The organism is Spongorhabdus nitratireducens (genome assembly GCA_947387575.1).
GTDB lineage: Bacteria > Pseudomonadota > Gammaproteobacteria > Pseudomonadales > Endozoicomonadaceae > CANDOC01.
This window is the reverse complement of record CANDOC010000012.1, coordinates 1-57,671: the sequence shown is the minus strand read 5'-3', so window position 1 is coordinate 57,671 and position 57,671 is coordinate 1. Positions and strand designations below refer to the sequence as shown.

Below are 57,671 nucleotides of genomic sequence, written 5' to 3'. Positions count from 1 at the left end.
GCTGCCTGTTGGCTTCGGTAATATTTATCTGAATGAAGTACTTGGCTCAAACCTGAAAAATAACGGGTTGAATATTGAAGCTATTAACCTGTCTTCAGCCATGGCCATTCCGGTTGCCGGTATGTTTTTAGGCCTGCTAGTTGCTGTCTTCTTCACTTACCGCAAACCCCGTGAATACCGGGTTGAAGAATCTCTCAGTATTCACCCTGAAGATCAGCCTAAAACTTCTCCTGCACGCGCCATTGTGATGCTGCTGGCAATTGCAGCCACCTTGGTTGGACAGCTTCAGTTTGGTTCCATGGCACTGGGCGCTCTAGCCGGCTGCGTCGTATTGATGGCGGGTGGAATTGTTAACTGGAAAGAAGCAGATAATGTCTTTATTGATGGCATGAAAATGATGGCCTTCTGTGGCTTTATCATGATCTCCGCTTCCGGTTTTGCTGAGGTAGTACGTACGACTGGCGCTGTTCCGGAACTGGTCAGTTCGATTCAAGCACTGGTGGGTGATAACAAAGCTATTACAGCTCTGATGATGCTGCTGGTCGGTTTGTTTATCACAATGGGAATCGGTTCTTCTTTCTCCACTGTACCGATTATTGCAACACTCTATGTTCCGCTGGCACTACAACTGGGCTTTTCACCTCTGGCTGTTGCCTGCCTTGTAGGTACTGCGGGGGCGCTAGGTGACGCAGGTTCTCCGGCTTCCGATTCAACTATCGGCCCCACCGCCGGATTGAATGCTGACGGTCAGCACGATCACATGCGTGATACCGTGATTCCGACCTTTATTCACTACAATATTCCACTGGTGTTGTTTGGCTGGCTGGCTGCAATGGTGCTGTAACGGAATAAAGGTGCAGGCTCATTAATTTACAGATGAGTCAGCACCTTTTTTACAAAATTAACTAAGTAGGATCAGTTTCTTCTTCCATGATCTCTTTTAAAGTCGAAGACTGTTCTTTTTGGCTTGAGGTAACCGTTCCCATGTAAGCCGGTGTCACTTTTCGTTTACGCTCCTGAGTGGTGTCTGCATCCGATACAGTCGTACTATTCGTTCTTGAAGGGCTCATTGATTTTACTGCGCCCGTAGCTCTTCGCGGTGAAGTTGATGCTGAAAGCTCACACTGGGCCACTTTTTTTCCCGCAGCATCTTCCAGTATAAACATTTCACTGAAATCAGGTTTTTTGAAATACTTTAGACATACAGCACCTAAGGAAGGTTGATTAACTGCACCATTCACATGGAGGAAGCCATCTAGCGCTACACTGGTGCTCGAGACCTGAATAGGTTGAGGTAAAAATACACTGACTCGAAGAGTGCTCATTTTACCAATATTTAGAGAAACTGAATTCAAATCTCCGCCAGAACCAGAGAATTCTAAAATGATAGCGCTGATATCTTTTACACTCTCTCCTGTTGAGCACAAACTCTGCTCTTCTCCTGTCGATAAAGAGACATAGTATTGCTGTATTTCAGATGCTAATCCGGGAGTAAACTGGAGACCCACGCCAATTTTTCTTACACCGGTTAAAATAACTTCCTCATTCAGCCCAATTTCATACGTACCCTGATATTGTTCAGACTGCCCGGTTTCAGTGTTGTAGAGAGTGAAGCTTGCCTGTTGTGTCGCATAAATTACAGTTGAAAAAAGCCAAAGGCATAAAACAAGCAGTCTGTTCATTCTTTGCTTAACCATACCTGACCTCATCGTTTCAACTATGAATGTGATAACCTGAAGTCAATTAATAGCAGAGAGTCTTGAGCTCTACCTTCGACATACAACCTCTTTTCTAGCAGCCAGTGAAGTAAGAATGAATAGCAATAACAGGCTTGAAATTGCAGCTGATATCATTTCCAGCTGTATGAAAATGAACCAGATCGGTATCAACCAGGGCTCATCCGGCAATATCAGCAGCCGTTTTGAAGACGGGTTTCTGATTACCCCTTCCGGCATTGCCTATGAAGCACTACAGCCTGAAGATATTGTTTTTATCGATAAAAACGGTATCAGTGAGCCAGACACCGTGCCATCCAGTGAATGGCGCTTTCATAAGGCTATCTATGACTGCCGACCGGATTTGAATGCCGTTGTTCATACCCATGCCATTTACTCAACAACAGTCGCGATTATGGGAAAAGATATTCCGGCCATTCACTATATGGTTGGTGTTGCCGGCGGTAATAATATTCCCTGCGTACCCTATGCAACCTATGGCACTTCCGAACTTTCAGATTATGTTAAGCAGGGCTTTGAAAACCGTCAGGCCATTCTGCTGGAACACCACGGCATGATTGCGGCTGAAAGGAGTTTATCGAGTGCTCTCTGGCTGGCAACTGAAGTCGAAACAATGGCGCATATGTATGTAAACCTGCTGCAGGCAGATGCTGTAAGAATTTTGCCCGATGAAGAAATGGAACGGGTGCTGGAAAAGTTTAAAAACTACGGTCTTCGGGAAAAAGACTGAGAAATACAACATAAAAAAAGAGCCTGCATTGCTGCAGGCTCTTCAACACACTTGGCTGTTAACTGTAACGATTACAGTTCTTCAGCGCTTTCGCTCAGGTACTTGGCTACGCCGTCCGGAGAAGCGGTCATGCCCTTGTCACCCTTGTTCCAGCCAGCCGGGCAAACTTCGCCGTGCTCTTCGTGGAACTGCAGCGCGTCAACCAGACGAATCAGCTCGTCCATGTTACGGCCCAGCGGCAGGTCGTTTACGATCTGGGAACGTACGTTACCTTCCTTGTCGATCAGGAAAGCACCACGGAATGCAACGCCACCTTCAGACTCAACGTCGTAGGCCTTGCAGATTTCGTGAGTCATGTCGGCAGCCAGGGTGTACTTGACCGGACCGATGCCGCCCTTGTCTACCGGGGTATTACGCCATGCGTTGTGAGTGAAGTGAGAGTCGATGGAAACACCGATTACCTCAACGCCGCGCTCTTTAAAAGAGTCCATGCGGTGATCCAGAGCGATCAGCTCGGACGGGCAAACAAAGGTGAAGTCCAGCGGGTAGAAGAACAGCAGGGCGTACTTGCCACGGATTTCTTCGGACAGGGTGAAGGCGTCAACGATTTCGCCGTTACCCAGGACAGCCGGTACGGTGAAGTCAGGGGCTTGCTTGCCTACGAGAACTGCCATATTAATCTCCTGTTCGTTCGGATAATTTTCGCAGAAACGCGATTCAGACTGATAGCTTGTGCTGACTGCCGCTGTTTTGAATTGACCTTTTTCAAGGCCGCACGGCTCAACTATCAATTGAAAGACAGGGTAATAATACACACGCAGCTTGATGCCGCCTACACCTGAAAACGTAAAAACCGATTAATTTTTGCTAGGCACCTCATAGAAAAAAACTATCGACCCCGATAGCCATTTTCTTTCAACGTTCGACATGCCAACCAATACAAATACAACGTATTCACATTCTCAATAATTCATTAAAAATCAATAAGTTACGCTTTGACAAGGAACAGCCAGCAACCATACTCAGTTGATTCACGATCAGTCTGGCCGGAGTTCTGTCATGAAAGGCAACAAGCATGTCATCACCCACTTGAGCAAGGCACTGAGTAATGAGCTGGTTGCAATCAACCAGTACTTTATGCACGCCCGCATCCTGAAAGATCAGGGCCTGACCAAACTGGCGGACAAGATTTACCATGAGTCCATCGATGAAATGCATCATGCCGACTGGCTGATTGAACGGATTCTGTTTCTGGATGCCATGCCTGACCTGGGCAAACTGGGTGCTTTAAATATCGGGAAAACGGCGAAGGAAATGCTGGATAATGACCTCAAGCTGGAAACTGAAGCCATACCGGTTTTAAAAGAAGGTATCGCTATCTGTGAGAGTCACAGTGATTATGGTAGCCGGGATTTGCTGGACAGGATTCTTACTGCAGAAGAAGCACATATTGACTGGCTGGAGCAGCAGCAATCACTGATCGAAAAGATGGGGATAAAAAATTACACCATGATGCAGGCGGAATGAGATGGAATGGTGAACAGAATATCTGCTCACCATTCTTCGGAAATTACTCAGCCGCTTCGTCAGCGTTGCCTACAGCTTCCTTGATCATGGTCTGCAGTTCGCCCTTTTCGTACAGCTCGATAATGATATCGCTGCCGCCGACCAGTTCGCCCTTGATCCACAGCTGCGGGAAGGTCGGCCAGTTGGCGTATTTTGGCAGATTCTGGCGAATTTCAGGGTGAGCCAGAATATCCACGAATGCAAAGCGCTCGCCACAGGCCATCAGTACCTGGCTGGCACGGGAAGAGAAACCACACTGCGGCAGTTTGGGAGAACCCTTCATGTAAAGCAGGATATCGTTGGATTCGATCTGCTGTTTGATTTGTTCCATCACTTCCGTGGACATTCGATATTACCTCTTATCTCTGTCTTCTCGCGGTATCCGCTTGTTGCACCAGATACCGTGATGCCATCTTGAAATCGTTGCCGCGATTCTACCCCAAAATATATCCTAACTAAATCCCGACAAGAACACTGGGTTATTTTAGCCATAAAATACGCTAATATTGCGCCTTCGTTCCAGCTGTAACGTGTTGTCCTGATGACCACTTTTACTCCCCTGCTGACCCTTGACGGAATTCAATGTGGTTATGCTGAACAGACTGTAATCAACGGTATTGATCTTCAAATCGGTCAGGGTGAAATCTGCGCCCTGCTGGGCTCCAGTGGTTGTGGCAAAACAACAACGCTGCGGACAATAGCCGGTTTTGAGCCGGTACAACAGGGCTCGATCAAACTGGGTAATACCCTGTTGGCTTCACCATCATATCTGATGCCGCCAGAACAACGCGGACTGGGTATGGTATTTCAGGATTACGCCCTTTTCCCCCACCTGACTGTGCTGGACAATGTGACCTTTGGCCTCAAGGGTCAATCAGATAAAAATCACAGAGGCAAGCAACTGTTGGAACTAGTAGGGCTGCCGAAGCTGGAGAACCGTTACCCTCACGAATTATCTGGAGGACAACAACAGCGGGTAGCTCTGGCCCGGGCGCTGGCACCTGAGCCGGCACTACTGTTAATGGACGAGCCGTTTTCCAATCTTGATACCGATCTGCGCCGACAATTAAGCCGGGAAGTTCGACAAATCCTGAAGCAAAATGGCACCAGTGCCATCTTGGTTACTCACGATCAGGAAGAAGCATTCGCCTTTGCCGATAAAATCGGGGTTATGAACCAGGGTCTGCTGGAACAGTGGGGAACACCCTGGCAGATCTATCATGAACCTGCGACGCCTTTTGTTGCCAACTTTATCGGCCAGGGCAGCCTGATTCCTGGTACTGTCAGAAATGAACAGCAAATTGATACCTTGCTGGGCGTTATTACCAGCAAGCATGCCCGCCAGTATTCTGCAGGCGCATCAGTCAGGGTTCTCCTTCGCAGTGATGATTTTTCTTGGTCTCAGGAAAGCCCGATACAGGGCAATGTCATCAGCAAGACATTTACGGGTGCGGCAACCCAGTATGAACTTCAGTTTGAAGAGAGCACAAAAATTCACTGCCAGTTGAATGGCCCTTTATCCTTTGAGGAAGGCGAGCAAATCCGGATCAAAATTTCTGCTACAGATCCCGCCGTCTTCGCCGCTTAAACCCGCATTATTGCAGGTGATTTTCATTCACCTGCAATATTCATATATATACATGTACAACAGTCATATTTCTTGATCTCTGCCATGTACTTTATGAACACTTGTCGTACGATATTCGGGATAAGCTGAAGGAACAGTGCCGGAGCCTTATCGCGGTCATGCTACATGTGCAGGTGCCTGAAACATACCCGCCAAGCAAGCAATACCTTAAAGAACCAGCCTGTCACTATCCTGACAGAACACCCTGTTTAACCAAGAACAAGATCGGGGGGATACGGTCGTGTACTACATAAAAGACGTTTTTGAATATTACATCATTATCAAAAGGCTGATGCGAAGAGTGGTAGAAATATGAATACACTCGGTTCTGCCATTGACTACCAGGCCAGAAAAAAAAGACAGGCACCCCGTATCAGACTGGGCAAGATTTCAATAATAAAAAGCCTCAGACTACGTATTATCAGTGCCTTCCTTGCTTTGGCCCTTATCGTCATAACCGGTTACAGCGTCACTCTGAAAGCAGTTTCCGAGGGCAGCCAGGACATCGAGTTCAACTGGTATATTGCCAAAGTGACCGACACCCTGGTCAAGATGCATTATGCCAATCCGGAAATGCTCAAGAAGTACCTGAACGGTAGACTTGTGATGGGCGATGACCGACAGGCACAGCGCTATCTTGCTGATCACTTCCTGCCAGCTGAAATGGCTATCACAGAGTTTGATGGTGATCTTACCTCACTGCCTTATATTGACAGCCAGGTTGAAGTAACCAAGCAGGGATACTCCATCTTCGAGGTAGAGTTCAATGGTCGGGAAATGGTGCATATCGTTCGTGCACCACTGACTGGCAAAAACGACACTTCACCTTACCTTTACTACTTTGCAGATACTTCAGGTTTTTCTGTCAGCCCGGATCAGGAACTGGAGCTCTGTCTGGTTCAAGCCATTGGTGCAGGTATCACACTTCTGCTGGCCGTACTGGCAGCTGTGCTACTAACCCGCTTTGTGATGGCACCGCTGCGACAATTAAAACAGGATATGGAGCGACTCGATATTCAGCGCAGCCAGAAACTGGATACTGATTACTATCATGACGAAGTCGGCTCGGTAGCCTGTCATATCAACCAGCTTGTTGATCGAATCCGGGAAGGTATTGTAAGGGAAAAAGCCTTTATTCGTGATGTCAGCCATGAGCTGCGTACTCCGGTAACCGCCATCGCGATGACTGTAGAAAATGTTCAGGATGAGCCACTACCTGAAACATCTGTTCTGAAAAAAGGCCTGCGCCGAATTGCCAGAGCCAATACTAATATGGCTCGCCTGATTGAAGCATTCACGGTTTTGGGAAGAGAATCTTCAATCAAGGAAGAATCTGTACATTGCGATATGTATACATTGGCAAACGCATCCATTGGCCTGAATGGTGGTATACATGCGCCGGAAAATGTCCGGATGATTAATGTGGTTCCCAAAGATCTTTATATGAGGCTACCACCCAAACTATTGTCTATTTTGGGCGAAAATCTTATTCGAACAGCCTGCCAGCATGACCCGGACGGCAAAATATGGCTTGATGCCGGACACACGTGGATAGAAATCCGACACAGCGGTCCGGGATTTGATCAGTCTGTTATATCGAATCTTGCACGGCCTTATTGCACAGAGAAAAGTAACGGCTTTGGTTTGGGGCTTAATATTGTTCAGCGCATTTGCCAGACCCGAAACTGGAAGCTGGATATTGCCAACTGGAAACAAACCGATGACAGTGGCGCGGCTATTCGAGTAACTTTTGCCTGAGCGCTTTTGCCATCAACTTGAAACCACAGCTGAAGCAGAGAGCATACTCTCTGCTTCAGCTATTCAGAATAATTCGATGTGCAAAGCCGCTACAACAGGTGTCAGCCGGCACTCAAATTCAAGGTTATAAACTGATAGATCCGCTCTTCAGCCTCTTTTCCTTCTGGACAGTGACCTGCTTCACCATAAAACGCCAGCTCACCTCTGGATGACATTGCCGCTGTTGCCCTCATGTCCTTCGGCGAAGCGACCGGGTCATCCTTGGTATTAATAACCAGCAAAGGAATATCAGTTTTCGGCAGCCCATCAAAATAACCTTTGGCTTTCAGGGACAGCGGTTTTGTAATCGTACCCGGACTTTCAACTGTTTCATAAGAGTGCCCCAAGCGGGCAAAGAAAGAATCCACACTCATTCTGGGTACAAACTGTAAATGTTCCGGTCGGGTCAGCACGCCATCAACCAGCGTGCAGCGTGCAACCACAGCTTTCAGCTGCGAATTTTTCAGCGCAAACTCCATCAGACTGACACCGCCACCTGAAGAAGTCAGGGCAGCAACCCGGCCTTGATCAAGTACCGGTGAATTTTTCACGTACTGCAGCGCTGCATCATGACTCCGGGATTCATGGCCCACTTCAAGCCTGATCCCTTTATTCAAACCACCACCCGGCATATCAAAGGTGATAACGGCATAACCCTTATCAACATACTTCTGAATAGAGGTGTGGTGCTCTACCAGAGTCTTGTCCACACCACCGGTCCAGAGAATTACCGGCAATGACTGTTTGTCATCTTTACGATCTTTATTCGGCAGGTGAAGCAGACCGGTGATGTTACCACCAGCAGCAAGCGGCATGGTGATTCGGGTAACATTTTCTCCCCGCAGACTTGCAGCTTTGATATATAACTCGGCAGACTGATTCAGTGCACGCTGCTCGGGTTCTGTCAGCAAATTCGGGTAGGACGCTACCAGATAAAGTGCCGAGGCTCTTTGATAAAGTCTCGCTGCCAGATCAGTCACTTTTTCCTCTGCTGCTTTTTTCGCGACTTCTGCCGCTTGCAGACTCCACTCATATGTCCACTGTCCCTGACCGTATACTGTCATCGTATCCCTCAAAGCACCCTTGCCTTGAATCCGTGGCAGCACAGACTCGAGATCAGCATCAGTAATACCCAATATTTTCCAGTCATTAAGCCGCAGCTCACGATACCAGTTCTGCTGGGCCGCAAATTCAACCTCTCCCCCTCTGAAATTCTCATGTTGTTTCAGGTTAGTTGATGTCACCCCGGAGTCAGGACCATTGACTGAGCAGGCGGTGATAACCAGCGCCAGTGGCGCAATCGCAAAAAGCTGTTTAAGCGTTTTCATTATGTTGATTTACATCTGTTCCTGAAATTCAGCTCAAAACTATGCTGTTAGCTGTGAACAGGATGTGAAGCCTCCGCTCTGATGAGCGTGTTTTCATGATCACACACTGTTCACATCAGCTTTGCTATTCAATTCGATTTGGTCACTATCACGGAAACGTTATGCGAATTTTGCTCGTTGAGGATAATGCTGACATTACCGCCAGCATTGCCGACTATCTCGAACTTCAGGGCTACTGCTGTGATTTTGCCTACGATGGTCTGAGCGGGCTGAATCTGGCTACGCGCAACGAATATGATCTGTTTATTCTGGATATTTCGATGCCTGGAATGAATGGACTTGAACTATGTCAGACCCTACGCGACAAGTATCATAACAATAAGCCGGTACTTTTTTTGACCGCGCGCGACACACTGGAAGACAAACTGGCTGGTTTTCAGTGTGGTGCTGACGACTATCTGATCAAACCCTTTGAACTTCAGGAGCTGGACGCCAGAATCCAGGCTATCTTTCGCCGCTTCCAGAAACAAAACGACGCTTTACTCTCACTGGCTGGGTTAACGGTTAATAAGGACACACATGAAGTCCGTCGTAATGGTGCAGAAATTCAGCTATCGCCCAACAATTACAAGCTTCTGTTGTTATTAATGGAAAACTCGCCCGGTGTTGTATCCAGAGAAACACTGGAATATCAAATCTGGAGAGAAGAGTTACCGGACAGTGACTCTCTTCGCAGTCATATCTACAAATTGCGTCAACTTATCGATAAACCGTTTGAACAACAGTTAATCCACACTGTGCCCGGCAGAGGGTTCAGGATCGCGGTAAAACAGGGATAGGCCGAATGATGAAACGGTTTAACAGCCTGAGACTACGTATCCTGTCAGCCTGTATTATTTTTGCCCTGACAGTAAATATTTGCTTCGGACTCTTCCTTAATATTGCTTTTGAAACCGGTGAAGACACCCTTTTTAACTGGCAGATCGCCAGTCATACCGAACACTTGCGATCGCTATACCTTCAGGACCCATCGCAACTGCAGCATTTTGATACAGAAGGCCTCTGGCAAGTTGGCACTGACCAGCAGATTCTTACTCATCTGAACCCTGCACTGGCAGGTCAGGAAAAATTAGTCGACTCCTCTCTTATCGATGATTATGTCGTGACAACGCCACAGGGGTTTAAGATCTATGAATACAGACATGGCCCGAAGGCTGTGCACATTGTTCGAGCCCCCTTGCCTGCAAAAGAAGCAGCAGCCCCTGAATACTTTTACTATCTGGTTGATATCAGCGGATTCAGTTCAAGTGAAACCGACAACCTGTGGAAAATTATTCTGTCCATTCTGATATCAGGACTGATTACTCTCGGGCTAGCTTTAATTACCGGCCTTGGTGTGACTCATTTTGTTGTTGCACCTTTGACCCGACTTAAAAAGGATCTGGATACACTCGACTTCAACCACCAGCATCAGTTAACCAATCATTATTATCAGGACGAAGTAGGCTCTGTGGCCGAGCATATCAATGCGCTGTTAAAACGGGTTAAACATCTGGTTGAGCGGGAGAAGAATTTCACGCGTGATGCCAGTCATGAGCTTCGTACCCCCGTGACTAATATTGCTATGGCTCTGGAGTTGATTTCATTCCTACCGGATAAAAGTCCTAAACTACAGCGTCCCCTGCAGCGTATTAATCGCGCAACAAGAGACATGAAGTATCTGATCGAGAGTTTTCTTCAGCTTGGACGGGAGGAATCAGATCAGGAGGCTTCAGAAATGCTGGAACTGTATTCTCTGGTAATGCGTTCTTTCGAAAAACATCACTATCTGATTGAAGGCAAGTCAGTCACCCTGTTTAACAAAGTACCAGATGAGCTGAAAACCCGGTTACCCCCTAACCTGCTCGCCATATTGCTGGACAACCTGATTCGCAATGCCTGTCAGTATACTGATTCCGGTTTTATCGAGATCACCGGAAATGATGACAGCCTGCAGATTCGGGACAGTGGCCCGGGGTTCAGGGAGCATACGATTTCGTCCATGCTGGAACCCTGGCAAAAAGGCCATGCCAGCGGTCTGGGACTCGGTTTGAATATCGTCTCCCGAATCTGTCAGAGCCGGGGCTGGCATCTCGATATCAACAACTGGCAGGAAGGAGAACATGGCGGCACCCTGATCAGAGTGATATTTTCACACTCCGATCACATGATCATCACATCCTGATCACAGCCTGTCGGCAACTATAGCGCACAGATTTTCTGTAACCGGATGGAACTAACATGACTGTGCGCTCTGTTGCCCTGACAGCAAGCCTTCTGGCTTTATCCTCAATGCCTGCACTGGCTCAGGCTGATAGCGATGAAAGCCCGATCATTCTGGGTCTGGGTGTTGGCCTTGAAAGCAGCCTCTACAAAGATATCAATTCAGAAGCCAGCCCGATGCCCCTGGTTTCCCTGGAGTATGGTGACTTCTGGATTCAGGGTGAAAAAGCCGGTTACACCCTGCTGAAAGGTGATAACTGGAGTCTTTCTCCGGTCATCAGCCTTGGACTTGGACAGGGCTTTGAAAAAGATGACGTCGATAAAAAAAGCAAACTCTATGACGGCCTTGATGATCGTGACAGCGGTATCGGTTACGGCCTTGCGCTGGATTATGATTTGCAGTGGGCTGAGCTGTCAGCGGCGGTTTTGAACGATACAGAATCGAGTGTCAGTGTTGAGCTGGATCTCAGCCGTGAGTTTGCCATTACTGAAAGCCTGAGTATCGAACCCGGTGTCAACCTCGCATGGCGCAGCAGTGGCTACAACGATTACTACTTCGGAATTGACGCAGATGAGGCCGCAAAAAACAGCCTGCTTTCTACTTACAAAGCAGGGTCCGGGATGGAGATGGGACTGGAGGTAAATGCCACCTATCAACTTTCCGAAAACTGGCTGCTTGCAGCTTCTGCCGATTATACCCGCTTCAGCAGTGATGTTACCGACAGCCCTCTGGTTGAAAGCAAACACCAGACCTCTCTGATGGTAGGTATTGCCTACGTATTCTGAGCAATACCAATATTACTCGCACACCAGGCAGGGATGACCATCCCTGCTTATTTCTTGCTCCTGCTCTGTATCCCGCCCCTGATTGACTGTGTATTATCAGCAAAAGATGAGCACAGCCGCTATTGATAATCATAAAAATGGCCTCATCTAGTACTTGATGAAAGTAATACCACACTGAAACAGGCAGAAGACCCTTGATCACGTTGTATGGCATTCCCAACTGCGACACCATGAAAAAGGCCCGTCGCTGGCTTGACGCCAACGGTATTGAATACCACTTCCACAACTACAAAAAGGACGGCATTGACTCGGCCACACTTCAAAACTGGTGTGATGCCCTGGGTTGGGAAACTGTCCTGAACCGCCGGGGAACCACATGGCGCCGGCTGCCGGAAGCAGACCGGGAAAGTATTGATGAAGCTTCTGCCATTCGCCTGATGCAGGAAAACACCTCCCTGATCAAGCGCCCCATTCTTGATGCAGCCGGAAAACTGAGTGCCGGATTCAGCGACGCTGATTACACGACTACTCTTTTATAATTGATAGATTGGTCCGGTTTTGCTGCCCCGGATCACACATGATGAACGCACAGACTCAAGGAATACCACGCATGAGTACGACATTTTTTAGTATGGCTGTCGGTATCGGCACCAAGAACCGCAAGCAGGAATGGCTGGAAGTTTTCTACCCGGTACCGGTACTGCATCCGAACTCTGAGCTGGTAAAACAAGTCGCATCAATCGTTCACTACAATGGTGGCAATCAGGCTATCGAGCTGGACAGTGCAACCTGTCACGCACTGGAAGAAGTGTTTGAAGCTGCCGGCGAAAACCAGCTGGCTGCCGCCATGACCGCTATCGAAGACAGCGACCAGCCACGGGTTATTACCCTGCTGGAAACCGATGATGCTCCGACTTCTACTCCGGAAGCCTATCTGAAACTGCACCTGCTGTCGCACCGTCTGGTCAAGCCTCACGGTACCAACCTGACCGGTATTTTCCCGCTGCTGCCGAACGTGGCATGGACCAACCAGGGCGCTATCGATCTGGAAGAGCTGCCAGGTTGCCAGCTGGCAGCCCGCGCCAATGGTGAAGTACTGGCGGTTAACTCTGTCGACAAGTTCCCGCGTATGACCGATTACGTCGTGCCTGCCGGTGTCCGTATTGCCTCTACTGCCCGGGTTCGTCTTGGTGCTTACGTGGGTGAAGGTACCACCGTCATGCATGAAGGCTTTATCAACTTCAATGCCGGTACCGAAGGCAAGAGCATGATTGAAGGCCGCATATCTGCCGGCATCATGATCGGTGAAGGCTCTGATCTGGGTGGTGGCTGCAGCACCATGGGCACCCTGTCCGGCGGTAACGACATTGTTGTATCCATTGGCAAGAACTGCCTGATTGGTGCAGAAGCCGGTATCAACATTCCACTGGGTGATCACTGCACCGTGGAAGCCGGACTTTACCTGACAGCCGGCGCCAAGGTGACTGTATTGGATAACGAGAAGAAGCCGGTCAAGATTGTGCGCGCTTCAGAACTGTCCGGCAAGTCCAACCTGCTGTTCTGGCGTAATTCCCAGAGCGGTGCCATTGAGTGCCTGTCCAAGAAAAATGCCGTGGAACTGAATGAAGAGCTTCACGCTCACAACTGATCTCCACTAAAGGGCAGGTAATTCCTGCCCTTCTTTCTATCTGCCCGATAACAACAATAACCCACCGAGATCCTGCCATGACTGAGTTTACCCGTCACACCATCGAAACCGCGCCCCAGTCCAGCAAAAAGATTCTCGAAGAATCTGAAAAAGCCATGGGCTTTATTCCCAATCTTTACACTGTAATGGCTGAAGCCCCTTCCTTGCTGGAAGCATACAAAGCCGTGGGTGGACTGTTTCAGAAAAGCTCATTCAACGCTGATGAACTGACTGTCATCTGGCAGTCGATCAATGTCGAACACGAGTGCCATTACTGTGTTCCTGCTCATACCGCAATTGCTGGCATGATGAATGTTGATCCGGCTATTACCGAGGCATTACGGAACGAAACATCACTACCGGAAAAACTGGAAGTTTTGCGCGAGTTCACATTGAGTGTGGTTCGAAATAGAGGACAGGTTGCAGATAAAGAGATAGACGCTTTTCTCGAAGCGGGTTACAGCAAGCAGCAGGTTCTGGAAGTTGTATTGGGTGTCGCTCAGAAAGTTATGAGCAACTATGTGAATCATCTTGCTGATACACCGGTTGACCCAGCGTTTCAGCCATTTGAATGGCAAAAAAATCGTAAAGCCTGATATCAGCGGGAGGATACTTTTACCCTCCCGCACTTATACTTTTCAGCTTTCCAGTTTCATTACAATTTTGCCGACGGTTCGCTGCTGTCGAATCATCTTGAGTGTATCGCCAACCTGCTCAAGACCAATGGTATCCAGCCGGGGAGTTTCCACTCTTCCACATTCGATCAGTGAGGCAAGTTGTACGCCAGCCTCAGTCATTGCTTTTCTGGATGCATCACCATAACGATGCCCCGATCCCAGGCTGAGCTGGTGAAAGCTTAACCCTTTCATAAACGCATCCGGATACTCAGCAGGTCTGACAGTACGTACCAGTTCGACCATCTGCCCTTCAAAGCCAAGCACACTGGCTGTCACGATATCATTATCACCACCCACTGCATCGAGTGCTACCGGAACACCGTCTCCGTCAGTCATCTCCATCACCCGGGCATAAACATCTTCCTGCCGGTAATCAATCAGATGAGTTGCTCCCAGCGTGGCCAGGTAATCATGATTTGCCGCTGAACTTGTTGTAATAATTTTCTCGACACCAAAATAGCGGGCAATTTGAATCGCGTAATTACCAACACCGCCAGCACCACCGGCGATAAAAATACTCTTTTGACCCGCAATAGCCAGTTTATCCACCAATGCCCGCCAGGCCGTCCAGCCGGCACAGGGAATGGATGCCGCAGCCTCTGGTGCCAAATCAGGATGACTGATCAATGTACGGCTGTCGTGAATAGCATATTCGGCATAGCCACCATGAGGGCGGAACATATCACCGTGATACAGCACCCGGTCTCCAATCTGCCAGTCCTGCACCGCTGTGCCTGTTGCAACAATTTCACCCGAGACATCAAGCCCCGGAACCCATTGATTGCTCATCCCTTCTGCTGCTGAATGCCAGAAATTGATCTTGGCATCTACCGGATTGAGACCACAGGCCAGAACCTTGACCAGCACATCATGGCGGCCCGGCTCAGGCATTGGCATTTCATTGAGTTGGAAGTCGTCACTAGCGGGATCATACGTTACTGCACGCATAATAATTGGCCCTGACACGAAAGAGAGAAAATAATAAGAGCGTGGAAGGCTATTTCACCATAGGGGTAAAAGCCATAGAGGTAAAAGCCAAAGAGCTAAAACTACAGAGCAAGCAGTGGAATCAGCTCATCACGGTTTTCCAGCAGGTCTTTCAGAGTGTAACCATCGAGCACAGCCATAAACGCATGCAACGCATCGGCCAGTACATGCTTCAATTTGCAGGCGGGCTGGAGTCGGCAATAAGGACTGTCACAATCAATCACCTGCAGGGTGGATTCCATCGCCCGGACGACTTCACCGATATTGATCTCTTCAGGTTTTCTACCCAACTCGATACCACCACCCTTGCCCCGAATGTTGCGCAGATAGCCCTGCTGTCCCAGCTTCTGCACAATTTTCATGACATGACTGCGGGACAGGTCGTAGGTTTCAGTAATGGCAGCCACAGACAGACGTTCGCCTTCAGGCATCAGCGCAACCTGAATCAGAGTGCGAAGGGCATAGTCAGTATGGCGTGTTAACTGCATAGAACCTGTTCCTGAAGACGGACATGATACCGACCGGCGGATCAATAAAGTGACATAAATCAGCCCTATATTAAGCCAGTTCCCGCCATATACCGTCATTGAGGGTTATTACGTATTCGCCCTGATGTCGTTTAGCGCGACAATAGATGCAAATTATTTGAATCTTATAAAAGGTTGAGGTCGAATCATGTTTTGCGTTCAGTGTGAACAGACAATCCGGACTCCCATCGGCAATGGTTGTTCCTATGCCCAGGGTATGTGTGGCAAGACTTCTGAAACTTCTGATCTGCAGGACGTGCTGATCTACATGCTGCAGGGTGTTTCCTGGTATGCCCTGCGTGCTCGCGAAGCCGGCATTGTTGACGCAGCTATCGACGCTTACATTCCGCAGGCTTTCTTCGCCACGCTGACCAACGTCAACTTCGACTCCAACCGCATTATCGAAATGACCCGCGCTGCCGGCATTGCCCGCAACAAGCTGAAGGCTGCCTGCGAAGAGAAAGGTGTTGACCTGTCTGCTGCACCGTTTGCCGCTACTTTTGATCTGGGTGTTGATATGGCGGCCATGCTGGAGCAAGCTCCGGCCATGCTGCCTAACCGTGGCAAGGATGAAGTCAGCGAAGACGTGGTCGGCCTGCGTCTGTTGTGCCTGTACGGTCTGAAAGGTGCTGCTGCCTACATGGAGCACGCTCGCGTACTGGGTGAGCAGGACGAAGCCGTTTATGCCGAGTTCCACAAGCATATGTCCTGGCTGGCAACTGATCCGGCAGATATCACCGAACTGCTGGGCTGCGCCATGGCAATTGGTCAGATGAACTACGGCGTTATGGAAATGCTGGATCGCGGTGAAACCGAAGCCTTCGGCCACCCGGTTCCGACCCAGGTCAACACTCGTCCGGTTAAAGGCAAGGCGATTCTGGTATCCGGTCACGACCTGATCGATCTGGAAATGTTGCTGAAGCAGACCGAAGGCAAGGGCATCAACATTTACACCAACGGTGAAATGCTGCCGGCACACGGTTACCCGCTGCTGCACAAATACCCGCATCTGGTCGGCAACTACGGCAGTGCATGGCAGAACCAGCAGCACGAATTCGCCCAGTTCCCTGGCCCGATCGTGATGACCTCCAACTGCATTATCGACCCAAATGTCGGTGACTATGCAGATCGCATTTATACCCGCAACATTGTTGGCTGGCCGGGTGTTACCCACATCGAAGATGAAGATTTCTCTGTTGTGATCGAGAAAGCACTGGAAATGCCGGGCTTTGAACACGACGAAATCCCGCACAACATCATGACCGGTTTTGCCCGTAACGCTCTGATGCAGGCTGCTCCAGCTGTTATCGACGGTGTCAAGAACGGCGATATCCGTCACTTCTTCCTGATCGGTGGTTGCGACGGTGACAAGAGTGAACGTGCTTACTACCGCGAAATGGCTGAAGCCGTACCAAGCGACAGTCTGATCCTGACTCTGGCCTGCGGCAAGTTCAAGTTCAACAAGCTGGAATTCGGTGATATCAACGGTATTCCGCGTCTTCTGGACGTTGGTCAGTGCAACGACAGTTACTCCGCCATTCAACTGGCTCTGGCGCTGGCTGAAGCTTTCGAGTGTGGCGTTAACGATCTGCCGCTGACCCTGATCCTGTCCTGGTTCGAGCAAAAGGCGATTGTTGTTCTGCTGACCCTGCTGTCTCTGGGCATCAAGAACATTCACGTTGGCCCGACCACTCCAGGCTTCCTGACCGATAACCTACTGAATGTTCTGGTTGAACAGTTTGATCTGAAACTGACCACAACCGTTGAACAGGATCTGAACGCCATTCTGGCCGCCTGATCAGACAGTTCGGTTTTCCTGAATAACAAACGTCAGTCTGTTGATACAGACTGACGTCTTTTGCTAACACAGCCATGAGCGTGACAACACCGATTAATCCTCAGCAAGCGATAATCAGTGTTCATGAAAAAAGCATGCAGATAACAGAAGCATTTCAACAACTTTCCACTGCCGCCAGCTGGCAGAAAGGTACTCTTGAACTGACCTGCCTGCGGGTTGTTCAGGAAACCGACGACGTTAAAACCTTTGTATTCCAGAGCACGCCGCAAACCCGGTTCCATTTCAAACCGGGCCAGTTTGTGACCCTGCAGCTGGAAATCGAAGGTGAAAACGTTTACCGCACCTACACCATCAGTTCTTCACCTTCCAAGCCTTACACGCTGGAACTGACCATCAAGAAAGTGGAAGGCGGACAGGTATCGGGCTGGTTGCTGGAAAACCTGAAGCCAGGCCACAAAGTGAAAGCCGAAGGCCCTGGTGGTGAATTCAATATCATCGATCATCCGGCCAAAAAGGTACTGTTCCTCAGTGCAGGCTGCGGCATCACGCCGATGATGTCCATGAGCCGCTGGCTGCGGGATACCGTTGCGGATGTTGATATTCACTTCATCCACAGTGCCCGCACCTCCTACGATATTATTTTCCGTCATGAACTGGACAAGACCGCCCAGCGTTATGACAACTTCAAGCTGGACTATGTGCTGGAAAACATTGACGGTTTTCTGGACGCAGAAAAGCTGCAACAGCTTGCGCCTGATATGCATGACCGCACGATCTTTGTTTGCGGCCCGGCACCTTATATGACGGCTGTTGAACAGATGGTAGCCGATAGCGGCTTTGATATGAGTCGTTACTTCCAGGAAAGCTTTGGTGGACAGCTGATGCCGGAACTGGATACCGAAGCAACAGCTCAGGCCGAAGGTTATCAGCTGACACTGGAAAAGAGCGGCAAGGTCGCCACCTTTGATCCCGGTCAGTCCGTACTGGAAGCTCTGGAGCAGCAGAAAGCCCCGGTTATCGGCGCCTGCCGTGCTGGTGTCTGTGGTTCCTGCAAGGTTAAAATCTCTGAGGGTAAAGTCAGCTCCACCAGCCAGATGACGCTGACGCCTGATGAAATTGCTCAAGGATATGTGCTTAGTTGCTGTTCAACACCACAGTCTGATTTGAATATAGATATTTAAATCAAAACCTGACCTTACCTTACCAGCAAAAGTCGCTATCGGACGTCTGATAGCGACTTTTTTGTTTCATTAAATATCGTTTTCACTTAGGGTACGTTCAGAGAGAATAAGTCGCTTATAATGGTTATAAAGTAGCTCCTGCCTACCTTTTCATTTTTGCAACAATCATCAAAATAATTCCCATTTTTATTGTCGACTCTTTAGGTCTACCCCCATATCGTGCACATCAGGCTTTTACTTGAATCCTTCCCACAAGATTCATCGTATAGCCTGTCATCCAGTCTCGATATGCGGTAACCAGTCTTCCCATGCAGAACGTCGTTGCTACCCTTACAGCACACCAGGACAAGCTGAGAAAACATCTTTCCATCGCAGTAATTCATGGCGGTGACAAAGACGACAAAGGCAGCTGTTTTTACAAAACCTTCAATCCTCGTGCGACCAAAACCTATGAGCCCGTCGCCCGACAAATTGCCGAAGCATTGCAGCAGTGCGGTTACGAACGCGTTGTGACTCTGCCGGAAAATGCCCGGCTGGTTGATGAATTACAGAAAAACTGTGTCGATATTGTTTTCTGTAATAGTGGCGGCCTGCAGGGGTACAACCCGATGTCCCACCTGCCTGCACTGATGGAAATGGTGGGTCTGCCGTATGTTGGTCATAACCCGGTAAATGCGACTCTGCTCGACAACAAGCACCTGTTCAAACAGGCACTGGTCGATCTGGATATTCCAACGCCCCGGTTCCTGGTTTGTCATCAGAATGACTGTCTGGAGACTTTTACCCGGCGAATAAAGTCCCGTTTCAACGATTACTCCGGGCCTTTTATTATCAAGCCGACTTCCGGACGGGCTTCGATTCACGTCAACTATGAAGAGACGGTTGAAGCGGCCTGGAAACGGGTTACCGAAACACTGGAACTGACATCCAATACCGTACTGGTCGAAGAATATCTACCAGGCAGAGAATTTGTTGTTGCTGTAAGTGGCCCGGTGGTGACAAAGCAACAGCAAGTAGACTGTGGCGCCACACCTTTTGCCTTTTCAGTGATTGAGCGTCGGCTGGAGCAGGATGAACGCATTTTCACTTCGATGGACAAGAAAGCGATTTCATCCCGGCGCCTGATTAATGTCGATGATGAAGACCTGATTGCAGCAATCAACAAGCTCGGACAACAGGTTCATGCCGGACTTTGCCTGCAGGGCCTGACCCGGGTTGATATTCGAATGGATGCTGCAGGGCGGCTGTCAGTCATGGAAGCCAATCCGAAGCCGGACCTGACCCGGCCTGCACCGGATAAAACAAGCCTGGTTTGTCATGGTCTGCCACGGGAAGAAATGACCTATGAGGAACTGATTGAATCCCAGCTACTTAACGCCATTGGTTTCCGACTGAAAAACCTGCCGGGTTCCATCCCTCATATCAGCAGGATTCTGCACTGAATGAGATTTTTTTCTGTACCAACAGGTAGCCGCTTTAAAAAGCTGCTACCTCTGGTACTGCTATGTTTTTTTTCCGGTACCTTTTCCGGCATCAGTATTGCTAATGCCGTAGAAAATACTAGAAGTGCAGTACCTCTCAACAATAATAAACCGGCCTGGTTCGGTGCCAACACGACAATACAGCCTGTTGCTTTCTCCCTGACGGATTTCCGCAAGATTACGACAAAGCAAAAGGTTCTGTTCGTCTATTCCAAGGCATCCTCTGCCTATGATCAGGCTTTTATAACTATTACCCGGGCATTCCGCCGCTACCAGCAAGATGCCGGATACCTTGTCGTTAATTTCCGCCAGCAACCGGAGTTGGTCAGGCAGCTGATGCAACAGCCAGGGTTTGATCTGGCATTTGTTGCAGGCTCAAAAGCCACTTCTGCGCTATATACCTCTCAGTTGAAGCCGGCCATGCCGGTTGTCAGTGTGACCGCTAAAGATCCGGTACTGATGGGGTTGAGAGAGAGTTACGACGCACCATCCGGATTGACTGGCAACCGTGCCTTACCGCCTGAGAAACAGCGCTATGCCTTCACATCGCTGAATATTCGGGCAGAAAGTCTGGTCAGTTATCTGCAAACGTTGAATCCAAATCTGGTTTCCATCGGTATTGTCTATGGCAGCAGTAATCAGAGTGCCCTGAGAACCCAGGTACAACCGCTGGTGCAGGCAGCCAGAGCCTCGGGAATACACGTCAACGTAATATCAATTGATGCATCGGACCCAGAGACCAGCCTGCAACAGGAGATTCCGGCAGCGCTGGCAAACAGTCGCAAGGTTGATCCGGAATTAAGGCAAACACTACTGTGGCTGACCGGCAGTACGCTGTTGTTTTCCCGACTGGATCAGATCGATGCATTAGCCGGCCGGGTTCCGGTACTGAGTGCTGTGCCGGATCTGGTGTCATCGCAGCCGGGCAGCCCGATGCTATCGATCGGCATCAGTTTTGAAAGTAATGCTGCACTGGCAGCCCTATACGGGCGTCAGATTTTGACCGGAAGACACACTCCCGGCCAGCTTCCGGTCGGTGAGCTGTCACCACCGGATATTGCAATCAATTTTAAAAAGGTGGCCGAGTCCGGTTGGACAATCCCTTTGCGGATGTTTGAACTGGCCACCATCCTATACAACAGCAATGGCCAACCGGTTAACAGAGGGGGTATGCAACTTGAGCAGGGTGAAAATTAGGATTGCAGATGCTGTCACCGGCCTGTTGCTGGCACTGATTACGTTTCCGGTTTTTGCCGCTGTTGACCGGCTGCGGCTGGCAACCCAGGAATGGGCACCTTATCAGTATTCTACAGCTGATGGCGGTATTCATGGTTTGGCAACAGATCGGGTGCGTTGTGCCCTGGGGAAAATGCAGCAACCATATCAGATTGCCTTTATGGAATGGAGCAAGGCCCAGCTGGAAGTTCGACAGGGCGCCTTTGATGGTTTTTTTGTCGCCTCCCGTAATGATACCCGGGACAAGTATGCCACCCTGTCCGACACCGTGGCACAGCAACAGTGGGTGCTTTACAGCTTTCAGGATGTGGACAACAACCAGTTTGCCACCATGGACTATAAGGAAGGCATCAGTGTGGCGGCTACCTTTGGGTCAGCCAAATGGTTCTGGCTGAAAAAAAATGGATACCGGGTCGACAAATATCCGAAAGATACCCGTCGTCTTGTTGATCTGCTGTTGGAGCGCAAGGTCGGCGCCATCCTGGAAACCCGTGAGGTCATGGAACAGGAAATGCAGCGCCGGGGGTTAAAACTTGATTCATTTAATCAGCTGGAACTGTATAGCAATGAATTGGGTGTCTATTTCAGTAATGAGTTTCTTGGACGTAATCCGGGATTCCTGCAACGTTTCAATCAAGCCCTGAAATCCTGCCCGTTACCGGCAACAGGAGTAAATCCATGAGCCTCCAGCTACAGATCATCAATATTCCGGAAGGTGAATTGCTGGCGGAAACCCTGTACCGAATTCCTTCGGCCGGTGGTTTGATCGGTCGCTCATCGGATTGCACCGTCGCACTGCCTGACAATACTCGAACACTGTCCGGTAAGCATGCCCGGATTTATCCGGAAGACAATCACTGGCTGATTGAAGATCTGAGCACCAACGGCCTGCTGGTCAACAATGCATCAGCACCACTGGGGCCCGGCAAACGTCATACCCTGACCGATGGTGATATTCTGACCTGTGGTGAATACCGGATCATGGTTAACCTTTTTTCACCTGAAATCAGCTTGACTTCAGGGCCGGAAGCCCATTCAGATACTGAGTATTCTTCGCAAGATAACAACTTGCCGGACGATCCTTTTGCATCTTCTGTCGCCTCGGTTGTAAACACAGGAACGGCTTTTATGGATGATCCGTTTGAGCTTTCTCCCGGTGGTCAACCAAACCAGCACCGGACTGATAAAAGCGTACCGGATGCGGATGATATGGCGCTGAGCTTTGATAATGCCACCCGACCATTACAGCCTCTGGATGAGCTGGCTAATGAAATGGCTAGTGCACATAGCCGGCAGGAGTCTCTGATTGATGTGCTGGATAATTCCGAAGCCATGCCTGATCAAATACTGTCAGAGCAAGCTTCACAAGATTCTAGAGTCAGTCCTGTTCCGCCTTCATCTCATGAGACTGCAGTCGATATTGAATCCCCTGTCGTGAGCCCTGTCTGGCAATCAGACTCCGTAAACAATACCGCCCGGCCGGAACCGGTTCATGTTGCGGCTATGCCGGTTGTGAAGGAAGTCTCACAGCAAATGGTGCACGAGCCTGCAACCCAGAGTGAGTTAAGCACCCTGTTGGAAGAAAACCGGCGCCTTCGTGAAGCACTGCGCCGTCGCAGCCGGGTATTGAAAAAGATGATGTACCACGCCATGGGAGAGGCGCTCGAACAAACCCTGAGCGAACTGTCGCCGGAGTATCTGGAAAAGCTGTTTGATGACTATAACGGTGGCAAACCGGGCCTGTTTGGCAAGCGTGACAACTGGAAACTCTATACCCGTCATTACCAGCGCATCATGAAAGAGCAGACTCTCCGACTGACATTTACCGCCCGGTTTCAGGCGGCAATGAACAGGCTGAAGGAAAAATCATCATGAAATCCGTAATAGCGCTTTTCACCAGCCTGCTGATGCTATCGGGCTGCAGTCTGTTATCGCCGGGCACAAACCCGGCAGATCCGCTGCAGAACAGTGATACATCACTGGAGCTCACCCTGGAAGCTGGCTATGACCTTAATCCCAATGACCGGGATGAGGCATCGCCACTGAAAATCCGGCTGTATGAACTACAGGCGGCCGATTTTTTTTCCCGGGCCGGTTTCCTTGATCTGTTTGATCAGGATTCTGCAGTACTGCAGGACAGTTTGATCAAGGCGCATCGTATTCCGATACAGCTGCCGGGACAGACCACCCGTTTCGATATCACCCTGAATCCGGCCACCCGCTATATCGCGATTCTGGCGGAATTTGCCCGCTATCAGAATGCCGATGCCCGGGCGATTGCCCCGATTCGTATCGATGCCCGCAATATTGGCCGGCTGGCGATGGAAGGCAACAGTCTTTATTTAACCATCTCTCCCGAGCTGACCCCGGTTGACCGGGCCAAACAGCTGCTGACGCCTTTTTCTGATTCAGGAGGTAACGCTGCAGAGGGCTCGGGTAAAGGTGGAAACAAACTGAATTTACCGCTGCCAACACTGGATCAGCTGAAAGGCGCCAAATCCGACAAGAAGCAGTAATCAGCAGGCATCAGACCTGCGATGAAAACAACGCAAACAAAGTAACAACAGCCCTCTTTATTTTCAGAGCAGGGCAGCCAGCACAAGGCAGACGACTACAGAGTATGGGTATAACCGATGGATACTAACCGTGTGGTATGGCAGGAGGGCATGTTTCTCAGCCCGCAGCATTTCCAGCAGCAGGAACGTTATCTGGAATCCTACAGCCGCCAGCTGGTCTCCTTGTCATCGGGACGACCAACCGGCTTTACCGAACTGGTCATCGATCAGGAGCAGCTGAATATCGGCCGTTTCATGCTGCGTCGCTGCAGCGGAATTTTTCCAGATGGCACGCCCTTTTGCAGTCAAAGCGCCATTATTAGGGAAATCGAGCAAGCTGAAGCCGGTTCACTGATCTATCTTGCGCTGCCGGCTATTCGCCCGGGTACGATCGATACCGCTCAGGCAGAACATCAAAATGCCGGTGCCTGTCGCCATATCAGTTTTGATCACGACACACCGGACAGTACCGATCGTGAAAATGAACCGGTAGCCCTCACCCTGTCCCGGTTGAACCTGAAACTGTTACTACCGGATGAAGAGCCGGATACTCATATTCGCCTGCCTGTCGCCCGGATTCAGGAACGCCAGAATGATGGCCGGCTGCAGCTGGACAGCTCTTTTATTCCACGCTGCCTGGATTATCGCACCAGTCAACTGTTGAAAGAGCAGGTCCAGAACCTGCAGGCCCGGATGCGCAGCCGGGCCAGTGCAATGGCCACCCAGATTGGCCCCCATTCAGAACAGAAAAGCTTCCAGACCATGCAGCTGGAGTATCTTTGGCTACAAGCCCTAAACCGTTATGCTGCCCGACTGGACAGTATTTGCACCGGTGAAGTAGTACGTCCCGGTGAACTGCACAGAGAGCTGGTGACAATGGCTGCCGACCTGGCCACCTTCAGCAGTACTCTGGCACCTGAATTTCCGCCTTATGACTTTGATGAACCCTGGCGGGCCTTTGCCCCGGTGTTCACCACACTGCAGCAAAACCTGCGTCAGGCCCGTAGCGAAAAAGTACAGTCACTGCCCTGGGATGACAGTCTGTTTGAACGCCGTCGTTTGCTACGAACACGGGTTGAAGACCGTTCACTATTTAACGACGGTCGCTTTGTACTGGCGGTTACCAGCAACCTTGGCCCCAGCCGTTGTCGCGAGCTGTTCCCGGCAACAGCCAAGCTGGCCGGCAACCAGCGCATTGCCGAGCGGGTACGCGGTGCGCTGTCAGCAGTACCGTTACTACCCATGCAGATTCCTCCACTGGAACTGAAAGCACGGCCGGATACCGTGTATTTTGAGGTCGATACCAGCCACTCCCTGTGGCATGAGCTGGTCTCTCATCACGATGCCATTGCCCTGCATATCGACGAACAAATGCCGGATGACGTGACTGTCACGTTATATGTCGTGAGGTAAGCGTATGGCACAGATATTCAGCTTTCAGCGCAGTGACACTATTCCTCGAACGAGTCCAGGAGCAGATTCTCATCAGTCACAGCCGCAAATCTCCGGCGCCATACCTGAAACAGAGCAGCACTCTGCATCTGACCTAGGCATGAATAACCAGAGCTGGGGCGTTCATGGTCATTCCAGTGAGCAGCTCAATGACTTTCGCGCCTCAACTAACAATCTGGTGAACCTGTCTGCCGAATTACTGGCGCTGCTGGTTACCCTGCCGCAGCAACAGCGTCCGGCCAATTTACCCGAGTTTCGGGAAAAGCTGGTTGACCGAGTCTCCGCACTCAATAACAGAGGCAGAATGCGGGGCTATGCCCAGAGTCTGATGGACCGTTGTTGTTATGTTGTTTGTGCAGCCCTTGATGAAGGCATTAACAATACCGGTTGGGGCCGCCGTGACGGCTGGGAAAATCACAGTTTGCTGAGCCGGTTATTTCAACAGCGTAATGGTGGCGAAGTCTTCTTTGTGTTGCTGGATCAGGCCCGGCAACACCCGGATCAACAGTATGAATTACTGGAACTGATGTATCTGCTGCTGCGTATGGGTTTCCAGGGACGCTATCAACGTCAAGGGGCACAGGGCGGCGCTTATAGCAGTGGTGGTCACGACCTGACCCGCCTTAGTGCCGAGCTTTACACTGAGCTACGCCGGATTCAACCCGCAAAAAAAGATCCTCAGACAAAGCAGAACAACAAGGAATGGCGGCCACTGAAACAGTTCCGGCGTACGCCCTGGCTTATCCTGACCCCGGCATTATTGCTGGCAGGTTATATCGCCACTGCCTTCTGGATAGACAACTACAACCAGACAACCCGAATGAACAGCCTGGATACACTGCAACAATGGATTGCACCTGATGCCAGACAGAGTGGCGGGACCATCTATAACAGCACACCGAATGACATGGAGCAGTGGCAGTAATGAAAAAAGTCCTAGCAGTTATTTTCTTCATTTTACTGACACTGGCACTTTTGTTTGTCTGGGGGGCCGTCTATATCTGGCCGGAAGCCCTCGAGTGGCTGGATCCGATCAGTACCCGGGTTGAGCTGACACTGATTCTGATTGGTGTTCCACTACTGTTTACCGGTCTTTATTATGGCTGGAAATTCTGGCGCCAGCGCCAGAAAAGACTACAGCAGGATCAAAGCCTGCAGTATCTGAAGCGGGAAAAGCAACGCCTTAACTCAAGCTGGAAAAAACTGCTGAAGCAGTTGAAGCAACAATCCGGTGGCAATAATCCCTACAACCTGCCGTGGTTGTTGATGTTGGGCGATGAAACTTCCGGCAAGGGGCAATGGTTACATCAGGCTGGCTTTGAGCTCGTCCAGCAGCAAAATGGTAAAGATACCGAAAGCGACGGACAACACCAGAATAACGACGATGCGGTATTCTGGGTTAGCGAACATGCGGTTGTAATAGAACTGGCCGGTCACTTTCTGGAAGAAAACACTAGCGAGCTGGATGTTCCGGTACTGCAGCACCTGTATTCACTATTACGCCAGTATCGCCCACGCCAGCCGTTGTCTGGTGTACTGGTGGCTCAGCCGGTATGTCAGCTGATCAAATACCAGCCCTCTTGGTTACAGGAACGTGCCCGTCATCTGCGTCGTCGACTGAGGGAAATCGATACCATGACCGGCCTCAAGCTACCGGTCTGGCTGCAGGTTACCCGCTGCGATCAGCTTGAAGGCTTTCAGGCCTGCTTTGACCAAAGCTGCAGCAACGAGCGCAGTCAGCCATTGGGCGTTCCCCTGCCCGAAGGTTATCAGCCGGAAGCATGGCAACAGGGTTTCCACCAACTACACACGACACTGACAGCACGCCTGACAGATCTTCTGCATAATGAAAAAGATACTGCTCACCGCCAGGCAATCAGTCGTTTTCTCTTGCAGCTGACCTTGCTGCAGGAACGCCTGCAGATCAGCCTCGATGAATTATACGGCACCCGTCATCATGCACCGGAAGCCTGGGTTGCCGGGGTCTGGTTTAGCTCGGCACTGCAAAACGGAGAAAGCTACAATCTGCTGGCCAGTGAACTGGGACGCAGCTGGGGTTTCAGAAGTACCCGTCAGCAGCCCCAACAGCTGGGAAACAACAGCTATTTTATTCAAAGTTTCTTCCCTCGTGCTGCCACCCAAATACTGGCTGCGGTGGGAGAAAACCCCGTAGCCCACAACCTTTGGCGGGGCAAAGTACTGCTTACAACACTGAGTATCACCCTGATTTTTGCCGGAGGAGGCTGGGTACTCTGGAAAAACGTGACCTGGAACCAGCAGTTGCAGTTACAGACCCAGACCGAAATCAGCCGTTATCAACAAGAAATAGCTTCTCTGGGAAAACAACCTGAACTTGAAGACCTGATATCTCCCCTGTTACGCCTGCGACAGCTGGTTGAAACATGGAACCAGCCGCGACCACTGGTAATGAGCATTGGTCTGTTTGACAGCAAAGAGGCTGAAAACATTAAGCTGGCCTATCACAACCAGCTACAACGGCAGTTATTTGCCCCGGTTGCAGAGCGTGTACACGACACACTACTGGCTTATGTTCATCTTGGCGATCATCACGAAATTTTCCGACACCTGTTGCATTACCTGATGCTGTTTGACCCTGAGATCCGTCACAACGCAGATTTGAACAGTTATATCACTCAGATCCTGAGTAACCGCGGAGAGCTACCAGAAGGTTCTGCGCCCTATCTTTCGTTACTTCTTGATGATATTTGGGCCACATCACTGGGTAACGTTGAACCGGATCAGCAGCTGATCACCCAAGCTCGCAGCGACCTGGGGCAGCAGATCGACAATCAGCTGATCTATAACTACATTCGTTCACAGCCTCTGTTTGCCAACAAAGTAGATATTCGCAACCGGCTTGGCCCCAATTTCAGCCAGAACTTCCGTTTCAAGCAAGGATTTGAAGAGTACTACCTGCCGTATATCTTTACCCGTGAAGGCTTTAGCCAGCTGGATCTGACACCGGACTCGCCATTACTGCAGGAGGCGATTGGCAGCTTGAACAAGGTTGAAGGCCTGATGGCCAATATTTCCCTGGCCGATAAGATTCGCGCCAGTGGCAAGGTACGAGAACTCTATTATCTGGATTATATCCGCACTTGGAAAACCCTGATCAGTCAGATCGAGCTCCAATCTGGACGCGGGTTACTACAGCAGCAGGAACGACTGGAAATGCTCTATCAAGGGCAAAGTCCAGCATTGTTTAACTTGATTGCAGCTATTTCCGATCAAACCCAGTTAGCTCCGCCTGAAACTGATGAAGCAGCCAGCCGCACCGAAAAACTGGTGAAACGTCAGGCAGAACGAAAAGCGGCCAAGGCACTGGGACTGAAGGGTGCCAACAAGCAGATTGCCACCAGTGCCAGCCGCAGTGCGCTGCAGAAGCTGGAAAAACAGCGCTCGGCCGCCATTGTCAATGAGGCTTTCAGCGCCTATGCCACGTTCTTTATCGATAAAGGCACTCTACTGACCGAACAGCTGGATATGCTGAACAATGAACTGCAGCAAATCAGTGTCCATCCTGACCCCGACCAGGCTTACTTTGACAGTGTCGTTAAAGCAGCCAGCGGCGAAGGTAGTCTGGCTGGACTACAGCGTCTGGCCCGTCAGGAGCGCACGGCAGCAGGCGTGTGGTTAAACCAGCTGGCAGATACCATCTGGCAAACCCAGATGAGTGGAGCAGCCAATTTTATCCAGAAACGCTGGCAGGCAACCGTTTACCGTAATTGGGAAAGCCGTCTGGCCAATCATTTTCCATTTATTGAAGATGCGCGACGGGAAGCCCGGTTGGGTGATTTTGTCGAGTTTCTGCGACCTGCAGGAGAACTGGATCAGTTCACTGAAACCTATCTGTCAGCTTTTCTATTGCCTGGCAGCGAGACTAGCGATCATCGCTGGAGGTTACGCCCGGTTAATAACCTGATCCTGCCGCTGTCTTCAGGTTTTCTGGCACAGCTGGAACAGGCTGACAAGATTCAGGAGCGCTATTTCAGTGCTGATGGCAGACTGGATATCAGCTACCGGATGCGGGCAGTGCGACTGGACAGCGATATCACAACCTTCAACTTGCGGGATGGCAATGGCAACTTCAGTTACAGCCATGGTCCCCAGCGTTGGCAGGAACGTCGCTGGCCGCTGGATACTACCGACATACTGTCGCTTGACTTTGCCAGCAACAATCTGCAACTGGCACGAAAAAGCTATAGCGGACCCTGGGCATGGCAAAAATTTGTCTCTGACAGCCAGGTTCAGGAACGAGATAGCCAATTACTGTTGACTTATACGCTGAAATCATTTGATATCACACTGGAACTTGATCTGGATCATAGACGCAATCCTTTCGCTCCGAAACTTCTTTCAGAGCTGAGATTGCCGGCAAGGATTCTCAGGTAATTAATGCCAGTATTACAAAGTCATAACAGTGTTTTAAAACATGATATAGCTGCCTCTCTTGCAGCAACTGCTCCTGAGGCAACTACGTCTGAGTCAACAAAGGGGGCGGTCAGTGCATCGAAAGAGCTGACCGAAGCCTCCATGATTGCCGGACGCTTTGTCTGTGGAGTACCGTTTGTGGAAACACGCTGCGCCCGGATCTATCACGGCTGGGACACCGTCGCCAACAAGGCAATTGTGTTGAAAAGGCTTAAACGGGGTTCGTCTCTCCGTCGTATAACAGAAATGCGACGGGAAGGCGTACTGCTGAAAATGGTTCAGCATCCAGGCCTGTTGAAGGGTGAGGGTTACTTTCACTGGAAACGTAATCACTGGCTGATTATGGAGCCGGCCAAAGGAACCCTGCTGCTTGATCTGATGAAAAGCGGTCAGATAAATCAGCTGAGTGAGCAGGTGTTGCGCAAAATGGTGACCAATATCGCTCTGGCCCTGCAGCAACTGCATCATGATGGCTGGGAGCATGGTGATATCAAGCCGGACAATCTCTTCGTAAACCGTGCGACCGGCGTGATTCAGCTGATTGACTACTCATCAACCCATCGGCTGGGCAGAGACCGGGCCAACCAGTCCTACTCGCCAGAATGGCAGCACCCGGATATTGTACACCGCAAGGTTGATACAACCGCTGACGGCTATGCCCTCGGGTTGCTGACCTGGAGTCTCTGGACCGGCAAACATCCATTCATGACCAGTTCCGGAATCAGCTTTAAAAGTGAACCCGCCTTCTGGTCCTGGCACAAGATAACCCAGTGGCGTAATGGTTTTTGGTTGAGAAAGGCGCTTAGAAAACCCGGTGCCTTGTCCTTGATTGAACTCGAGCACCGGTTTGGGGAAGGTGTTATGCAAGAAGAGCTGAATCGTAAATCAGGCAGGGGATAAAACTTCCAGCTGCCCCAGAGCCGAGGCTTCAACCCGATCATTCCACTGATAGTCCTGTTTGACCTTGGTGGTACTGGTTACCTCACCTTTTTGACTCCATAACCGGTTGGCGTAGAACGCATATCCCAGCCGGTGCAAATCCCTTACCACCGCTTCCAGCTCCTGCTGGTTTTCAGCACCAACCACTTCGCCGGATGGCATAATGGTAGTTACCGGATAATCCAGCTCGGTCACCGGATTATCAACTTCACAACCATGGTGAACAACCCGGCGACATCCCGTCGCAGCAATACCATGATTAATCTGGTCTTTAACCTGACGGGAAAAAGCGGTAATACGCCCCAGGTCAACATCAACGGCTCGTCGATCATAAGTACCCAGGGCGTTTCTCACCGAGTTGGCCGCCATCCGGAAATTATTTTTGGCATTAGCTTGTTTCTGAAAACCTGTCGTACCAAGATGGGGACAGATACTGAACAGATCATAATCAGCGGTCAGAGGTATACCGGACTTCTTTTCTGCCAGCACCATAACCGGTTCCCATCTGGGAGCTGATTCGCCAATCTGACGCGTGTCGTACAGCACCCAGTAACCGGTCTTGAGCGCCGGAATATCAGCACAAAGACGGGTAACCACATGCATATGCTTTTTATAAACCAGTGGCAACGCCCCGGTTGGCATGGAATGGACAGGATATAGCTGGAACACCTGATGAGGCTTACCCATGCAGGTTACCTGCAAAACACCCTTATCACTGTTTAACTGTTTTATCCGGCCACCAGACATCAGTTCACGTACCCGGTCTGCAGAGATCAGCAATGGAACCGCTACGGCATAGCCCTGGGATATACTCTCCTTGATCTTGCCATTAAAAGCCGGCACCAGAGACGGATCTTTTTTAGCCAGTTTACTCAACGCCTGATCACAACAGATAAATCCTGCCTGAGGCCCCCAATTGGAACTTTTGCCCTTTACATGCAAGTCCTTGGTGGTAAAGCCTTCTTCAATCAGGCGCGTAGAATCCTTGTTTACCTGACGGACCATTATGACCGCATTCATCTGCTTCGCTACACCGGCAATGATATCTACATGAGATACCACCATTCCGGATGCAACAGCGGCATCCTGTGCTTTCTTCATTATCGTTACCTGACAGACCGGACTGGCGAAACCGCCAGCCCATCATAAAAAACCATTCCCGTATCAACAGACATCATCAACTAATCAGGAGTAGTTGATGGTGCCCTTGAGCAAGTCTGAGCGAATCACATCAAAGGCAATGCATTCACCCTTGCTGCGGGTTTTCGCGTTCTCGTATGCGGCAACGACACGATGGAGATCAGCCTTGGCCGGATCAACAGCGTTGGTTTTCTGCTCAAAGAAATCGGTTTGCAAGCCTTTCTGGGTAATAGTCTTTCCGATATCTCCCTGGGACACACCCTGCAGCTGGATACCGGCATCACCAGTGCCGGCTTCGGAGCCGAAAACAATCTGGAGCGGTGTCTGCCGCTGGTGCTCGCCTCTTGAGAAGTAAGCTGACTCCAGCTGAGTCTTACCTGCTTCTTCGATTGACATTGACTGATACGCTACACCCGCCGTACGGTATTTACGTTTCGGGTCATACAGATTGTTAGCTTCAGCATCCAGGCTTGCCATCAGGGCCACTATCCGACTGCGGCAATCCAGATAGACCTGGTTGACCTCACCTTTGGAAGCCTGTTTGTTGAGGAAGTCGCAGAAGGTCTTCATACGCTGGGTGTGAACCGATGCCAGCTGCGGGTCATGCTTGCACATGGCACTACCGAGGCGGAGGATTGATGGCACAACAAGCAGGTCATAACCCACCAGCAACGCACCTCGTGGTGAAATCACCGTATCAAAACCAATCGAGGTACCAATACCGACTGTCGCGCCAGCAGAGCTGTTAAACGAAATCTCGTCCACTGTGGCGTGGGCTTTTATCTTGCCTTCCACACCGGCACCGGCAGAGAAGGATTCTCTCACCTTAAGGCTGAAAATACTGATTCCGCGGGAAGGATGCTTCAGATTCAGTTTCTGGTCGGTACCGACCTCAAAGCCAGCCATGGCTGATCCGCCAATATCCATACCGACGCCACGACCATTAACAAAGAATTTCAACTCGCCGGAAGCACTGGCGCCGGCCATTAAATCACCGGAGACCTCAATATCTGCAGTTTGCATCAGGGTAACCCCGGCCCGGCCTGACATTGAAACCGAGATTTCCACTTCACCCTGCAAATTGGCATGAGCAAAGTCTGCACTGTTGATTTTGCCGTGCTTGGCACCGGGGTCTTCTACGTCATGACTGGTTTTAAGCCCTGGTGCCAGTCTGACACCGGCACTACCACTGGCACTGGCACTGGCACCTGCAGAAGCACTGCCTGAAGCATATCCGGATATCAGTTTGAATTTATCCCCCATTATACGGCGCAGGTATTCTGTTTTGACCTTGCAGGAACGGGAGATCTCGTAATCAAAGTCCGCACTCACCCGGGTTTCGGCACTCAGGCCAAAATTACCGGCAGCCATCAGCTCACTGGCCCGGGCTTCTACGTCTGCTGTTGCTTCAACACTTGCAGCCGCAGCCACTCCGGCTTTAACCCGGTGCTCAAAACCACCCTTAAGGGACTTTTTGCCACTGTCATAGCTGGCCTGGGCCACGGCTGATGCCGTTGCAGTTGCTCCAGCCGATACTTTCAGGCCTTCCCGGTTGGCACTGGCACCTGCAGACGCTTCAGTTTCAGCGCCATAGTTGGTAGTAAAGGTATTGCTTGGGCTTCCCTGATACTTGCTGTACAGCAACTGGGCTGAAGCCGCCAGCACTTCACACTGCAAGCGGGAAACAGTCAGTTCAGTGATAGAGCCGACAACCAGCTCCTTGTCCTGTTTCAAAATCCGCATCAGCTCCAGCTTATCCTTCAGAATTCGCCGCAGTTTGCTGTTCTGAACCAGTTTGCCCACCCGTTGCTGTTCAACCAGTGTCGGATGATAAATAGCAATATGCTCCGGAAAATGGGTCTTTGCCGCCAGCATCATGATTTCCCATTTCTTCTGCTTCATGATGCGGTCGGCATCATTGGTCTGCAGCTCCTTTTCCAGGGCGGTATAAACCGTATCAATCGCTTCCTGCCAGTGTTCCATTCGCGTTTCCCTGCGATAACCGACTTTGGCCCCCATTTTTTTGGTCCATCCCTGAACCAGTTCGGTAAATTCGGTATCCGGAATTTTCAGAACATCCCGGTCTTGTATCAGCTGGGAAAAACGCATCCTGTAAACCTCTCACTCGCTATAGGGTCATAAAGCATCTTGTCTGGTTATGCAGGAGATACGTCTGCCAACCTCGATTTGGATGCACAAGTTATTATGTTTTCTGCCCTTTCAGGCGTTACCCCCCGATCAATACCGTGGGCCAGCCAAGAATAACCGTTCCGCCATGGGCGGTAGGATCACCCATTCGAACCGCCGGTTTGTTGTTCACCAGTACCGTCATACTGCCCATAATGACGCTGTCGGGAGGACCGACGCAGACGCAGGGCTGCCCCATTGTTGCTGCCGGCAAATTACCGATCAGCACTGTAGAGGGCAGCGGCAACAGTGGTCCGCCCACATGTGGAATAGGTACGACAGCAGGCGTCTGCATCGGACAGACATGCATATCAGTTGCGCGGGATGCGGGTCTCATTCTTGCCTCCTGGGTGCGAACTTATACCTGACGACCGTTACCACCATCAGCAATATCCAGCCCTATGGTGATCATACGGTGATAATTGCGATGAACTCTTTCAGCCTCACCATCTGGCAAAACCGCAGCCAGACAGATGGCTCCAGCAACAGCATGGGAGTATAGATAAGGCGGTACCGGGCTTGACGGGCCATCAATCGGGGTAATACTGCCACCGCTCCAGAAAGCTGACTGCGCCAGCCAGCCTGCGGCATTATCCAGCTCTGCTTTTTGCGCCCGAGCTTCGGCGATGCGGCGATTGGCTTCAATCGGATCTCGTACCCATTGCTCTGCCGCTTCAAGTGCCTGCTGTTGATCCGGAGTCAGGGTTTCGGCCGCTGCATCGTCAATCAGTCGCAGGCAAAGACAGCCCCACCAGATCGCTTCCCGCGCCGGCAGTGCATGACATATAAAGGTCACCACATCATTTAACTGATCCTGCTCCAGCCACTGCCGGATCAGCTCGGTCGGTGACTGATCAGCAGCAATTTGCTGTCGCAGGCTCTTGTCTACCTGATAGCGCTCGATAATCTCGAGTGCAGTCGGCTGTGGTATTTTTTTCAGGGAGTCAGGAATTGTTATCTTCATCAGTTGATCTTCGCTATCGCACCCTGAATTTCGACCATGGCACCCGCTTTCACCTGAGTCATGGCATTACCCTGAATGCCAACCATAGTGCCCTTGATATCGGTTTTAACCGTGCCTTCCACGGTACAGGCGACACCACTCTTTAGTTCGGCCTGCACCTGCCCTTCTGCCTTGAACTGCATCCCGGAAATTTCCACCCCACTGGGTGACAGTTTGACTGTACTCGGACCACAGCTGATCTCGATACCGGAAGGCGACAGGGAAATCTTGCTGGGTCCGACTTCCAGATCAATAGCCTGCTTGCCGGTTTGCTTGATACTGGTTCCGTCCAGAGTGATGCCGTTGGTTGCCTTGATATCAATATTGCCTTTGCTCTCGGCAGCGATATCTCCGGTACTGTCCAGCGCTGTTTTACCCTTGACGGTGACAGCAGCATCCCCATCGGTAGCCTGAGTATAATTTCCCTTGGTACTGAGTTCGTAATCTGCTTCGGTTGCAACCGTAATATTCTTGCTGACTGTGACTTTCTGCTCGCCTTCTACCGTCAGATTGTCATCTTCCTTGACGGTACGGGTGACAATCTTTTGTATTTCTTCGGTCAGGTTGCCAACGATGGTTTCATTGCGATCATTCTTGACCTCAATCACCAGATCCTTTTCAGCCTGCATAAAGATCTGCTCTTCATCTTTCTTGCAGTCAAAGCGCAGCTCATTAAAGGTATCTGCACCGCCTTTGGGAGATGACTGTAGCTTCGTACCATAGCTGGTAGGCACCTCATACGGCGGCTTATTGGTCTCGTTATAGACCGAACCAACAACCAGCGGCCGGTCGGGATCACTGTCCAGAAAGCTGATCAGTACTTCATCTCCCACTCTGGGCACAAACTGAGTACCAAAACTGTTGCCGGCCATATGCTGAGCGACCCGCACCCAGCATGAAGAGCTGTCATCGCCCTTACCTTCGGTATCCCAGTGAAACTGCACCTTGATCCGGTTGTAATCATCCATATGGATTTCTTCTGACGAAGGGCCGGTCACAATGGCACTTTGCAATCCCAGTACTTTTGGCTTTTCAAACGCAGGTAATGGCCTGTAATCAACATCGGCAGGAATACAGCGAAAGCTGTTGCTGTAATGAAGTTCACTACCGGTCTCTTCGGCAGAGAAATGATGGATGACTTCCAGCAGCAGATATTCTCCCTGCTCACTGCTGTCCGGATGATGTTCCAGCTTGAAGCGTCCACCGGCAAAGAAGCTGCTGAGGCTGCTTGCTCCTTCAACCTGGTTGAACTGGCTATCAAAGCCTTCAATCGCACGGGTTGCTATATCGGTTCCGGCAGATTTCTCGCTGAACCGCCCGGGATAGAAGTAGTGTTGCAGTGACTTCTGCGCCTTGAGCCCGGCAGCGCTGTTAACCTTGTTACCGGGCATCGCTTCGGCCAGCTCATAACTATAATCACCGGTCTGAACACTGCCGGCACCCAGCATATAATTATGCTGCCAGTCGGTAATTGCCCACTCCCGGTTCTTGCTCTCAGCAAAGAATTCAATATCGGTGTCATCGACTTTGGAAAAGCTGCCATTGTCTTTGGCAATCACCAGCGTGTGGTCACCCTTTTCCTGCTGAAAGTGATAGTGCCAGCCTTCTTCTTTCAGCAGCCGGGTAATGAAATCCAGATCGGTCTCATTAAACTGGACACAATACTCTCTGGCCTGGTCACCGCTGGCTGCCAGATCAAGCTGGCTGCCAAAACCATGCTCACCCGCAAGGGTTTTGATAATTTCACTGGCTTTCTGCTGCTGAAACACACGACAGTGTGTTCTGTGTTTCAGTAATGCAAACCAGGGCACCAACACCACGGTGTACAGATCATAACCACGGCTCTGAAGCACTCCGGTTTTACGAATTTCTGCACAGATACCATGAAAAAAACGCTGACGGCTTTTGCTGCTACCCTGTTCCGGGCGATAGCTGACACTAACCCCGGTTCCCAATACTTTTTGCGGGTTAAGCCCCCGCGCCATAAATGACACCCGGTGTTCATACACACCATCTACGCAATCACGGCTTTCCATCCGGGTTGCGATCCATTCGTCACCGCTTTCTGTTAATACTGTCAGCGGGCGCCGGCTGACATCATACTCCGGTGCACTCATAGCGCTTCCTCCAACCTGACTGGTGCCAGATTTTTATTCTGCTTCTGGCGACTGCTGAAATAAAACGCCAAGGCAAATACAGCAAGTCCTCCGGCCATCCATAACAAGGCCTGCTGGCCGGATGCTGTAAGTACCATTACCTGCCCGGCAAGCAGAGGGCCCAATACATGACCAAAACGTTCCAGGAACCGATAGAAAGTCACGGTTGTCTGCCTTGACGCTGTGCGCTCATCGACAATATCTGTAACGTGACTGACCACCGGTGCATTGATACCGCCATGAGACAACCCAAGCAGCAAGACTCCAGTCAGCAGTACCCCAGCCCCGTATAAAGTATCTTTTTCTGCTGTCAGCATCAGTCCTGCTGATGCGATCAGAATCGCAACCGCTGAAGTCAGCATGGCAATATAAAGTACCCGACGGGTGTTGCCCTGCTGGTCAACCCTGCTTGATAGCAAGCGGGTCGATGCCAGCACAGCAATGGCGTAACAGATAATAATCTGACCAATATCCTCACTGGCATAGCCGGCCTGACTCATCACCAGTGGCAGGGAAAACGTCACAATGCCGGTCAGTGTGGCTTTGGCTGGCAACCCGACAAACAGCATCGTGCCGGCAAAACCACGGTGAGCCAAAAGAACTTTCATTTCGGTCAGCGAGCTGGTTCCGGTTACTTCAGGTGTTCCCCCGGTTTTACCCGGACTGACCAGCACCAGTGTCATAACCAGAGCCATAACACCTGACAGGGCACTGATAACAAAAACCCCGGTTGCACCGACGTAGCTGGCCAGCAACGCCCCCAGTGCGGTACCACAGATAAAGCCGCCATTAAAACTGGTAACAATGACCGAAGCACCCGTGGTGCGGTTAGACGGCGTGGTATTGTCCAGTATCTCGTTCTGGACACCGACCATCAGCAGGCTCTGGCCGATACCGGCCAGCAGTCTTGCCAGTGCTACCAGTTCCAGGCTGGAGCCTGCCGAGAAAGCCAAGGCCAGCAGAAATGATCCGGCAGCGGCCAGTAACAATCCGCCCAACATGACAACTCGGTTGCCAAACCTCTGGCACAGGCGATTTCCCGGCAACAGCATCAGGGCAAAGCTGAGGAAATAAAGCATAAACAGCAATGAAGTCAGACTGGTACCCAACCCTGCAGTTTGAGCTGCACTGTTCAGCAACTCCGGTAGCAATGCGGTATGCAGTGACTCCATAAACACGGCAATAAAGAACAGTGGTTTGAGAATTTCCAGCGAACGGTCTGCCAGCAAGCCACTTGCCTGCGCTCTGGTTCGAGATGGCAAATTAACCAACCGGTTAAACAACAGTGACAGCAGTAACGTGGTCAGGTAGAGAATGGTAAAGTTCCGGCCCGCTCTCAGCACCTGCAGTACAACCTCCGAGAACGGCATGGTCGTCACTAACTGCAGGTTACTGTTGTTCAGGGTTGAACGGTCCGACAGCTGATAAAAGTCCCGCTCCAGCTGGGTCCGCAGCAAGTCCGGATCAGAGCTGTAGCGAACAACAGCGTCACGGCTCAGGGTGATACTGTCCAGCCCGGGGTTGAGCTGTTGATATTCTTCCAGTAGTTCGTCCACACCACTGAGCATGGACAGAGGAATACCATGGCTGTCTGCCGCTGATAGCCGGGCCTGCAGCGAATCATTAATTCGTTCAACCCGGTGACCGGCACTCTGGATATAGAGCCCCGTCAGTACCAGTACCAACACCAGACTCATAAACGAGAATGACAGAGTAAACCAGCCCTGCTCCCGCCAGAACCGGGGCAGTTTGCTACGGGAAAGCAGCCAGCTGGCAGGCAGTGACAGAACCACCAGAATCAGGGTAATAACAAACAGCGGATAAAAAATCTGCCGTACCAGCTCTTCAATAAACGGCTTCGACAGTTCGACCTGCAGATACCCTTCGGTCTCAAACCGCCCTTGCAGTGGCAGACCAAAGGCAATCACAGCATCATTTTCCATCATGCTGTCGCTGCCATCATCCATGGCCATACTGCTCATATCCCTTAACCGGCCTTCCGCATCGAGAGGAAAAACCTGTCGTCCGCCGGCATCAACCACCGTCACGGAGGTGACAGCCTCACGTCCCCGCAGGCTGGACTGAATCAGTCGCTCCAGTCCGGCAATATCATCCAGTGGAATACCGCTTATAAGGGCATTCTCTATTGACGACCGCACGACACCAGCCTGGGCACTGATCTGCTCCTGCTCAAGTTTCTTGTAGGTCAGCAGGGTTTCACCGTATCCGGCATAAACCAGCAACAGCAGGGTCAGAATGGAAATCAGCGCATTACAGAACACCCGCAGTCCATTTGAACGACTGCGGGTTCCTGAAGACAGTTGCTGAATACTTCCGGCTTCAGCTGATGACAATACTCAGCTCCTGATTCTCGGTAGTGACACAAATATGATTGATTTTTTCACCGCTACTGGTTCGCAGCAGACACTGCTTCGCCAGCTCCGGCATCAACCGTCGATTGATAATCTGTTCTATCGCCCGGGCTCCGGTGTGAGGGCTGTTATTCCACATCACCAGTTGTTCTATCGCTGTAGTATCAACTTCAAACGTTGCCTGATATTTTCCGGCAACATTCTTTCTGATCCGGTTCAGGGCAATACCGCAGATCTGCTTCATTTCATCCACAGCCAGTGGCAGGTAAGGCACAACGTTGGCACGCCCCAGGAAAGCGGGCTTGAAGTACTTCAACAGTTCATCCTGAATACCACCCATAATCTCCCGGTATTCCGGCACCGCGCCGCCGCGGCTTTCGACAAAATCACATATGGCAAAGTCAGCGGCATTGGATGTCATAATGATCAGGGTGTTTCGGAAATCCACCTCCTGACCAGCACTGTCAGAAATACGACCCTTATCAAATATCTGGTAGAAGATATCGTGCACGCCGGGATGAGCCTTTTCCATTTCATCCAGCAATACAATCGAGTGCGGTTTGCGACGTACAGCTTCTGTCAGTACACCACCTTCGCCGTAACCCACATAACCAGCCGGGGCACCCAGCAGCATGGAAACCTTATGCTCTTCCTTGAACTCGGTCATATTGATAACCGTTAGATTCTGCTCACCGCCAAACAGCTGATCAGCCAGTGCCAGCGCTGTTTCGGTTTTGCCGACGCCGGAAGGACCACACATCAGGAATACACCCATCGGGCGGCGACTGTCGCCAAGCCCGGTACGGTTGATCCGGATCGCTTCACTGATAGCATTGATCGCCATTTTCTGACCGATAACCCGCTCACCCAGACTCTCTTCCAGTGCCAACAGGCGACGGGTTTCATCTGCAACCATGTTGCCGGCAGGAATCCCGGTCCAGCTTTCAATCACTAATGCCACAGCCTGCTCATCCACCAGCGGCTTGACCATCGGAGCCTCACCCTGCAGCTCAGCCAGTTCGGCCTGCAACTGCTGTAATTCACTGGTTAGTACCGTATCCGGCTGGAAGTTGTCGTTAGCTTCCCGAGCCTGCTGCCATTGCTGATCCAGCAACTGTGAGGTTTCCTGAATCCGCGCAGCCAGTTCTTTTTCCTGATGCCAGCGTTGCTGCAGCTGTTCCAGCTCCTCACTGTTCTGCTGCTGCATTTGCTCCAGCTGCTCCAGTCGTTCCTGATGCTGGTCACCGGCAGACCATTCCTGTGACAGGGCCTGACGCTCCTGCTCCAGATAGCGCTGCTGCTGTTCAATCCGGTTAATGGCTGCCGGGGTTGCCCGCACTGACAACCCGATACGGGAGCAGGCGGTATCCAGCAGGCTGATCGCCTTGTCCGGTAGCTGTCGTTCCGGCAAATAACGAACAGATAGTCTGACTGCAGCCTCTACCGCATTGTCCAGCACCCGAACCCCGTGGTGTTGGGCCAGAGAGGTGGCAATACCACGCACCATGGCAATAGCATCTTCTTCATTGGGCTCGGCCACTTTGACAACCTGAAAGCGCCGCGTCAGGGCAGCATCACTCTCAAAGTATTTTTTATATTCCGCCCAGGTCGTAGCCGCGATAGTACGTAACTCACCTCGGGCCAGTGCCGGCTTGAGCAGATTGGCCGCATCATTCTGGCCGGCAGCGCCACCAGCACCAATCAGGGTATGGGCTTCATCAATAAAAAGGATGATGGGACGGGTGGCACCCTGCACTTCATTAATGACATCCTGCAGCCGTTTCTCGAATTCACCCTTGATGCTGGCACCGGCCTGCAACAGCGCCAGGTCAAGAATACGCAGTTCTACGCCCTGCAGGTTGTCCGGCACCTCACCGTCATGCATGGCCTGGGCAAGACCTTCTACCACGGCCGTTTTGCCGACACCGGGATCACCCACCAGAATGGGGTTGTTTTGTCGTCTGCGGGATAAAATATCAATCATCTGACGTATTTCATCCTGACGACCACTGATGGGATCTATCTCGCCATTGGCTGCTTTTTCTGACAAATTATGGGTGTATTTATCCAGCGCAGCTGTTGTGGTGACATGATCAACTTCTCCGGCTTCGATCTTCTCAGGTTCTGTACCCATTGCCTGCAGTGATTCCCGTGACAGTTTGCGCAACTCGTCAGTCAGGGGCGTGGCCAGCAGCATAAAGGCTTCACGGTTAATCAGAGCCAACAGCAAATGCGGCAGATGAATCCTGCTCTGTCCGGTATTGAGGGAAGCAGCCACCCACGCATCCTGCATCAGCGCAACCAAAGTAGATGCCAGCGCCGGAGCACCTTCATGCCCACGCTCCAACCGTTCCAGCCGCTGCTCCAGGTCTTCAATCATGTGGCCACGATCAAGTCCGGCCTGCTGCTCAATGACGGTAAAAGCACTGCTGCCACTGGAGATCAACTGCCACAGCCAGTGTTCGATTTCTACGGTTCGATGGCCCCTGCCAGCACAGTCAGCCGCTGCAGTCTCCAGCGAGGTCAGCAGTTCCGGAGCCAGCCGGTCAATCAGTTGCTTCAGTTCCTGTTGCATATTTACCTTCCCGTTTGCAGTTCTGTCTGTGCGGCCAGCTTGCCATTTGTGGTACCGGAGCGACCGTTACGACCCAGCGTCATGGCAACCTTGCGATTGCTGTCCCGTCCGGATGTCAGCAGGTTATGTTTGCCCAGCCTGGCAGCACCCTGTGGTTTGCCTGACAGCTGCGGAGTCGGCAGCATGGCGACGGTACAGCGCAGCCGGATATTCACTTCAACCCGCCGCCTGAGGAACAGATTGCAGAGTTCTTCAATCTGCTCCAGCATCTGCGCGTCATTCTGGATCTGTTGTTTATGGGCAACATCCCGAGCGGTAATAACCAGCTCAACCCGGTTATTCGCCAGCCATGTACTGTTGCCCAGCAAAGCACCTGCCCCAAGCGTATTGGCCGGTGAGCGCCAGGCTGATAGCGCCGTACGACAGTCATCATCAATGCGATAACGGCGCAGTGACGACGCTGACACTTCCACCGGCAGCTCAAAGTAATCGGTTAGTATTTGCTGTAATACCCGGGTTGAACTGGTCTTCTGTCCCAGCAGTCCAACCCATTGCACCAGGTGATCAGCAGGCATCGAGCGCGGTGCCGGGATAGCAGTCAGTGAACATAACTGTTCTCCCAACGTCATTCCCGTTTGTTCATTCGCAACACGATTGCCCCGCTTCAGCCGAACACCCTGTTCAAAGCGGCAAGTCAGTTGATAACGGGTGGTGCAGTGATAACTGTTTAGCAACACCCGCTGATTAAAGATTTCATAAAAGTCCTGCAATGCACTGTCATCGCTGCCAACCCGCAGCTGATGGGCACGATCTTGATAACCATAGGGTAAAACCCCATTCAGACCGGTCAGTGCCGGCAATGTGGCATGCAGAGTCCAGTGGTTACCTTCCAGTGCAACCCGGGTCAGTTGTGCCGAGGTATACTGGTAACCGGAATCACTGTGCAGGGTCAGCGATACCGGAGCATGGTCTGCAGCCTGAACCAGCACCCTGATGGCCTGGGCAAACTGCCACTGACGTGGACGGGACTGCAGCTGCTGTAATAATCCGGCTTGAGAGTGAGATGACATACCGGCAGTTACCCATGACGTCTGGGGCATGAATAGAAGACTCCGGGTTCGCCTTTCAGGTAGACCTTCAGCCGGCTGAAACTGTTATGCCCGGCATAACCGGCAAACAACCGGTCAAGCACCTGTACAAACACCATCACCGAGACACCACTGATCAGTTCCCGGTCCAGCGTCAGATGAATCTCTGTCCCCTGCACATAACACTGACGCCCCTGGATTTTCATCGGCGCCACAACCTGCTCTGCTCTCATTTCATTTATGGCATCAATACAGCGCAGATGGCCGGCATGCTTGCCCAGATTGTAAAGTGACAGCATTTCCCGCAGCTCCAGTGCCGGATCTTCAGCACCCAGCAATGTTTCAAAATTCAGCTGCAAATGGGACAGCAAGACCCAGCGATTACTCTGCTGGTAGCGGGGGCTCCAGTAGCCACTGGTCTTTCCCAGTAACTTCGGCGATACCGGTACTGCAATATTTTCCAGACAGCTGAGTTCATGCTGCAAACTCAACTCCAGTGGCTGCTCGCCGTTACTGCAGGTCAGCTTCGGAGACAATTGTCGTCGGGAAGGGTTGACCGGATTTAGATTTAAATCTGTCAGGGCAATTTCACCCTGCGGGTTACTCTCGCCACGGGCAGTTCCGGTCGGCATGTAATGCCAGTAGCAACCCTGTTCCTGACGGGTACTGTTCTGGCGGATACTTTTCTGACGGGAGTATTTATGGCGATAGATTTCAGGTACAGGCTCGGGCTTCAGCCCCGAAATATCGAGCATCCGGTCTACCGAGAAAACATGTTCAGTATTTGCAGAGCGGGCATTGATCACCAGCGGGTAACCCAGCCGGGTATGATCAATCCGGATTGGTTCACCCTGACAGTGATAAAGATTGACCAACGGCGCGCAGCCCAGCTTGAAATTCTCTGCGGTCAGCACCCGGGACATTTCTACCGGCATGGTTTTCAGATAAATCGCAAGCGACAGTTTGCTACCGTTAAAATTGCGCAGTACATCCTTCAACCCTGCAATCCGCAGGGAAAGAAACAGATTCTGATAAGACAGATATTCCAACAACAACTGATAGCCGGCGAAGGTGTTGGAAGATAATGGAAGAATCCGCTCGCTTTCATCCATCAATACCGGCTGCAACTGTTCTGCAGACAGATGAACCACAGCACCGGAATCATCATAAAGCGCCATGCCACACACCTGACTGAACAGCTGATCATAGAGTCGCTGGGTCAGGTTGAGTTCACCCTTGAGGTGAATATCCAGATAGTCCAGCTCGCCAGCCTTGCAGAACTGCAGACTGTCATCACACATTGCCAGATCCAGCCGCAACATCGCGTCAGCATTATCAAAGGAGCGGCAGGCCTGCATGGAAAAAGGTGTCTGCTCAACTTCAGCCTGATTCAGCTCAAAGGGCAGCAGCTGCACAGGGCTGCAGTTGAGGAAATCGCAGTAGCGGTCGTCATCAATTCTTGCCCGGAATGCGCTGCCAGTTTCAATCTGTTGAATCGAGCCGATATCCGCTGAGGGTTCCAGCTGCATCATGCCGGCACTGGGCAGGGGCCGCAAAAAGTGAGGAAACAGCAGGTGCAACAGGGCATCTGTCAGCTGGGGCAGTTCTTCATTGAGCTGGCAGCTGAGTCTGGCATTCAACAGCGCAAAAGACTCTACCAGTCGTGCAACATCCGGATCTTCGACCGCTTCATCACTGATGCCAAGCGTTCTGGCAAGTCCGGGGTGCTCATCAGCAAACTGACCTGCATACTTGCGGAACCAGGATAGTTCCCGCTCATACCATAGCGACAGGTCAGACATAACCCTGTTCCTTCACAACCAGACTCCCTCAGTTATATCCATCAATCATCAGTGTGCTGTTGGTCAGGTTGATGGTGGTGTCAAAACTTTCTATTTCTCCGCCCTGGCCGCGGATACCGGCTTCAATATGAAACCGCAGGGCATTATGACTGGCATCCACTTTAGCCAGTTCAACCACAACCCCTTCCAGCCGGGGTTCAAACTGACTGATCAGGTGTTCCAGTTCACGGCAAATATCACTGCTTCGGGCAGAATGGCGACACTGATGCAGGTTGCCCATACCGTAGCCGTATAACGAGGTATCCAGTTCCGACTTTCTGGCTGTACCGGCAGTTTCAGCCAGATCCAGCATCGGCCTGCGGGCCTCAAGTACCATTTCCAGATTGCGGCAGATTGACTGGCGCAAATCAGACGACACCCCACCATTTGTTACAAACCGGTCCAGCAAGCTCATATCCGGTGCCACCTTCGGGTTATCCGACCCGCCCCTTGTTTACGTTGCCTTCCATCTCGGTGCGCAGCAGAATACTGGCACCGAGAAAATCAAACTGGTATTGCGGCTGCAGTGAAACCTGGCAGTGGTAACGGCCTGTTTTCTCGTCACCTTCAACCCGGACCCGGGCACGCTTGAGTGGATAACGGGCCAGAATATGCTCTTCAGCCTGTTCAATATTGGAGGTGTAGGCCTGCAACCATTCGTTCAGTTCCCGCTCGCATTCACCCATGGATTTGTAACTGCCGATCTTGTCGCGGATCTGCACCTTGAGGTAATGGCCGATGCGACAAGCGAGTAACGTCGTTTGCAGCATGCTGATGACAACGTCATCGCTGGCATGACCGTTAAAGGCCTGAGGCTGAAACACCGAACGGTTACTAAAAATACCGACCTTGCCATCGAGGTAGCCGGTACCCAGCGGAATAAAACCATTGTCGCTATAAAAATTTTCCAGCTCGGGCGTCAGGCGCAATGCAGTAACCGGTGACGGGTACAGGTCAACCAGCGCACCGCCATTATTGACAGTGGTACCGCTGCGCAAAAAGCCAAACCAGCTGATACGACAGAATTCCCGCAGCACATTACGGGCCATGGCAAAGGCACTGTTACCCCATAACGTATTACTGTCAGGAAACAGGGCATCCTGTTCGGAGAAAATAAATTGATCGTGATAGTCGTGCCAGGGGTCACGCACCCGCAACGCAGGAAAGGTCAGACCGACAAAACGGGTATCATCCTGCTGTCGCAGCTGGCGCCAGCCGGTAAAGTCATCACTGGCCAGAATACGCCGAACCCGGGCAGGATCAGTCCAGACATCAGGATCATTAGTACCGATAAAGTCATTGGCAATCGACATCAGTACCGGACACAGTGCTTCGCGCCCCAATTGGCCGAGTAACTGCAGAGTGAAAAGATCATCATGACCACTGACAGGATCCAGTTCAGAAGTAATCGCATGATCAACGACCAATAGCCCAAAAGGCTGACCACCCGGAGTACTGAACTCCTGCAGACATACACGACGATATAAGGAAGCATCACGCAGACTGAAACTCAGGTTCAGATCATCAGACACCTGCTGCCAGGTCATATCGAGCAGGCGAATACGGATCTGACCACGGGGATAACCCTCTCCAGCCAGCGCCTGCACATTACGCCACAGCGCTTCCAGCTGCTTAAAACAGTCAGCCTGGATAACCTGTTCCAGCTGACGTCCCATGACGTCATCAATTGAAGCAATGACCCCCTGAACCACCGCCTCAATCCAGTCATCATCCCGATGTTCCGGGCAGGAGCTGTCGCTCTCGGATTCATTATGATCCGAGACAAGAGCCAGAGCTTGTTGCAACAGGTCTGTCAGCATCGACTACTCACTGCCAATGAAAGGGGAGCCGGGGATAGATGGGGGTAACAGCAGATAAAGGGGGAAACTGCCGTTTTCTATCCCCGACATTAACCGGGAATTAGGGTTGTCAGCCTGGGATATTGGCCACCATCCGTAGGGAGGTGGTCAGTTCTTCCAGCTGCAGCCAGGGGCGCAGGTAAGCAATGGCGGAATAGCAGCCCGGACGACCGGTTTGCTCTTCAACCTTGATAACAGCCTCACGCAGAGGCTTCTCTGCCTTGGCATCGTTACCAACGGCATTGGGGTTTACATACTGATTGATCCAGGAACCCATTTCGTTCTGAACATCGATCGGATCCATGGAAGAACCGATTTTGTCGCGACCCATGACCTTGAGGTAGTGAGCGATACGGGAGCTGGCCATGATGTAAGGCAAACGGGCAGAGATAGCCGCGTTGGCAGTTGCATCAGGGTCAACGAATTCTTTTGGTCGCTGGGTGGTCTGGGCACCCATGAATACGCCGTAGTCACTGCTCTTGTAGTGAACCAGCGGCAACAGGCCCAGATCAGACAGTTCTTTTTCCCGCTCATCGGTGAAATTAACCTGAGTCGGGCACTGCTGCACCTGATCACCTGCTTCAGATTTATAGACATAGTTGGGCAGACTTTCGACCTTGCCACCGTTTTCAGCACCACGGATCGCAGTACACCAGCCGTACTTGGTAAAGGAGTTGTTGATCAGCAGACCCAGATCATAAGCAGCATTACTCCAGGTAAAGTCCTGCTGACCTTCTGGACGACGCTGGCCGTCTTCACTGGCACGGAACTCTTCAAAATTGAAGTCTCTCACCCGGGTTCCGCCCTGACCGTATGGCATACGGGCCAGTGTACGCGGCAGAGTCAGAGTGACGTAACGGGAATCATCACTGTCACGGAACGAGTTCCAGCTGGCATACGCAGGAGTATCAAAGCCTGCCGCAACCGGCTTGCCTTCATTGAAAGTTTCAAAGCTGTTGAAATCAAACAGTTCCGGGCTGGCTGCCGCAATAAACGGTGCATGAGCAGCCGCTGCAACTTCACCGACATAGCGCAGCAAGGCTACATCTTCATCCCGGTGAGTAAATTCAAAATCGCCTACCAACAGGCCGAACGGTTCACCACCGGCGGTGCCGTATTCGTGCTGATAAACCAGATCAAAGAAACGACTACGGTCAACGGCCGGCGCATCTTCAAATTGTTCCAGCAGTTCATCACGGGTAAAGTCAATCAGACGAATCTTCTGGCGACGACCCAGCTCGCTGTTTCTGACCAGTTTCTGCAGCCCGCGCCAGGAACCTTCCAGCTTCTGGAAGGCATCATTGTGCATGGCTTCTGCCAGCTGCTCGGAAATCTTTTCATCAAGAGCCAGTACGGCATCTTCAATCGTTTTGGTCAGATTCTTGTCCCAGGTTACAGTGCCATCCATAACCTGTCCCATCAGCACCGACAACAGTTCTTTGGTGGTGTCTTCCGGGGTCTGGGTAGTAGCGGCTATTGCCTGATCCAGAAAGCTGAGACTTTCGGTAGCTTCACTTTGTGCGGCTGCAGCCTGTTCAACAGTACTCATCTGATTATTCTCCCTTTTCACCGTTTGCAGAAAGTCCCAGCTCCTTGATCAGGGAAGCACCGGCTTCCTGATTCTGCAGAACCTGTTTCAGCAGTTTTTCCAGTTCACGGGAGCGATCAGCTTTAGACAGCAGCTCTTTCAGCTGATTACGGATATCCATTAATTGACGCAGGGGTTCAATCTGGCGAGCCACATTAACCGGCTCAAAATCCTTCATGGATTTAAAAGACAGATCAACTTCAAATTCTTCATCACTGTCTGTCAGCTTGTTTTCAACTTTATATTTAAGCTGCGGATCAACCTTGTTCATTACCGTATCAAAGTTGTCTTTATCCAGATCGATAAAGCTACGGTAATCAACTTCTTCCTTTTCATGCTCAGGCTTGTGCCCGGCAAAATCACCGACAACACCGACAACAAAGGGCAGCTCTTTCTTTTCTACTGCACCGTTGGTTTCCACATCATAAGTCAGGCTGACGCGGTTTTTACTGACACGTTTGTGCTGGGAATTCAAAGCCATTTCACTACCCCTTTACAGTGCTGTTGGCTGGTTGAGAAATACCCTCCGATAAATTCCTTTACCGGAGGGCTCGAGATTTAACCGCTGACAGAGTGAGATTCAGCAACACCGCTCGGCAGATCGTAAGTTACGTCGCCGCCCGCAGTCAGATCACCACCTTCAGCTTCGTGCCAGTGCTTGATCTTCACCTTGCTGTAAGCCAGGGCGATGTTTTCGAACGGAGTCGCACCGTCGGAAGCACTCATGGAGTAGTTCACGATACGGGCATGTTCCAGTGTAATCTGCAGGTAAACTTCTGCACCCTGACCGGTACGAGCCGGCTTGGTGACGATGATTTCAACAGTGTCACCTGCTTCGCCCGGTACATACATACGGGACAGGATGTTTTCGGAAGCACCGTCCAGTTCCTTGGCGACAGAGATTTCGCTCATTGCCACCATACCGGCGTCACGGTTCATGCCGTTACCGATATCCATGCTGACAGAACGGGCAGCACCCCAGTTGAAAGAACGGATGGCAAACCAGCCAGTTTCGGACACACTGGCATCACCGGTGTACTTGGCAGTTGCATCACCTTTACCGTCGTGCTCACCGATTTTCATGTACATGTTAGCCATGACTACAACCCTTCTGTTTCACTCGCTGTAAAAACCGGGACAAAACGACCCTGTGACATCAATCTACGACTGATGACGTTTCCATTGGGCTAATCCCGGAAATGTTTTTTATAAAGCTTTCGCTTTGTGTACTTCTCTTTACGCCACCCGATTCAGGTTGGATTCAGAGATTTCAAATTAAAATGTAAAGTTATTTAACAAACGGTTTGCTTATGCATTCATCATTTAAAAACAAACCGTTATTCTTTCAATTAAACGTCTTGCGACGTATCAACCAATTCCCAGACTGGCCAGATCAAGCCCGCCTGGTCCCGATGGACGTTTCACCTCTGGCTTCTTCTTTTCCTCTTTTGGAGAAAGATTCAGAAAACTGGGTATGCCTGATTTAGCCGGCTTGGGCTCCGGCTTCGGTTCACTGCTTTCCTGTTTTACTTCTGCTGCAGGGTTTGCCTGCGGCCTTTCAGCTTTAACCTGTGTTTCTGCTACAAGTTGAGCTTCCTGAGTAAACTGTTCCGGAGCTAAAGAATTCTGTTGTGCCGGCTGCTGCGATGGAGCCTGCGGCGTCTCCTGTGGCGGTGCCACCAGGCCTTGTGCCGGAGTACCGGGAATATGCACTTTTTCAGCATTCATTCCTGTCAGCTCACCGATACGCCCCATCAGGCCATCATGCCCCTGCACCAGTTCATTAATCAGATCCGGCAGTGGTGTATAGCCCCAGCGAATGACTTTCTCGATCATGCTGGATACCGGACTCTGGGGCTCGGTACGGGCAAAATAATTGGCGATCAGTCGCAGCTGCTGGAAAGCCTGATCGCGGTTGTAAATCGGCTCGGCAACGGGCTGCTGATGTGCTGCAGCCGGTTGCGTTACAGCGGTGTTAGTTGCAGCAGGCTCCGCAGCTTGAGGATCCTGAGCACTCTCATTGCTTTCGGCTTCAGGCTCGACAGCAGGCTGAGCCTCAACAACATCTAGCGGCCAGGGAACAAGCGCTCCTTCAGTCAGCGACTTGAGCGCATTCAGGTTGGCGCTCAGCTGGGCTCGCAGAAAACGACTGCTGACTTTTGGAACACCACAGCTTCCGGCATATTCAGCCAGCTTCTGTTCAACCTGCTCCAGCGCCTGCAGGGCGTTATTAATGCCATGAACCTGGGCAATCACTTCCTGCTGGGATTCTGCCAGCTCCTGCCGGGCCTGTTTCTGTAACTCCACACGGCTGCTTTGGTCTTCAGCACTGCGCCAGGTCACATAGTCGATATTGCCAATCAGTGGCAGCATGCGTAACGGCAGTCCGAGCAGACAGCTTTCTTCGGATTCACCCAGCATCTGGGATACCGGGCGCAACTGTAGTCCGGCGCGTTCAGCACGTCGGCCAGCGTCATCAGTTGCTCTCAGTTTGTTGTCCGGTACCCGGGGGTTAATTTGTTCGCCAAACTGTTCAACAGCACCGGCCAGCAACTGCAGGCTGGCGGTCAGGTTTTCGTACGGATCGCGGCTGAACAGTTGGGCCAGAGCCAGCCAGCTGATGCATTCCAGATCTTTCGAACGTTCGCGAATAACTTCGGTCAGCTGGCGCGACAGTTCCTGCCAGTTGTCCTGATTCGACTGTTGCAGTTCATCCAGTTCTTCCGCTGCCGGATTATTGGTCAGCCGACGAAACGAGGTCTGGGCAATGTTGTAACTGTTTCTCAAGGGCCGATAGCTGGCGCGGTCTTCCTTGAGATAAACACCGGCCGGATTGTCGCCGGCAACAGGTGCCAGCAGTTGTTCCAGTTGATTTGCCAGACTCATGACTGTACACCTCCCTGTACTTCTTCAACTTGCTCAATACGGTCAAACAGGTTTTGTGACAGTGCCTGTGCCTGATTCAATTCCGGGCGAGTCAACTGTAAAGCTACTGCGTCACGCAGTTCTGCAGCAGGGCGATAACCCTGAGCGACGGCAATGTTCAGCCAGGCATATCCAAGCTGTTCGTTTGCTTGTCCGCCCTGTCCACGCAGGGTCAGCAAGCCAAGAGCATAACTGCTCCAGCCATCACCTTTGGCTGCTACAGCCTGCAGATCTTGACGAATCACCTCGACCGGCTCATCAGCGAAATTGAAATCCTGCTGTTCATCCAGTTTCAGGTACAGCAATGAACGCTGTGCTTCCGACTGATTCTGGGCCGCAGCACGCTCCAGCCACAAACTGGCATCTGTAACACTGGCCGGGGAAGAGTGACCATACAGGCTATCCAGACCCAGGTTATAGGCTGCTGCACTGGAACCCAGAGCCGCAGCTTGCAGGAAGGTATCTCTGGCCCGGCGCGGATTCAGCTCGGCATTGCGACCATACAGCAGATTCAGCGCCAGCTCGTTGGCCGCTGATGCACTGCCACTATTGGTCGCAGTAACCAGTAATTCATTAGATTTCTTGTTAGCCAGGACAGATACACGTCCACCCAGCCCTTCACTCAACATCAGAGCCTGCAGATACAGTAGATCCGGCTCAGGTGTACCCTGTTGCAACAGGTTCAAAGCTTTTTTGTCGTTGACCGGGCCACCGATGCCGTAAAAATTCATTGCTCCCAGCCAGCCTTTCGCCTGCTGCTGCAGTTCAAAGTCAGTCCGGGAGTTACTTGCCAGCCAGGACAGTTGTTTGCGCATTTTTTCATCATTGCGCGGAATACCATCGTTACCTAGATACAGTCGGGCCAGCAGCGCCTGAGCCGGACCATAACCTTCATCTGCAGAACGATGCAGATTGACCAGCGCTTTTGTTGGCTTCAGGGTCAACTGAATCGTACCGGTCAGGTAGTCACTGACTGCATTACGGGATGTATTCTGCTTCAGAATGGCCAGCGCCTTGCGGCTGCGCTGTTCCTGAGTCAGGTTACGACCTTCGCCATAACCCAGCCAGGTCAGCAGCGCATAATGGGCAGACGCACTGTTGCTGATGTGCTGCCCCTGATTGCCGGTGGACAGAGCCTGCACCCATTCCAGAATCAGCTTCTCGGCTTCTTGCCGTGAGCGACCCCCGGGAATGGTCGGAACCAGCGGTGCCGGCAGAGGTCGCAGTGTCTGGGTCAGACGCTGCCAGGATTGTTCGGTGCGCTCCAGTACCCAGGCATCACGTACCATAATCATTGCAGGTGCCTGCAGCTGATAGCTATTGATGTAACCCAGGTAGGAGGCTTCGGCTTCAGTGCGTGGTGTCGTTGCACTGCAACCACCAAGCATCAGCACCAGTGCCAGAGCAGGCACAACGGCCTTCTTCGTGAAAAAGTCACGGTTCTGGAGTTTTCGGGCTTTACTTGTGTGTGACAGGGTCAACAGTCTCACCTCAATCTCGGTATTTTTCTCGAAAAAAACTTTTCATCAGAATTACTGAAAAGCGCTCTTCGACACCTACGCTACTAAGCAGCACTTGGATTCAATGAGAATCATTGGATTCAATTCAGTAATTGCAGAATACCGGCGAGGCAACTTTTTTTAACGTCAAAAGTCGCAAATCACTTTTGCAAAAACGGGATAATAATTAAAAATTCCGAGTCGGTTTTTCGGGTAACGTTTCGGCCATGGATCTAAATGCAGTCAATATTTTTATCAGCGTAGCCGAAACCGGCAGCCTGTCCGCGGCATCCCGCAAGCTGGACCTGCCAGTTTCCACAATCAGTCGTCGTATTCAGGCACTGGAAAAACAGCTTGATGCCCGCCTGATGGAACGCAGCACCCGCCGTATGCAACTGACACTGGCAGGAGAAGACTTGTATGACAGCTGTGCCAGCGCTATCACAGCCCTGAAAGACGCCGAATCGACTCTGACTAACCGTCGTGATCTGCCATCAGGTGTCGTACGCATCACGCTGCCCCGGGGTTATGGCCGTCACCTGTTCTTACCTCTGATCCAGCGGTTCAAACGACATTATCCTGATATCAGTATTCGTGCTGTCAGCCAGAACGAAAGTAATGCCCTGACATCCGGCACAGCCGATATTATGTTCACCACCACACCACTGGATGATCATCGCGCAACGGCCAAGTCGCTGATTTCATTTCATCATCAGCTGGTTACATCACCGGATTATCAGCAGCAGATTATCAGTCTCGATCACCCTGAAGACCTGTTGCAGTATGACTGCGTTCTGTATGACCCAGCGTGCAAGCCTGGCGTCTGGCAGTTCGAACGCAAGGATAAGAGTGCTTCATCCCGGGTACTGCCGCCGGATGAGACTGTTTTTGATTGTTATTCCCTGGTGCAGGATGCACTGGTAGCCGGCATGGGGGTTGGTGAGTTACCGGCATTGATGGCTGGCCCTTTATGTGAACAGGGACTGTTGGTTCCATTGATGCCGGAGTGGACCATGCAAAAAGGAAGTCTCGATGCCATTATTCCTGCGCACCGCCAGCTGACACGGGCGGCACGGGTATTTATGGATTTTATTGAGGAATACCTGAGCTCGGCTATTAACTGGCCGCTGCAATAGCCGTTCCAGCCAGTATTACTCTTCCGGCACGGTCTGATGCAGGGAGCGCATTAGGCGCTGGGGGTTACTACCATTTTCGGGATAACGTGCAAAAGTCATTGCATACTCAGGAAATACACGACTTCCGTCACTCAGAACCACAGCCTTTTCAAGTACCGGGCCAACAAGGCTATCTGCTGTTATCTCCAGAGCCCGCTCACGAATCAGCACAAATTCACTGGCGCCATAGCGGGCGATAGTATCATCCAGCGACAACACATCCTGCAGCATAAACGCCAGTTTTTTAAGAATCTGGTCACCTGCTGTATGACCATACTGGTCATTAATGGCTGTCATGTTCTTTATTCGAATCAGGGTAATTTCGATCGACATGCGACTGGCCCTGGCTCGCAGGCAGGCCATATGCAAACGGTCCTGTAACAACTGACGGTTAGGAAGGCCGGTCAGCGGGTCATGCTGCTGGGCAAACATTTCCGAGTCACGCTGACTGCAGGCCTGGAATGCGGCTGAATAAATACCGATATAGTGTTGAATCTGACCATTTATCTGGATGGCCTGGATCGACACATGCTGCCGAATCACCGCTCCATTCTTACACCGGTTCCAGATATCTCCCCGCCACTTGCCTGACTGGTGAACCTCGTTCCACAACTCCTGATAAAAAGAGCGATCGTAGCGCCCGGAGCTGAGGATAGCAGGCGTATTTCCCAGCAACTCGTCCAATCCAAAACCTGTGGTTTCCTGCAGCGAGCGATTGGCACTGACAATACGATGTTCAGCATCAGTAATAAGAATGCCTTCCGCAATACTGTCGAGCACCATCTCAATCTTTTTCTGTTCGACCTCCTGCTGCCGGGTAAACGTAATATCCATCGCAACAGTGACCACAACCATATCCTTGTGATCAGCACGGTAAAGACGGTACTTCATAACCGAATAAAACTTCGGCCCATCCAGCGTTTCCAGCACCATCTCATAGCTGTAGCTCTCGTCGGACTGAAGTATCTGCTTATCCGGCTTGCTTAACTCTCTGGCTGCACGATACTTCTCGGCCAGAGATATATTGTCAGCACGTACCAGCTTTAAAAAGGCATCATTCGAGAAGAAAAACTGTCCCTTTCCATCCACGATACCGATGGCTACCGGCGCACGTTCCATCATGATTTCAGCATTTTGCTGATAGGCTGTGACCATGTTTTCCAGCACAACCTGATCATTGATATTCTCGCCAATACCCCGATAACCAATCACAGTTCCATCTTTATCTGTCACCGGCCGGGCACTGACCGAAATCCAGTAACCATTTCTTCCGATAGTCAGCCTGATATTTCTGAAAGGTTCTCCCTTTTTGACCTGCTCTACAGCATCATTCAGATCATGCTCTTCCAGCAGTTCGAGCAGATTACGGCCACGAATTTCTTCTGCTTTGATACCTGTCTGGCTGAAAAACTGAGATGACAATTCGATAATATTCAGTCGCTCATCGGCCTCCCAGAACCAGTCAGAGCGACACAAAGCGTAATCCTCAAAACGCTGCCGGGCAGTGCGAAGCTCCTGCTCAAGCTGACGATAAGCGGTAATATCTGACAACATACCAACAGCCCTGACCGCCTGACCTTCAGCTGTGTGCTCACACACCAGCCCCCGGTCTCTTACCTGTTTCCACTCTCCCTGTTTGGTACGGATGCGATACTCAACATCATAACTGTCTCGTTTACTATCCAGATGCCCCTGCAAATTTTCCATCACCCGTGGGGCATCATCCGGGTGCACCAGATCAAACCAGCTGGAAAAACAGGGGGTACGCTCCCCTGGCTCAAAACCGAGGATATGATCCAGTTTGGGGCTGAAATAGACTTCGTTGGTCTGGGCATTCCAGTCCCACAGTCCGTCACTGGCTTCGTTGATGGCAAAAGTCAGGCGACTGTCTGCCGACTTGAGGATACTGGAGTGATCATTTCTTGACTGCACCTGCAGCACATAAAACTGCTGCCCGGTTAACTCCAATGGCACCGAAGTTAACTGAAACACCGAAGACTCACATAGTGGAAACCTACAGCAAAATGACTCTTTATTGTTTGATTTTAGCTGTAAAAAATCACTGTCAATTGCTTTACCGGTGTCCAGAACAAACAACTCTTTCAACCGATTGGTTGTTGAAATATCAAACGTAACTCCCAGCAATTCTGCCAGTGACGCATTGATATTAACGACAGTTTTCGCTCCCCCGTCAACAACAGCCAGTGGTAAAACCAGCTCTCCGTAAAGGGCTTTAAATAAATTTTGAAAACTGTCAAACATGAGAGGTATCGCCCGAAGAGTACAACCAGATCAATCAGAACGGGAGGAGAGTACCTTGCATTATCACTAGATCCTGATCAGCGGGTCAAAACAAAATTGTAAGATCAGGTTTCTTGACATTGTACAACCAAATCCCGTTTTGCAACGGACCGCAGGAAAACAAAGTAGCAATTATTTCCACAGCAGCAGATTCAATTCCGAGTGGTGCACTGCAATATTCAGGCCTTTGATTGAACGTTAGATCAAACCCGGACTGATTTATTCAAAATTTCTTCTATTCAGGCCATAAAACAGACTGTTGCCTGCCAGACTGCCAGTAAAAATATTCAGAATTAAAACAAGAATATTCACATAGTCATCCAGTGTTTCCACCGTCAACTGAAAGGGTAGCCATGAAAGCTCACCACTGACTGCCAGCGCTTCGGCAATTTCCTGACGGGAAAGCACAATATCAAACCCGGCGACAGCTCCGAACTTGATCAGGGTGAAACTGACCAGCACGTAATGCCAGAGTTGTTCAGACTGGGCCAATGCAAACAGCAGCAGAGCAATCGTTATCGCATAACCGATAAAGCCATAGGCTGGAAAGTAGTGGTAGGGTTCCCACACCAGAGAAACGGTTCCCAGTATCACAAACAGAGATACTGCCCCCAGCCAACAGCGCAGGAAACCTGAAACCGTGTTTTGAGTATTTTTATCCGGCATCGTAGTTCACCTTCCGTAAGCAAACGTTTTAATTACAATACGAAGGGAACCGAACAAGAACAAGCGACAAGAAAAGAAGACAGGACAAGCAGAAACAAAAAAAGCCTGCATCAATGATGCAGGCTTTTTGATATGGCGCGCTCGGGAGGATTCGAACCTCCGACCGCCTGGTTCGTAGCCAGGTACTCTATCCAGCTGAGCTACGAGCGCGCAAAACTTTTTACTTACCAGCAATTTGAAAAATCAGCAAACGCTGTTGCCATTAAAGAATAATGGCGGTGAGGGAGGGATTCGAACCCTCGATACGGCTACAAACCGTATACTCCCTTAGCAGGGGAGCGCCTTCAGCCACTCGGCCACCTCACCAGCAGAAGCACTTTATAGCAAGAATAACCTGCAATTAAAAGCGTTCCTTAAAAATGGCGCGCTCGGGAGGATTCGAACCTCCGACCGCCTGGTTCGTAGCCAGGTACTCTATCCAGCTGAGCTACG

At 51.1% G+C, this 57,671-nt stretch carries 47 protein-coding genes and 2 tRNA genes (1 of these 49 running past the window's edge); 23 read left to right on the top strand and 26 right to left on the bottom strand.

Annotation, left to right across the window (positions count from 1 at the left end):
- Positions 1-844, top strand: partial view of a Na+/H+ antiporter family protein gene (locus tag ACYZZ0_RS19670; protein WP_461538369.1) — the 3' portion only. It extends 479 nt beyond the left edge of the window; the window shows 844 of its 1,323 coding nt (coding positions 480-1,323); its start codon lies off the left edge, out of view; its stop codon occupies positions 842-844.
- 61 nt (positions 845-905) lie between these two features.
- Here ACYZZ0_RS19670 and ACYZZ0_RS19665 read toward each other — a convergent pair whose 3' ends face one another.
- Complete coding sequence (locus ACYZZ0_RS19665; RefSeq protein ID WP_461538368.1) at positions 906-1,697, bottom strand: hypothetical protein; 792 nt, start codon at positions 1,695-1,697, stop codon at positions 906-908.
- Positions 1,698-1,812: 115 nt separating this feature from the next.
- On the opposite strand from ACYZZ0_RS19665, the gene ACYZZ0_RS19660 reads away from it, so the two are divergent.
- Entirely contained in the window at positions 1,813-2,466 is a 654-nt protein-coding gene (locus tag ACYZZ0_RS19660; protein WP_461538367.1) for an L-fuculose-phosphate aldolase, read from the top strand.
- 71 nt (positions 2,467-2,537) lie between these two features.
- On the opposite strand, the gene ACYZZ0_RS19655 is transcribed toward ACYZZ0_RS19660, so the two are convergent.
- Positions 2,538-3,140 carry a peroxiredoxin C gene (locus ACYZZ0_RS19655; protein ID WP_461538366.1) on the bottom strand — a complete coding sequence of 201 codons (603 nt, stop codon included), beginning with the start codon at positions 3,138-3,140 and terminating at the stop codon, positions 2,538-2,540.
- A 385-nt stretch (positions 3,141-3,525) separates the two neighbouring features.
- Between ACYZZ0_RS19655 and bfr the strand changes: the two genes are divergently transcribed.
- Positions 3,526-3,993: a bacterioferritin gene (bfr, locus tag ACYZZ0_RS19650; protein ID WP_461538365.1), complete on the top strand. Its 468-nt coding sequence runs from the start codon at positions 3,526-3,528 to the stop codon at positions 3,991-3,993.
- 43 nt (positions 3,994-4,036) lie between these two features.
- On the opposite strand, the gene grxD is transcribed toward bfr, so the two are convergent.
- Positions 4,037-4,378, bottom strand: coding sequence for a Grx4 family monothiol glutaredoxin (gene grxD, locus ACYZZ0_RS19645; RefSeq protein ID WP_461538364.1), 342 nt, complete (start codon positions 4,376-4,378; stop codon positions 4,037-4,039).
- A 195-nt stretch (positions 4,379-4,573) separates the two neighbouring features.
- Here grxD and ACYZZ0_RS19640 point away from each other — a divergent pair, with 195 nt between their 5' ends.
- Positions 4,574-5,620 carry an ABC transporter ATP-binding protein gene (locus ACYZZ0_RS19640; RefSeq protein ID WP_461538363.1) on the top strand — a complete coding sequence of 349 codons (1,047 nt, stop codon included), beginning with the start codon at positions 4,574-4,576 and terminating at the stop codon, positions 5,618-5,620.
- Between the two features lie 351 nt (positions 5,621-5,971).
- Positions 5,972-7,417 carry a sensor histidine kinase gene (locus ACYZZ0_RS19635; RefSeq protein WP_461538362.1) on the top strand — a complete coding sequence of 482 codons (1,446 nt, stop codon included), beginning with the start codon at positions 5,972-5,974 and terminating at the stop codon, positions 7,415-7,417.
- A gap of 101 nt (positions 7,418-7,518) precedes the next feature.
- On the opposite strand, the gene ACYZZ0_RS19630 is transcribed toward ACYZZ0_RS19635, so the two are convergent.
- Positions 7,519-8,784 carry an alpha/beta hydrolase gene (locus ACYZZ0_RS19630; RefSeq protein ID WP_461538361.1) on the bottom strand — a complete coding sequence of 422 codons (1,266 nt, stop codon included), beginning with the start codon at positions 8,782-8,784 and terminating at the stop codon, positions 7,519-7,521.
- 161 nt (positions 8,785-8,945) lie between these two features.
- Here ACYZZ0_RS19630 and ACYZZ0_RS19625 point away from each other — a divergent pair, with 161 nt between their 5' ends.
- From ACYZZ0_RS19625 to ACYZZ0_RS19600, 6 genes are all read left to right on the top strand, one after another.
- The gene (locus tag ACYZZ0_RS19625; protein ID WP_461538360.1) at positions 8,946-9,623 is read left to right on the top strand and encodes a response regulator transcription factor; all 678 of its coding nucleotides are present in this window, start codon (positions 8,946-8,948) and stop codon (positions 9,621-9,623) included.
- A gap of 5 nt (positions 9,624-9,628) precedes the next feature.
- Positions 9,629-11,008 (top strand): sensor histidine kinase, encoded by a 1,380-nt coding sequence (locus tag ACYZZ0_RS19620; protein WP_461538359.1) that lies wholly within the window; start codon positions 9,629-9,631, stop codon positions 11,006-11,008.
- 56 nt (positions 11,009-11,064) lie between these two features.
- On the top strand, positions 11,065-11,832 hold the full coding sequence (locus tag ACYZZ0_RS19615; RefSeq protein ID WP_461538358.1) for a MipA/OmpV family protein: 768 nt from the start codon (positions 11,065-11,067) through the stop codon (positions 11,830-11,832).
- Between the two features lie 194 nt (positions 11,833-12,026).
- Positions 12,027-12,371 (top strand): ArsC family reductase, encoded by a 345-nt coding sequence (locus ACYZZ0_RS19610; RefSeq protein ID WP_461538357.1) that lies wholly within the window; start codon positions 12,027-12,029, stop codon positions 12,369-12,371.
- A gap of 71 nt (positions 12,372-12,442) precedes the next feature.
- Complete coding sequence (gene dapD, locus ACYZZ0_RS19605) at positions 12,443-13,480, top strand: 2,3,4,5-tetrahydropyridine-2,6-dicarboxylate N-succinyltransferase (RefSeq protein ID WP_461538356.1); 1,038 nt, start codon at positions 12,443-12,445, stop codon at positions 13,478-13,480.
- Positions 13,481-13,557: 77 nt separating this feature from the next.
- Positions 13,558-14,115, top strand: a complete 558-nt coding sequence (locus tag ACYZZ0_RS19600) for a carboxymuconolactone decarboxylase family protein (protein WP_461538355.1) — start codon at positions 13,558-13,560, stop codon at positions 14,113-14,115.
- Positions 14,116-14,157: 42 nt separating this feature from the next.
- Here the strand turns inward: ACYZZ0_RS19600 and ACYZZ0_RS19595 are convergent, their stop codons facing one another.
- Together ACYZZ0_RS19595 and ACYZZ0_RS19590 are read right to left on the bottom strand one after the other, a co-directional pair.
- Positions 14,158-15,144, bottom strand: coding sequence for a zinc-binding dehydrogenase (locus tag ACYZZ0_RS19595; protein WP_461538354.1), 987 nt, complete (start codon positions 15,142-15,144; stop codon positions 14,158-14,160).
- A gap of 101 nt (positions 15,145-15,245) precedes the next feature.
- Positions 15,246-15,671 carry an Rrf2 family transcriptional regulator gene (locus tag ACYZZ0_RS19590; protein WP_461538353.1) on the bottom strand — a complete coding sequence of 142 codons (426 nt, stop codon included), beginning with the start codon at positions 15,669-15,671 and terminating at the stop codon, positions 15,246-15,248.
- 187 nt (positions 15,672-15,858) lie between these two features.
- Here ACYZZ0_RS19590 and hcp point away from each other — a divergent pair, with 187 nt between their 5' ends.
- The 11 genes from hcp (at position 15,859) to ACYZZ0_RS19535 (ending at position 30,765) form a co-directional block, all read left to right on the top strand.
- The gene (hcp, locus tag ACYZZ0_RS19585) at positions 15,859-17,508 is read left to right on the top strand and encodes a hydroxylamine reductase (RefSeq protein WP_461538352.1); all 1,650 of its coding nucleotides are present in this window, start codon (positions 15,859-15,861) and stop codon (positions 17,506-17,508) included.
- Between the two features lie 134 nt (positions 17,509-17,642).
- Complete coding sequence (locus ACYZZ0_RS19580; RefSeq protein ID WP_461538351.1) at positions 17,643-18,689, top strand: FAD-binding oxidoreductase; 1,047 nt, start codon at positions 17,643-17,645, stop codon at positions 18,687-18,689.
- 308 nt (positions 18,690-18,997) lie between these two features.
- The gene (locus ACYZZ0_RS19575) at positions 18,998-20,131 is read left to right on the top strand and encodes a D-alanine--D-alanine ligase family protein (RefSeq protein WP_461538350.1); all 1,134 of its coding nucleotides are present in this window, start codon (positions 18,998-19,000) and stop codon (positions 20,129-20,131) included.
- Positions 20,132-21,367 carry an ABC transporter substrate binding protein gene (locus tag ACYZZ0_RS19570; RefSeq protein ID WP_461538349.1) on the top strand — a complete coding sequence of 412 codons (1,236 nt, stop codon included), beginning with the start codon at positions 20,132-20,134 and terminating at the stop codon, positions 21,365-21,367.
- Complete coding sequence (locus ACYZZ0_RS19565) at positions 21,357-22,088, top strand: substrate-binding periplasmic protein (RefSeq protein ID WP_461538348.1); 732 nt, start codon at positions 21,357-21,359, stop codon at positions 22,086-22,088. The genes ACYZZ0_RS19570 and ACYZZ0_RS19565 overlap by 11 nt, the downstream gene beginning before the upstream one ends.
- Positions 22,085-23,281, top strand: coding sequence for a type VI secretion system-associated FHA domain protein (locus ACYZZ0_RS19560; RefSeq protein WP_461538347.1), 1,197 nt, complete (start codon positions 22,085-22,087; stop codon positions 23,279-23,281). The genes ACYZZ0_RS19565 and ACYZZ0_RS19560 overlap by 4 nt, the downstream gene beginning before the upstream one ends.
- Entirely contained in the window at positions 23,278-23,922 is a 645-nt protein-coding gene (gene tssJ / locus ACYZZ0_RS19555) for a type VI secretion system lipoprotein TssJ (protein WP_461538346.1), read from the top strand. Before ACYZZ0_RS19560 ends, tssJ begins: the two co-directional genes overlap by 4 nt.
- Before the next feature lie 117 nt (positions 23,923-24,039).
- Positions 24,040-25,374 carry a type VI secretion system baseplate subunit TssK gene (gene tssK / locus ACYZZ0_RS19550; RefSeq protein ID WP_461538345.1) on the top strand — a complete coding sequence of 445 codons (1,335 nt, stop codon included), beginning with the start codon at positions 24,040-24,042 and terminating at the stop codon, positions 25,372-25,374.
- Between the two features lie 4 nt (positions 25,375-25,378).
- Complete coding sequence (gene icmH, locus ACYZZ0_RS19545) at positions 25,379-26,338, top strand: type IVB secretion system protein IcmH/DotU (RefSeq protein ID WP_461538344.1); 960 nt, start codon at positions 25,379-25,381, stop codon at positions 26,336-26,338.
- The gene (tssM, locus tag ACYZZ0_RS19540; RefSeq protein WP_461538343.1) at positions 26,338-29,826 is read left to right on the top strand and encodes a type VI secretion system membrane subunit TssM; all 3,489 of its coding nucleotides are present in this window, start codon (positions 26,338-26,340) and stop codon (positions 29,824-29,826) included. Before icmH ends, tssM begins: the two co-directional genes overlap by 1 nt.
- Before the next feature lie 3 nt (positions 29,827-29,829).
- On the top strand, positions 29,830-30,765 hold the full coding sequence (locus tag ACYZZ0_RS19535; protein ID WP_461538342.1) for a serine/threonine protein kinase: 936 nt from the start codon (positions 29,830-29,832) through the stop codon (positions 30,763-30,765).
- On the opposite strand, the gene ACYZZ0_RS19530 is transcribed toward ACYZZ0_RS19535, so the two are convergent.
- The 16 genes from ACYZZ0_RS19530 to ACYZZ0_RS19455 all read right to left on the bottom strand — a co-directional run bounded on the left by ACYZZ0_RS19530 (position 30,751) and on the right by ACYZZ0_RS19455 (position 53,019).
- Entirely contained in the window at positions 30,751-31,905 is a 1,155-nt protein-coding gene (locus ACYZZ0_RS19530) for an anthrax toxin-like adenylyl cyclase domain-containing protein (RefSeq protein WP_461538341.1), read from the bottom strand. The two genes, ACYZZ0_RS19535 and ACYZZ0_RS19530, sit on opposite strands and share 15 nt — an antisense overlap.
- A gap of 84 nt (positions 31,906-31,989) precedes the next feature.
- Entirely contained in the window at positions 31,990-34,053 is a 2,064-nt protein-coding gene (locus ACYZZ0_RS19525; protein ID WP_461538340.1) for a hypothetical protein, read from the bottom strand.
- 118 nt (positions 34,054-34,171) lie between these two features.
- A complete protein-coding gene (locus tag ACYZZ0_RS19520) occupies positions 34,172-34,468 on the bottom strand; it encodes a PAAR domain-containing protein (protein WP_461538339.1) in 297 nt (98 codons plus the stop codon).
- A 21-nt stretch (positions 34,469-34,489) separates the two neighbouring features.
- Complete coding sequence (locus ACYZZ0_RS19515; RefSeq protein WP_461538338.1) at positions 34,490-35,095, bottom strand: DUF6931 family protein; 606 nt, start codon at positions 35,093-35,095, stop codon at positions 34,490-34,492.
- Positions 35,095-37,251: a type VI secretion system Vgr family protein gene (locus tag ACYZZ0_RS19510; RefSeq protein ID WP_461538337.1), complete on the bottom strand. Its 2,157-nt coding sequence runs from the start codon at positions 37,249-37,251 to the stop codon at positions 35,095-35,097. The genes ACYZZ0_RS19515 and ACYZZ0_RS19510 overlap by 1 nt, the downstream gene beginning before the upstream one ends.
- Entirely contained in the window at positions 37,248-39,644 is a 2,397-nt protein-coding gene (locus ACYZZ0_RS19505) for an MFS transporter (protein WP_461538336.1), read from the bottom strand. The genes ACYZZ0_RS19510 and ACYZZ0_RS19505 overlap by 4 nt, the downstream gene beginning before the upstream one ends.
- Entirely contained in the window at positions 39,631-42,237 is a 2,607-nt protein-coding gene (gene tssH, locus ACYZZ0_RS19500; RefSeq protein ID WP_461538335.1) for a type VI secretion system ATPase TssH, read from the bottom strand. Before tssH ends, ACYZZ0_RS19505 begins: the two co-directional genes overlap by 14 nt.
- A gap of 2 nt (positions 42,238-42,239) precedes the next feature.
- Entirely contained in the window at positions 42,240-43,337 is a 1,098-nt protein-coding gene (locus tag ACYZZ0_RS19495) for a type VI secretion system baseplate subunit TssG (protein ID WP_461538334.1), read from the bottom strand.
- Positions 43,316-45,127: a type VI secretion system baseplate subunit TssF gene (gene tssF, locus ACYZZ0_RS19490; protein WP_461538333.1), complete on the bottom strand. Its 1,812-nt coding sequence runs from the start codon at positions 45,125-45,127 to the stop codon at positions 43,316-43,318. The genes ACYZZ0_RS19495 and tssF overlap by 22 nt, the downstream gene beginning before the upstream one ends.
- Positions 45,128-45,155: 28 nt before the next feature.
- On the bottom strand, positions 45,156-45,581 hold the full coding sequence (gene tssE / locus ACYZZ0_RS19485) for a type VI secretion system baseplate subunit TssE (RefSeq protein WP_461538332.1): 426 nt from the start codon (positions 45,579-45,581) through the stop codon (positions 45,156-45,158).
- Between the two features lie 19 nt (positions 45,582-45,600).
- Entirely contained in the window at positions 45,601-46,986 is a 1,386-nt protein-coding gene (locus tag ACYZZ0_RS19480) for a type VI secretion system contractile sheath domain-containing protein (protein WP_461538331.1), read from the bottom strand.
- Between the two features lie 109 nt (positions 46,987-47,095).
- Positions 47,096-48,574 carry a type VI secretion system contractile sheath large subunit gene (gene tssC / locus ACYZZ0_RS19475; protein WP_461538330.1) on the bottom strand — a complete coding sequence of 493 codons (1,479 nt, stop codon included), beginning with the start codon at positions 48,572-48,574 and terminating at the stop codon, positions 47,096-47,098.
- Positions 48,575-48,578: 4 nt separating this feature from the next.
- Entirely contained in the window at positions 48,579-49,094 is a 516-nt protein-coding gene (tssB, locus tag ACYZZ0_RS19470) for a type VI secretion system contractile sheath small subunit (protein WP_461538329.1), read from the bottom strand.
- 77 nt (positions 49,095-49,171) lie between these two features.
- Entirely contained in the window at positions 49,172-49,711 is a 540-nt protein-coding gene (locus ACYZZ0_RS19465) for an Hcp family type VI secretion system effector (protein WP_461538328.1), read from the bottom strand.
- A 270-nt stretch (positions 49,712-49,981) separates the two neighbouring features.
- On the bottom strand, positions 49,982-51,499 hold the full coding sequence (locus ACYZZ0_RS19460; protein WP_461538327.1) for a type VI secretion system protein TssA: 1,518 nt from the start codon (positions 51,497-51,499) through the stop codon (positions 49,982-49,984).
- A complete protein-coding gene (locus ACYZZ0_RS19455) occupies positions 51,496-53,019 on the bottom strand; it encodes a tetratricopeptide repeat protein (protein ID WP_461538326.1) in 1,524 nt (507 codons plus the stop codon). Before ACYZZ0_RS19455 ends, ACYZZ0_RS19460 begins: the two co-directional genes overlap by 4 nt.
- 245 nt (positions 53,020-53,264) lie before the next feature.
- Here ACYZZ0_RS19455 and ACYZZ0_RS19450 point away from each other — a divergent pair, with 245 nt between their 5' ends.
- Positions 53,265-54,173: a LysR family transcriptional regulator gene (locus ACYZZ0_RS19450; RefSeq protein WP_461538325.1), complete on the top strand. Its 909-nt coding sequence runs from the start codon at positions 53,265-53,267 to the stop codon at positions 54,171-54,173.
- Positions 54,174-54,188: 15 nt separating this feature from the next.
- Here ACYZZ0_RS19450 and ACYZZ0_RS19445 read toward each other — a convergent pair whose 3' ends face one another.
- The 4 genes from ACYZZ0_RS19445 to ACYZZ0_RS19430 form a co-directional block, all read right to left on the bottom strand.
- Complete coding sequence (locus ACYZZ0_RS19445) at positions 54,189-56,474, bottom strand: sensor domain-containing diguanylate cyclase (protein ID WP_461538324.1); 2,286 nt, start codon at positions 56,472-56,474, stop codon at positions 54,189-54,191.
- Between the two features lie 258 nt (positions 56,475-56,732).
- A complete protein-coding gene (locus ACYZZ0_RS19440) occupies positions 56,733-57,179 on the bottom strand; it encodes a hypothetical protein (protein WP_461538323.1) in 447 nt (148 codons plus the stop codon).
- A gap of 133 nt (positions 57,180-57,312) precedes the next feature.
- Positions 57,313-57,389: transfer RNA gene (locus ACYZZ0_RS19435), tRNA-Arg, on the bottom strand.
- Positions 57,390-57,452: 63 nt separating this feature from the next.
- Positions 57,453-57,545, bottom strand: a tRNA-Ser gene (locus tag ACYZZ0_RS19430).
- Between the last annotated feature and the right edge of the window lie 126 nt (positions 57,546-57,671).

What these genes read in the sequence shown, in the direction of transcription:
- tssE (WP_461538332.1), bottom strand. Translation starts at nt 45,581, where the DNA reads ATGAGCTTGCTGGACCGGTTTGTAACAAATGGTGGGGTGTCGTCTGAT.
- ACYZZ0_RS19620 (WP_461538359.1), top strand. Translation starts at nt 9,629, where the DNA reads ATGATGAAACGGTTTAACAGCCTGAGACTACGTATCCTGTCAGCCTGT.
- ACYZZ0_RS19445 (WP_461538324.1), bottom strand. Translation starts at nt 56,474, where the DNA reads ATGTTTGACAGTTTTCAAAATTTATTTAAAGCCCTTTACGGAGAGCTG.
- ACYZZ0_RS19615 (WP_461538358.1), top strand. Translation starts at nt 11,065, where the DNA reads ATGACTGTGCGCTCTGTTGCCCTGACAGCAAGCCTTCTGGCTTTATCC.
- ACYZZ0_RS19530 (WP_461538341.1), bottom strand. Translation starts at nt 31,905, where the DNA reads ATGAAGAAAGCACAGGATGCCGCTGTTGCATCCGGAATGGTGGTATCT.
- ACYZZ0_RS19465 (WP_461538328.1), bottom strand. Translation starts at nt 49,711, where the DNA reads ATGGCTAACATGTACATGAAAATCGGTGAGCACGACGGTAAAGGTGAT.
- ACYZZ0_RS19635 (WP_461538362.1), top strand. Translation starts at nt 5,972, where the DNA reads ATGAATACACTCGGTTCTGCCATTGACTACCAGGCCAGAAAAAAAAGA.
- ACYZZ0_RS19450 (WP_461538325.1), top strand. Translation starts at nt 53,265, where the DNA reads ATGGATCTAAATGCAGTCAATATTTTTATCAGCGTAGCCGAAACCGGC.
- ACYZZ0_RS19590 (WP_461538353.1), bottom strand. Translation starts at nt 15,671, where the DNA reads ATGCAGTTAACACGCCATACTGACTATGCCCTTCGCACTCTGATTCAG.
- ACYZZ0_RS19630 (WP_461538361.1), bottom strand. Translation starts at nt 8,784, where the DNA reads ATGAAAACGCTTAAACAGCTTTTTGCGATTGCGCCACTGGCGCTGGTT.
- tssK (WP_461538345.1), top strand. Translation starts at nt 24,040, where the DNA reads ATGGATACTAACCGTGTGGTATGGCAGGAGGGCATGTTTCTCAGCCCG.
- ACYZZ0_RS19665 (WP_461538368.1), bottom strand. Translation starts at nt 1,697, where the DNA reads ATGGTTAAGCAAAGAATGAACAGACTGCTTGTTTTATGCCTTTGGCTT.
- ACYZZ0_RS19515 (WP_461538338.1), bottom strand. Translation starts at nt 35,095, where the DNA reads ATGAAGATAACAATTCCTGACTCCCTGAAAAAAATACCACAGCCGACT.
- hcp (WP_461538352.1), top strand. Translation starts at nt 15,859, where the DNA reads ATGTTTTGCGTTCAGTGTGAACAGACAATCCGGACTCCCATCGGCAAT.
- ACYZZ0_RS19520 (WP_461538339.1), bottom strand. Translation starts at nt 34,468, where the DNA reads ATGAGACCCGCATCCCGCGCAACTGATATGCATGTCTGTCCGATGCAG.
- ACYZZ0_RS19495 (WP_461538334.1), bottom strand. Translation starts at nt 43,337, where the DNA reads ATGCCCCAGACGTCATGGGTAACTGCCGGTATGTCATCTCACTCTCAA.
- ACYZZ0_RS19510 (WP_461538337.1), bottom strand. Translation starts at nt 37,251, where the DNA reads ATGAGTGCACCGGAGTATGATGTCAGCCGGCGCCCGCTGACAGTATTA.
- tssB (WP_461538329.1), bottom strand. Translation starts at nt 49,094, where the DNA reads ATGGCTTTGAATTCCCAGCACAAACGTGTCAGTAAAAACCGCGTCAGC.
- ACYZZ0_RS19580 (WP_461538351.1), top strand. Translation starts at nt 17,643, where the DNA reads ATGCAGATAACAGAAGCATTTCAACAACTTTCCACTGCCGCCAGCTGG.
- ACYZZ0_RS19655 (WP_461538366.1), bottom strand. Translation starts at nt 3,140, where the DNA reads ATGGCAGTTCTCGTAGGCAAGCAAGCCCCTGACTTCACCGTACCGGCT.
- ACYZZ0_RS19640 (WP_461538363.1), top strand. Translation starts at nt 4,574, where the DNA reads ATGACCACTTTTACTCCCCTGCTGACCCTTGACGGAATTCAATGTGGT.
- icmH (WP_461538344.1), top strand. Translation starts at nt 25,379, where the DNA reads ATGGCACAGATATTCAGCTTTCAGCGCAGTGACACTATTCCTCGAACG.
- bfr (WP_461538365.1), top strand. Translation starts at nt 3,526, where the DNA reads ATGAAAGGCAACAAGCATGTCATCACCCACTTGAGCAAGGCACTGAGT.
- ACYZZ0_RS19575 (WP_461538350.1), top strand. Translation starts at nt 18,998, where the DNA reads ATGCAGAACGTCGTTGCTACCCTTACAGCACACCAGGACAAGCTGAGA.
- dapD (WP_461538356.1), top strand. Translation starts at nt 12,443, where the DNA reads ATGAGTACGACATTTTTTAGTATGGCTGTCGGTATCGGCACCAAGAAC.
- grxD (WP_461538364.1), bottom strand. Translation starts at nt 4,378, where the DNA reads ATGTCCACGGAAGTGATGGAACAAATCAAACAGCAGATCGAATCCAAC.
- ACYZZ0_RS19440 (WP_461538323.1), bottom strand. Translation starts at nt 57,179, where the DNA reads ATGCCGGATAAAAATACTCAAAACACGGTTTCAGGTTTCCTGCGCTGT.
- ACYZZ0_RS19480 (WP_461538331.1), bottom strand. Translation starts at nt 46,986, where the DNA reads ATGCTGACAGACCTGTTGCAACAAGCTCTGGCTCTTGTCTCGGATCAT.
- ACYZZ0_RS19595 (WP_461538354.1), bottom strand. Translation starts at nt 15,144, where the DNA reads ATGCGTGCAGTAACGTATGATCCCGCTAGTGACGACTTCCAACTCAAT.
- ACYZZ0_RS19570 (WP_461538349.1), top strand. Translation starts at nt 20,132, where the DNA reads ATGAGATTTTTTTCTGTACCAACAGGTAGCCGCTTTAAAAAGCTGCTA.
- ACYZZ0_RS19525 (WP_461538340.1), bottom strand. Translation starts at nt 34,053, where the DNA reads ATGCGTTTTTCCCAGCTGATACAAGACCGGGATGTTCTGAAAATTCCG.
- ACYZZ0_RS19625 (WP_461538360.1), top strand. Translation starts at nt 8,946, where the DNA reads ATGCGAATTTTGCTCGTTGAGGATAATGCTGACATTACCGCCAGCATT.
- ACYZZ0_RS19660 (WP_461538367.1), top strand. Translation starts at nt 1,813, where the DNA reads ATGAATAGCAATAACAGGCTTGAAATTGCAGCTGATATCATTTCCAGC.
- tssM (WP_461538343.1), top strand. Translation starts at nt 26,338, where the DNA reads ATGAAAAAAGTCCTAGCAGTTATTTTCTTCATTTTACTGACACTGGCA.
- tssF (WP_461538333.1), bottom strand. Translation starts at nt 45,127, where the DNA reads ATGTCTGACCTGTCGCTATGGTATGAGCGGGAACTATCCTGGTTCCGC.
- ACYZZ0_RS19560 (WP_461538347.1), top strand. Translation starts at nt 22,085, where the DNA reads ATGAGCCTCCAGCTACAGATCATCAATATTCCGGAAGGTGAATTGCTG.
- tssH (WP_461538335.1), bottom strand. Translation starts at nt 42,237, where the DNA reads ATGCAACAGGAACTGAAGCAACTGATTGACCGGCTGGCTCCGGAACTG.
- ACYZZ0_RS19600 (WP_461538355.1), top strand. Translation starts at nt 13,558, where the DNA reads ATGACTGAGTTTACCCGTCACACCATCGAAACCGCGCCCCAGTCCAGC.
- tssC (WP_461538330.1), bottom strand. Translation starts at nt 48,574, where the DNA reads ATGAGTACTGTTGAACAGGCTGCAGCCGCACAAAGTGAAGCTACCGAA.
- tssJ (WP_461538346.1), top strand. Translation starts at nt 23,278, where the DNA reads ATGAAATCCGTAATAGCGCTTTTCACCAGCCTGCTGATGCTATCGGGC.
- ACYZZ0_RS19460 (WP_461538327.1), bottom strand. Translation starts at nt 51,499, where the DNA reads ATGAGTCTGGCAAATCAACTGGAACAACTGCTGGCACCTGTTGCCGGC.
- ACYZZ0_RS19535 (WP_461538342.1), top strand. Translation starts at nt 29,830, where the DNA reads ATGCCAGTATTACAAAGTCATAACAGTGTTTTAAAACATGATATAGCT.